This window comes from Pseudomonas sp. EB271-G4-1 (assembly GCF_058791355.1).
Genome location: NZ_JBYTEO010000034.1, coordinates 1 through 56,214 on the forward strand (window position 1 = coordinate 1; position 56,214 = coordinate 56,214).

Here is a 56,214-nt window from a genome sequence, read left to right on the forward strand (position 1 = left end):
CCCCCCCCCCCCCCCCCCCCCCCCCCCCCCCCCCCCCCCCCCCCCCCCCCCCCCCCCCCCCCCCCCCCCCCAGGACCGGAGCGAGGGCATGGCGAGCCTTAGCGAGCCACCGAACGTCAGGGGCAAGAGCCCTTGGTTACTTGGGGCCGGGCGGCGTTCCGTTTTTCCAAGTGACTCGCTGTAAGAGCGAAACCCTAAGTGGCCGTTACCGCAGGAACGGATATGTACTCCTGAAAGAAAATGGTCGTCTTCAAGACCGCCTTCGCCCGCAAGCCTGGCTCCAAAGTCGGAGACCTTTGATTCGCTGACCAAGCTCGTATAGGGTGGCTTTTTTGTCCATCAGGGAGCTGGCCATGTTGCGTCTGAGCGCGCTGTATCGTTATCCGTTGAAATCCGGCAAAGGGGAGATCCTGCAACAGGTTGGCCTCGACAAGCTGGGGCTGGACGGCGATCGACGCTGGATGTTGGTGGATGAAGCCAGTGGACGCTTCTTGACCCAGCGCGCGGTAGCGCAGATGAGCCAGCTGTCGGCATTGTGCAATGCCGAGGGCGGCTTGACCCTTAGCGCCCCCGGCCATTCGCCGATCGATGTCGACTTGCCCGCCAGCGATGCTCAATTGCGCGGCGTGACCATCTGGCGTGACAGCTTGCGTGTGCCCGACGCCGGCGATGCGGCGGCCGCCTGGGTCAGCCGGTTCATCGGCAAACCGACGCGCCTGGTGCAGGTGCCACTGGACCGCGCACGGACCACCGCATCGGGCTATGGCCAGGACGACGATCAGGTCGCCTTCGCCGATGGCTTCCCGTTGTTGCTGATTGGCCAGGCATCGCTTGCGGATTTATCGCAACGCGTCGGGCGCCCGCTGGAGATGCTGCGTTTTCGTCCGAACCTGGTGATAGAGGGCAGCGAGGCGTTTGCCGAGGATGGCTGGAAACGCCTGCGCATCGGTGATGTCGAGTTCCGCGTGGTCAAGCCCTGTTCACGCTGCATCATGACCACTATCGACCCGCAAACCGGCGAGCGTAGCGCTGACCGCGAACCCTTCGCCACCTTGCAGAAGTACCGTGCCCAGGCCGAGGGTGCGATGTTTGGGCAGAACCTGGTCAACGACGGCAATGGCCGGCTCGAAGTCGGCATGCCGGTCACCGTGCTCGAATAAATACCCTTCAATGAAAAATGCCCGTGTCGATGGACACGGGCATTTTTTTTTGCGATGAAACCGGGGTTTTAGCCGCGGTATTCGCACAGGTAGGCAGTGTCGACGGCCACTTTGAGCTGGAACTTGCTGTTGGCAGGCACGTTGAACTGGCTGCCAGCGGCGAAGGTTTCCCAATCGTTGCTGTCCGGGAGCTTGACGGTCAGGGCGCCGGACACCACGTGCATGATTTCACGCTGGCTGGTGCCGAATTCGTATTCGCCCGGAGCCATGACGCCAATGGTCGCTGGACCTTCAGCAGTGCCAAAGGCGATCGACTTGACGGTGCCGTCGAAGTACTCGTTGACTTTAAACATGGGCGATTCCTCGAAAAGGGCTAAAAAGGGCCGGCCAGTATGCACAAGGCCCAAGGCCTAGTCACCTCTCTAAAGCGCAAGGACAAGGGGCAACAGGCGTGCGGTATTGCGCGCGTCTTCCAGCGCCCGGTGTTGCTGCCCGCTGAACTGCAGTCCCGCCAGTTGCAGGGCACCGTTGAGTCCCAAGGGTCGTTCCAGGCGCCGGGCCTTGGCAAAGCGCTGCTTGAGATTCATGTGCGGCACTTGGCTCAACGCGCTATCGAGTGCCAGGCGTTGCCAATCCTGGAGCAACTGCTTGCGATCGTAGTCGCCCCAGCTGACCCAGCCTTCAAGCCGCGCGTGATGTTGGCCCAGCCAGCGCTCGAACGCCGCCCAGACTTCGCCGAGGGGCTGTGCGGCATCGATATTGGCCTGGGTGATGTGCGTCAACTCCCGGCAAAACGGCGTCAACAAGGGGCGCCGCAACGGGCGCACGAAACGCTGGAAGAAATCCAGCTCGCGGCCTTTGTGATCCACCAGGGTGGCACCAATTTCGATGATTTCCATTTCCGTAATGGGCCAACCACCCTCATCGGTGGTGGCTTCCAGATCAATGACCAACCAGTGAGGCATCGCAGGGTTCCCGGTATCCGCATGCTGATAGGGCTTGAGCGTAGCCAAAGCCTGCGGTTACGCCTAGCGGCTTATTCGACCTCCAGCAGAATCTGACGGTTTTTCACCTGGTCTCCGACCCGCACCTGCAAGCGCTTGAGCACGCCGTCGATACCCGACTTGAGCGGGTGCTCCATTTTCATGGCTTCCAGCACCACCAGCAATTGGCCTTTGCTGACCTTGCAACCCTCACTGACCAGCACATCGATGACCGCACCGTCCATGGGCGCCTTGAGGGTGCCGCAGCTGACACTGGCCTGGCTGCAGGCCGGCGCTTGAGTGCGATCCACCAGCCGCAGGCTGCCGGGAGCTGTGAATAACCAGAGTTGCCCGGCCTCCATGCGGTAGGCATGACGCTGGCGGACGCCGTCGAGTTGCACCGTGGCCCAGCGGCCGTCGCTCTGGATGATCTTAAGTTCGAGGTGGCGACTGGCGACTTCAACCCGCAGCGGCTCACCGGGAACCGCATGCAACGCCACCGGCCAGTCCTGATCGTCCAGTGCGAGGCGATAGTGCAGCGGCACGCTGGCGTTATTGCGCCAACCGGCCAGCGCAACCGGATGCGCCTGTGCCGATGCCTGATAGAACAGCGCCGCGGCAATCGCCAGGTGTTCGGCACTCGGGACCTGGCGCTGCAAACTGGAATGTTCGGCGAAATGCTGCTCGATGAACCCGGTGCTGAACTCGCCACCGATGAATTGCGGATGTTGCAGCAGGCTGACGAGCAAGCGCTGGTTGCTCTGTACGCCCAGCAGCACGCAGTCCTGCACGGCCCGCAGCAACTTGCGCCGAGCCTCTTCACGGGTCTGGCCGTGGGCGATGATTTTGCCCAGCAGCGGGTCGTAGAACGGGCTGATCTCCTGGCTTTCGATCAGCCCATGGTCGATCCGCACGCCATCCTGCAAGCGCGGTTCCCAGGACGCGACTCGACCGGTTTGTGGCAGGAAACCTTGCGCAGGGTCCTCGGCGTACAGGCGCACTTCCATGGCATGCCCCTTGAGCTGAACGTCTTCCTGACGCAGCGGCAGCGCTTGTCCCTGGGCGATGTTCAACTGCCAGGCCACCAGGTCCAGGCCGGTGATGAATTCGGTCACCGGATGTTCCACTTGCAGTCGGGTGTTCATTTCCAGGAAGTAAAACTGTCCGCGCGCATCCAGCAGGAATTCCACCGTGCCCGCGCCGACATAGTTGACCGCGCGTCCCGCCTTGAGCGCCGCTTCGCCCATGGCCTGGCGCAACGGACTCGTCATCACGGGGCAGGGGGCTTCTTCGATGACTTTCTGGTGGCGACGCTGGATCGAACAATCACGCTCGCCAAGGTAGATCAGGTTACCGTGCGAGTCGCCGAACAGCTGCACCTCGACATGGCGCGGTTCGATCAAGGCCTGCTCGAGGATCAGTTCGTCGCTGCCAAAACCGTGCAAGGCTTCGGAGCGAGCACTGCGCAGCTGTTGCACCAGGTCGGTGGCCCCATGCACCAGGCGCATGCCACGCCCACCGCCGCCGGCACTGGCCTTGATCATCAGCGGGTAGCCGATGCGGTCGGCTTCGCGGATGAGGGTGGCATCGTCCTGTTCGGCACCCTGATAACCCTCGATGCAGGGTACGCCGGCATTGAGCATGGCGATTTTCGACCGGCGCTTGCTGCCCATCAGCTCGATGGCTTCGGGGCTGGGCCCGATGAAGGTGATGCCGGCGTCCTGGCAGGCGCGGGCGAAAGCGGCATTTTCCGAGAGGAAACCGTAGCCCGGATGGATGGCATCCGCGCCAGTGCGCCGGGCCGCGTCGATGATCGCCTGGATATTCAGGTAGGACTGCTGCACCGGGGCGGGGCCGATGTTCACCGCTTCGTCGGCCATTTGCACGTGCAGGGCATCGGCGTCGGCGTCGCTGAATACCGCGACGGTGCGGTAGCCCAGGGCCTGGGCGGTGCGCTGGAGGCGGCAGGCGATTTCACCGCGATTGGCGATCAGGATCTTGCTGAATCCGGGCATGTTCTGCTCCCAGGGATTTGCGTTGAATGTGAGGGCCTCTTCGCGAGCAGGCTCGCTCCCACAGTTGAAATGCATTCCAAAGTGGGAGCGAGCCTGCTCGCGAAGCGCTTAAAGGGCCCACCCCGGTTTGCGTTTTTGCACGAACGCCAGGGTCCCTTCGACCCCTTCAACCCCGGTCACTGCTTCGCTGAACCACTCGGCCGCCTCATCGAGCAATGCATCCGATGGCTGCACGGCGCTCGCCAGCAACAGTTTCTTGGTCGCCGCATTCGCCCCGGGCGCGCAACACAGCACATGGGCCAGCACTTCATCGAGGCGCTCGGCCAATGCCTGCGTATCGTGCTCGACAAAATGCACCAGCCCCATTCGCCGTGCCTGGGTGCCGTCGAAACGTGCGGCGGTCAGGGCGAGGCGACGGGCCAGGGTCAGGCCGATGCGCTGCACCACGAACGGCGCGATCTGCGCTGGCAACAGACCGAGGCTGGTTTCCGGCAGGCCGAACTGCGCCTGGTGATCGGCCAGGGCAATGTCGCTGACACAGGCCAAACCGAAGCCACCACCGAGCACCGCGCCTTGCAGGACGGTGATCACCACCTGCGGCGCATGCTGCACCTCTTGCAGCAACGCACCGAACAGTCGATTCAAGTCGCGGTGCGCGCCCGGACCTTGGGCGCGTGCATTGGCCATGTCCTTGATGTCTCCCCCGGCACAGAAATGCCCGCCGGCACCGCCGACCACCAGGGCCCTGACTCCCCGCTCATCGTGCACTGCCGCCAGCACCGCACGCAGTTCGCTGACCATCTGCAAGTTCATGGCGTTGCGGCTGTCCGGTCGATTGAGGGTGATGTGCAGCACACCGTTGTGCATATCGAGCAGCAGGGTCTGGCAAACCGGCAGGGTACTCATTTTTTTTTCCCGGGCAGAATGCCCATGAGCTTGCAGATAATCCCCAGCATGATTTCGTCGGCACCGCCGCCGATCGACACCAGGCGCACATCGCGGTAGGCGCGGGCCACCGGGTTGTCCCACATGAAACCCATGCCGCCCCAGTATTGCAGACAGCTGTCGGTCACCTCGCGACCCAGGCGACCGGCCTTGAGCTTGGCCATGGACGCCAGGCGCGTGACGTCCTGGCCCTTGATGTATTGCTCAGTGGCTTGATAGACAAGCGCCCGCAGGCATTCGATCTCGGTTTGCAGTTCGGCCAGGCGAAAGTGGATGACCTGGTTGTCGATCAGCGCACTGCCAAAGGTCTTGCGCTCCTTGCAATACTCGATGGTGCTGTCGACGCAATACTCCAGGCCCTTGATCATGTTGGCCGCACCGAACAGGCGTTCCTCCTGGAACTGCAGCATCTGCATCATGAACCCCGCGCCTTCGTGACCGATGCGATTGCGCTGTGGCACCCGCACGTTGTCGAAAAACACCTGGGCGGTTTCCGAACTGCGCATGCCCAGTTTGTCCAGGTGCGAGCTGAGGCTGATGCCCGGCGTGTTCATCGGCACCATGATCAGCGACTTGTTGATGTGCGGTTTGTCCTCCGAGGTGTTGGCCAGCAGGCAGATGAAATCGGCGCTCGGCGAGTTGGTGATCCACATCTTGCTGCCGTTGATCACGTAGTCGTCGCCGTCCTTGCGCGCGGTGGTTTTCAAGCCGGCCACGTCGGACCCCGCGCCGACTTCGGAGACGCCGATGCAGCCGACCTGCTCGCCGCTGATGGCCGGGCGCAGGAACTCATCGCGCAGCTCATCGGAACCGAAACGCGCCAGGGCCGGGGTGCACATGTCGGTCTGTACGCCAATCGACATGGGAATCCCGCCGCAATGTATGGTGCCGAACTCTTCGGCGGCGACGATCGAGTAGCTGTAGTCCAGGCCCATGCCGCCGAATTTTTCCGGTTTGGAAATGCCCAGCAGGCCGAGGTCGCCGGCCTTGCGAAAGATTTCGTGGATCGGAAAATGCCCGGCCTTTTCCCATTCCTCGACGTGTGGATTGATCTCATGATCGACGAACTGGCGGACGGTGCGACGCAGTGCTTCGTGTTCCTGGGTGAAGATCATTTTTATTGTTCTCCTGGCGAACCACGCAGAGCGTGGGAACGATTAAAACCTCGCGACACCGAAGCTGTTGGTTTGCAGCGAGCGCACCTCGGCCTCGTGACAGATATCCAGCAGGTAACCAAGAAGGGTCCGGGTGTCCCGTGGATCGATCAGGCCGTCGTCCCACAGGTTGGCGCTGCCATAAAGCGCCGTGGACTGGCTGTCGAGTTTCTGCGCGGTGACCTGTTCGAGCATGTCGAGCATTTTCGGGTCGGGCACCAGGCCGTCTTTGGCCTGCTTGGCCTCGGTGACGATGCGCAGCACCTTGCCGGCCTGGGCGCCGCCCATGACGGCGGTGCGGCTGTTGGGCCAGGCGAAGATGAAGCGTGGGTCCAGGCCCCGGCCGCACATCGCATAGTTGCCGGCGCCATAGGAGCCGCCCACCACGATGGTCAGTTTCGGCACCCGGGCATTGGCTACCGCCTGGATCATCTTGGCGCCATGCTTGATCACCCCCTGCTGCTCTGATTCGGTGCCAACCATGAACCCGGTGGTGTTGTGGAAAAACAGCAGGGGCGTCTGGCTCTGGTCGCACAGCTGAATGAATTGCGCAGCCTTGCTCGCACCCTTGGGCGTGATCGGACCGTTGTTGCCGATGAATCCGCAGGCGCGCCCCTGGATTGTCAATTGGCCGCACACGGTCTGCTGATCGAACTCGGCCTTGAACTCGAGGAAGTTCGAGCCATCGGCGATTCGGGCGACGATCTCACGCACGTCGTAGGGTTTTTTCGGATCATCGGGAATCAGGCCGAGCAATTCGTCGATGGGGTAGAGCGGTTCCTGCCATTGCCTGGCAGGCAACACCGGCAAGCGCGCATTCCATGGCAGCAGGCTGACGATCTCGCGGGCCTGGCGCACGCCGTCGGCATCGTTTTCGGCCAGGTATTCGGCAGTGCCGGCGATTTGTGCGTGCATCTCAGCGCCGCCCAGTGCCTCGTCGCTGGCGACTTCTCCGGTGGCTGCTTTCAGAAGAGGCGGACCGGCCAGGAACAGCTTGGCCTTTCCACGCACCACCACCACATAGTCCGACAGCCCCGGCTGATAGGCTCCGCCAGCCGTCGCCGAACCGTGGACCACGGTAATCTGCGGCAGGCCCATGGCCGACATGCGTGCCTGGTTGGCAAAGCTGCGCGCGCCTTCGACGAAAATCTCCGCCGCGTAATTGAGGTTCGCGCCGCCACTCTCGGCCAGGGTAATCACCGGCAGTTTGTTTTCCATGGCGATCTGTTGCAGGCGCAAGGATTTTTTCAGGCCCGAGGGGGAAATGGTGCCGCCCTTGATCGCACTGTTGTTCGCCACCACCAACACCCGCACACCCGACACGTAGCCGATCCCGGCAATCAAGCCGCCGCCCGCCGAACTGCCGTCCTTGTCGTCGTGCAACTTGTAGCCGGCCAGGCTCGCCAGTTCGAGAAATGGCGCACCCGGGTCGAGCAGCAGGTTGAGGCGTTCGCGGGGCAGTAACTGACCGCGTTTTTCGAACCTGGGCCTGGCCTCGGCTGCCTTGTCCAGCAGGTTCTGTTCGAGGGTACGGACCTGTTCGACGGCGTCCAGCATGGCCGCACGATGACGGGCGAACTGTTCGCTGTGGGGGTCCAGTTGCGACTCAATCACCGGCATGGGTTATTCCTTGTCCTTGAGGACATCAGGCAAGTACGCGCGGTGGAATCCGTTGTACGAGTGGCTGTTGGTCGCCTTGTGAATCGGCCATGCGCGCCCGCCGAGGCTGGCCGCGCCGTCGATGCGCAGGGTGCTGCCGCTGATGAACGCCGCCGCCGGGCTGAGCAGGAACACGATCGCCGCGCTGACTTCCGATTCGGTGCCGATGCGCTTGAGTGGCACGTGCTCACGCAAGGTCGGAATCACCGCCTTGAACGCACCTTCGTAGGTGTCCATGCCGCTGGAAGCGATCCAGCCCGGCGCCACAGCGTTGACCCGGACCCCGGCGTACCCCCATTCGAAGGCTGCGGTCTTGGTCAGGTTGTCCATGCCCGAGCGCGCCGCGCCCGAGTGGCCCATGCCGGGCATGCCGCCCCACATGTCGGCGAGCATGTTGACGATGGCGCCGCCGTGCTTGCTCATGGACTGGTTGAACACTTCCCGGGCCATCAGGAATCCGCCCAGCAGATTGGTGCGCATAACGGTTTCGAAACCCTTCTGGTTGATCGAGGCCAGGGGCGACGGGTACTGGCCGCCAGCGTTGTTGACCAGGCCGTGAATCGGGCCGTATTTGCGGATGAATTCGCTGACAAGGTGCGTGACCGCTTCTTCCTCACGGATATCGCAGGTGCCCCAGTCAGCCTTGCCGCCATCTTCGGTAATCTCGGCAGCGACATTTTTCAACTTGTCGGCCTTGCGCCCGACCAGCAGCACATGCGCACCGAGGGCCGCCAGTTCGTGAGCCGTGCAGCGGCCAATGCCACTGCCGCCACCGGTGACGATGATGGTCTGGCCGGCAAACAGATCGGCTTTGAAAATCGAATCGTAAGCCATGGCGGCAATCCTCTAGTTGACCTGGTCGGCGATGCGCTGTGGCACCGGAATCTGGATCTCCAGCAATTGCTGGGCGAAGGCCTTGCCCTGCGGATCGATCCGCAGGCTGGCCACGCCTCCACCCCCCAAAGCGTTTTCCAGGAGGAAATTCAGGCTGTGGCTGGCGGGTAAATACCAACGCTCGACACGCCCGTGGATCGGGTCGAGGACATGGCTCATCCAGTCGACGATCACGGCCGGGGTCAAGGCTTCGGCGATCCATGGCAGGTACTGCGGGTCGCGGGCCATGACGCCGATATTGCTGTGATTGCCCTTGTCACCGGAGCGGGCCACCGCGAGCTTGACCAGGGCGACGCTGGCATCGGCAGGTCCCGTGGGGCGGGGTGGCTCAATCGGCACGGGCAAGTCGGCGCTGTCGAGCACATCGAGGGCGGGCAGGGCGCACGAGTGGCGCTGGCCCATGAGATCAATTTCCAGCGTGCAGGCAGTTTTGTCGATCAGGAACGAAAACAAGCGGATCAGCGGATACACCGTCGGCCGGCCGCCGACGATCCCGGTCAGCCCCGGCGCCATGCCGGTGGCGGCCTGGGCGATTTCCCGGGAGAACAGGATCAATGCCTGCTTGTTCGGATGGCGCACCGCGAGCTTGATCACTACTTCGCGGCTGTCCTGGCGCTGCCCGTGGGGGCCGTACGTGGCTTCGCTGCCAAGCAGTTCAATGTTCACCTCGCTGTAGGGCGCCCAGCCGCGCTGGCTGAACATCTGTGAGGTCTTGTTGATGATCGCTTCGCTGACCCTGTGGCCCTTGGCGACCGCATCGATCCCGGCGATCAGGCAACTGGCGGTGCAACGGAAACCGTCCGGGTACGTGGCGCTGACCTTGTACTGAGCGGTGGGCGGCAAGCCTTTTGCGCCGTGCACCCGGACCGCGTTCCTGCCTTGCTGCACGAGTTTGACCTGGGTGAAATCACAGACCACGTCGGGCAGCAGGTAGGCCCGCGGGTCACCGATTTCGTAGAGCATCTGTTCGCCCACGGTCAAGGGTGTGACCAGGCCGCCGGTGCCTTCGGGTTTGCTGACGATGAACTGGCTGTCGGCGTTGACTTCGACGATGGGAAAACCGATGTGCTCGTAATCGGGCACATCGCGCCAGTCGGTGAAGTTGCCGCCGGTGCATTGCGCGCCACACTCGATGATGTGCCCGGCCAGCGCCGCCTGGGCCAGTTTGTCGTAGTCGTGCCACGACCAGCCGAACTCATGCACCAGCGCGGCGCTGACCACGGCGCTGTCGACCACGCGTCCGGTGATCACGATGTCCGCACCCAGGCGCAGGGCTTCGACGATGCCCGGCGCCCCCAGGTAGGCGTTGGTCGAGACACACATCGGCGGCAGGGGGGCGGCGCTGAACATTTCGTGAATGCCAAGGCTGCCCAGTTGTTTGATCTGCGGTTGCAAGTCATCGCCCAACAAGACAGCGATCTTCAGCGCGACGCCGGCCTTGTCGCAGGCGGCCTGCAGGGCGGCTGCACAGGCTTGAGGGTTGACCCCGCCGGCATTGCTGATGACGCGGATCTTTTGTTCGGCCAGTTGCGAGAGCAGAGGAGCGAGCACTTCGATGAAGTCGCTGGCGTACCCGGCCTGGGGATCTTTCATCCGTGCGCCGGCCATGATCGACAGGGTGATTTCAGCCAGGTAATCGAAGACCAGGTAGTCCAGGCGCCCGCCTTCGACCAGTTGCGCGGCGGCGGTCGAGGTGTCGCCCCAGAAGGCGCTGGCGCAACCGATGCGAATTGTTCTTGGCGCAGTCAACTCCATAACCACCTCCGGCAACAGTGCCTTGAGACTACCAAGCAAGCGCTTGGTTTGTAAACGGCTGAACTATCTTCTGCCCGAGCGCTTGCTTGGTCGTCGCCAGTTGCTTAAATTGCCAGCGCAACCCAATGTTTTCGCGGGGAGCGCGGCATTGGACTGATCGACTGTAGGAGAGAACGGGTGGATGAGCAAAAAGCCTTGAGCGTCATGCGCGAGTTGGTCGACAGCGGACAATTGACCGACCCGGACAGCGCCCGGGGCAAGTTGCTGCAAGTGGCGGCCCACCTGTTTCGCAACAAGGGCTATGAACGCACTACCGTGCGCGACCTGGCCGGTGCCGTGGGCATCCAGTCGGGAAGTATTTTTCATCACTTCAAGAGCAAGGACGATATCCTGCGGGCGGTGATGGAGGAGACCATTCTGTATAACACCGCGCTGATGCGTGCGGCCATCGCCGAGGCCGGCGACGTGCGCGAGCAGGTGCTGGCGCTGATCCGCTGCGAATTGCAGTCCATCATGGGCGGCAGTGGTGAGGCGATGGCGGTGCTGGTCTACGAATGGCGTTCACTGTCCGATGAGGGGCAGGCCAGGGTACTGGCGTTGCGCGATATCTATGAAGACATCTGGCTGCAGGTGCTGGGTGAAGCCAAGAGCGCCGGTTTTATCCGCGGCGATGTGTTTATCACCCGGCGTTTCCTGACTGGAGCGTTGTCCTGGACCACCACCTGGTTTCGTGCCGATGGCAACATGAACCTGGATCAACTGGCCGAGGAGGCCTTGATTCTGGTGCTGGCGGGTAAATAGTGCGTGAGTGCGGGTCGGCAGGAAACTGGCTAAGTGGTCGAAACCGCCTAGCTTCAATGCATTGATGCAGTTTCGGGGAGTGGGTTGTTTTGATGTCTTCGCCAATACGGACGGCTTCGCGACTTTTACTGGCAATACTCGCGTCGTTATCAGTCATGCCGACCCAGGCCGCACAACTGGTGCGCATCGGTGCCGCACACTTTCCTCCCTATACGGTGCGCCCGGAGTCTGGTGCCGACACCGGCCTGTTGCCGCAATTGGTCGCGGCCCTCAACAACCTGCAAAGCGACTACCGGTTCGTGTTGGTACCTACCTCCATTCCCCGCCGCTTTGGCGACTTCAAGCAAGGCCGGGTGGACATGGCGATCTTCGAAAATCCCGACTGGGGCTGGCGGGACATCCCCCACACCAGCGTCGACATGGGCCTGGAAGACGCCGAAATCTTCGTTGCGCAACGCTTGCCTCAGCGCCAGCAAAGTTACTTCAGCGAGCTCGCCGGCAAGCGCCTGGCATTGTTCAGCGGGTATCACTACGAATTCGCCCACTTCAATGCCGATCCCAAGTACCTCGCCACTCACCACAACGCCACCTTGACCTATTCCCATGACAGCAACCTGCTGATGGTGCTGCGTGGCCGCGCCGATGTCGCCCTGGTCACACGGTCCTACCTGAGCGACTACTTTCTGCGCAACGAGAAAGTCGCCAATGAGTTACTGGTGTCCGAGCGCGTCGACCAGATCTATCACCACTACGCCATTCTCCGCCCGACCGCGCCGATCAGCGGCGAGGTCTTCGGCAGGTTGCTGCAAGGGTTGCGCGATAATGGCCAGATGCTGAAGATTTTCGACCCGTACAAAATCGCGGTGGTGCCGGTGCCTGGCAACTGATGCACCTACAGGATTACCGCTTGTCGCTCCAATGTGTTTTGCAGTGAAAACCTGTCAACTTTGACAGTAGCCAATAACGGTTGCCGAGGGTTTAGATAGCGTAATCATCTATTCCGTCGAAAGGTAATCTGTCATGGCTAAAGAGGTTGTCAAAGACGCAGCTCAACACGTCCTGCCTGTTGCGGAACATCCAATTCCGACTGTCGAGTTTGCGACGGCCAATAACACGCTGGATCCGATTTTTGCGAGGCGGGGCGTCATCGTCACCATTGCGTTTGCCAGTATGACGTCTGCTTACCAGATTCAATTGCATTGGGACGGCCCCGAAGGCCCGGGGCGACCCTCGATCCCGGTCAAGGATGGCAGTGACGACCGCTCTATCCAGATTAACGTCGCTGCTGAAGTAATCGGTGCCTGTATCGGTAAGACCGTCGAAGTTTGGTACACCGCCACCCTCAATGGCCGAACTGAACCGTCTATCAAACTTGAATTGACGGTTGAGACACTTAAACCTGAATTTTTACCGGCATCCACGTTTCTCGATGTGGATACATCCCAGGGTGCGCGCTGGCTGGACATGCGCAAGTTCGAAGGCAATGCCCGGGTTGCCCTGGAACGTTGGAACTTTATCGCAGAGGGGCAGCGACTGTGGATTCTGGCGATAGGTAACGAACACCATGTCGGCAACTTCCGGTTCGAATGGGTGTTGGAAAACCACCTTGTGACGAAATGGGAAGCCCAGGGCGGCTTTGTCTTTATGGAGCACTTGTGTCGTGACTGGCTGGCAGGGTGTGAAGACTATTCCTCGGTAACCTTGTGCGCGGCTGTCACTTTCGACGGCGCGCCCGGAACCGCACCGGCAGATCCAACGGTTTCCTGGCTACCGGCAAATGCTCATGAGCTGAGTCGTAGTACTGAAAACCTGCGGTTGGGTGAGCCGGACCTCAAACTGCTGATGCCGAGGGTACTGGAGGCCACCGAGTGCGCGGCCGACGAATGTCTGCTCAATCCGATTAACGCTACAAAGGGCACGACAATACGCGTGGCCTATAACGGAATGCGCGATACCGATCGGGTGTGCGCTTTTTTCGAAGGAGCGCCCGGTGCCGGGACTCCATCGCTGGCCTGTGTAAGCGGAACAACAAACGGCTTTGTCGATATCCCGGTGCCGGCTTCAGCCATCAGCGCCAACTTTTGCGGCCAGGTTCGAGTGCGTTATACGGTCCAGCGCGATAGGCAGTGGCCTTCTCCGGTGCTGACACTGAAGGTGCTCAAGCTCACCGGTTTGTCTACACCAGAGGTGAGACAGGCTACGGCACGGGTGTTGGACCTCAATACGTTCAATGGCGATGCCGATGTGATGATGGAATCATGGTCTTTTATCGCAGAAGGCCAGCCGACTTGGCTATGGGGGACAGGCAAGTCGGAGGATGGCACACCTTACAGCTTCGATGTGCTGATGGGGGACGCGCTGCCGGCGTGGGAGGGCGAAATAGCCGTCCGTGACTTGTTGCCGAGGCATGAGATAGAGAAACTGGCAGATTGTACCGGGCTTCAGCTGCATTTCGCGGTGAACTTCAATGGCCTGATCGATCACCCCAGTGCAGTGAAATTTCCGTCTTTGGCCTTGTCCCTTCATCAGCAAGATCTGCACCTGATCGCCCCGACAGTACGTCAGGCGGTTGGCGAGCTGCTCAATCCGGAAAACGCCAAGGAAGGCCTTACTGTGCGGGTGGCTTACGACCGTATCAGCCCTCGTCATACGATCCAGCCATACTGGGTACGCCCGGACGGTTACTCACTGCCGATCGAGGCCAAACCAGGCAATAGCATCGCGGGGTATGTGGACTTCGAGGTGCCTTTCAACGAGGTGATTGCCTGCATCGGCAAGACGGTGACCCTTCGTTATGACGTGACCAGCCCGTGCAAGCAGGCGACATCTCCAGACTTCAACCTGCAAATCAGCGTTCCTAAACATTGGCCGATACCGCAAGTGCTTCAGGCCACCAACGATATTCTGGACCTGCGCAACTTTGACGACGATGGCACGGTTCTGGTCGAACCCTGGAATCCCTGGATGGTTGAGGGCCAGCGGGTATGGCTCAGCTGTGCCGGTACTGACAAGGATGGCAATTGTGTTGTGCTTGATCTGATGGTTGGCGAGTTGGTGTCGGAACCGAATCTGGATGATGGCTTGATCCGGGATTTACCTCGAAAATGGCTTCAATCACTGAAGGACTTCAGCACATTCAGCCTGATCTGCAAAGTAACGCTGGATGGAAGTGAGAGTACCGACAAGGCAGTTGTACTTACACCGCGGGAGTTGACGATACGATTTGCGTTCGATGATCTCACTACGTTTGATGACGGCAACTGGAAAGATTGGGAGCGTGGTGTGGATATGCGTCCTCAGGATCTGATTTTGCAAGCGACGGGAGGGACGGGGCATCTGGTTTCCGACTCTGCTAACAAACCTGTCGGTGTGTTAATGACAAAGTACTTCGACAACTTGCAACCGCACGTCACGTATGAATTCAGTTTGTCGGTTCGACGGAGGAATTTTTTGGCCCCCGTCCCTAGCTTGTCGCTTCGCGCGGGTTCAATGGCTGTGACTGAACATACGTTCTTTCCACATATGAGCTGGAAACCTCTTTCTGGAACCTTTGTGGCCACGCAACCTCGCATGCAACTTTGGGTAGAAAGCCATAGCTTTTCATATGATGGAAACGATTTTGATATCGATGATGTGCGTTTGAGAGAACTGTAATTTTCTTGTTCCTCTCGCAGGTGCTTCACTCCAGGTATTTGCAATCGCTGCATGTATCGACCATTGGTGTTGCACAGTTATCTGTCGTGCACGCTTAAATTTTTATCCTTGGCTCGCGTTACATCGTTTAACTGTCGACGATTACCGTGAGCCTTTCCCATGCCCAATCCGAAAGACCTGACTGCCCTGCAATTACCAACGGGCAGCAGTCTAGTAGCCGATGAAACCGAAAACCGGCTGAGCCTCAGCCTCGAAAGCCAGGCGCTGATAAATCTGCGCCTGACCCGCGACACCGAGCTGCGGCTGCAAGTGGAGGAACGCTTCGGTCTTTCTGGCAGCCAGGCTTTCTGGGCTGCCGGTTATTGGTTGTTCGCTCGCGACCCGGCCTGCCAGCGTCTGATCTGGCAACTCGATGAAACGCCGACCGAAGCCCTGCTCAGCGGCTTGCTGGTTCCTGCCGATACGGCTGGCTGCTATCGTTGCGAACGCACCCTGTTCTGGCAGTTGCCACAGCCGTGGTTGGGCGATTCGCTGACGGGCTGTTACCCACAGCAGATGGTCATCAGCGGCGGCAAGCGGCACCCACGGCGTCCGCCGAAGCCGAGTTGCGAGGTGTATCGGCGTTTCGATTCCAGGCTGGGGGCGTGGATTTCCTTGCGCACAGTGGATATCGACGAGGATCTTGTGCGATTCAATCGCTGGCAGAACAGCCCTCGGGTCGCGAGTTTCTGGCAAGAGCAGGGCAGTCTCGAAGAGCATCGCGAGTACCTGGGCAAACGCCAGGACGATCCCCATACCCTGACGTTGATCGGTTGTTTCGACGATCAACCCTTTGCCTATTTCGAAGCCTATTGGGCCAAGGAAGATCGTATCGCACCCTTCTATGACGCGGATGATTACGACCGTGGCATCCACATGCTGGTGGGCGAAGAAAGTCACCGGGGTCCGCACAAGGTGGCGAGCTGGCTGTCGGCGCTGGTGCATTACCTGTTTCTCGACGATCCACGGACTCGTCGCGTGGTCGCCGAGCCCCGTGCCGACAACGCGAAGATGATTGGGCACCTGCAGCGACAGGGGTTTTATTGCGAGAAGGAATTCGACTTTCCACACAAGCGCGCAGCACTGATGGCGCTGGGGCGCGAGCGTTTTTTTGAGCGCTGCTCGTTGACATGAACCGCAGGAAAATCGTCCGAATGCCTCACAGGTCTCGGACGATTTCGCAGCTAGCGGTCCTGCGCTTCCTTGGCGTCCATTTCCGCATTGCGTTCGGCGACGCGTTTGCGCTGTTCATCGGTCAGCTCAACCTTGTGGGCGGTGTCGCGCAACATCATTAAACCGCCAACGATAGAGCCAATGGCAACCACCAGAATCAACCAGGCATACCAGGGCATGGGACCTCCTTGAAAGCCGGTCGGCGGGCGAGGGTTTCGCCTGTCGAACGTGCATACCACTTTGAGCGATTGGATTTCGCAGTGGTTCCATTGTATGCCTGTTCTGTTTCGTTCACCCCTGTGTCATCTGCAATGCCCCTTCGCGTGCAGGCTCGCTCCCACAGGGGTATGCGTTTTCCCAAACACTGCTAAACAGTGTGGGAGCGGGCTTGCTCGCGAAGAGGCCCGTCAAGACAACGCAGTAACAGAGCCCTAAACCCACTCTTTACGCTTTCTTTATACCCCGCCGCACCCCTCGGTCTCGTTCCTTTACAGCCTCCCTGCCGACAATACCTCCACACGCGGCAATACGCCGTAACACGGAGAACTTCCATGAGCGTTCTGGACGGAGTGTCACTGCTGCTGGCAGTGGGACTGTTCATTTATCTGTTGGTTGCGCTGTTGCGCGCGGACCGCAACTAGGAGCGGCTATGCACAGTTATGACTATTGGCTGATCCTGGCGTTTTTCGCCCTGGTACTGGTCCCCGCACCGTTTCTCGGGCGTTTCTACTACAAGGTCATGGAAGGCCAGCGCACCTGGCTGACGCCGATCCTTGGTCCACTCGAACGTGGTTGTTATCGCCTGTCTGGCGTCGATCCCCAGGCCGAGCAGAGCTGGCAGAAGTACACCCTGGCCTTGCTCGCCTTCAACCTGGCGGGTTTTGTACTGTTGTTCGCGATCCTGCTGTTCCAGGACCACTTGCCGCTGAACCCGCAAAACCTGCCGGGCCAGGAATGGACGCAAGCGTTCAATACCGCAGTCAGCTTCATGACCAATACCAACTGGCAGTCCTACAGCGGCGAAGCGACCTTGAGCTACCTGAGCCAGATGGTCGGCCTCACCGTGCAGAACTTCGTCAGCGCCGCTACCGGTCTTGCAGTCCTGGTTGCGCTGTGCCGCGGCATCGGTCGCAAATCCACTGCATCGCTGGGCAACTTCTGGGTCGACATGACTCGCGCCACCCTGTACGGCCTGTTGCCGCTGTGCCTGCTGCTGGCGCTGTACCTGGTCTGGCAGGGCGTGCCGCAAACCTTCGCGCAATATGTGAATGCCGTGACCGTGCAGGGCATCGATCAAGTGATCCCGCTGGGGCCGGCCGCCAGCCAGATTGCGATCAAGCAACTGGGCACCAACGGCGGTGGCTTCTTTGGCGTCAACTCGGCGCATCCGTTCGAGAACCCGACGGCCTGGAGCAACCTGTTCGAAGTCGCGTCGATCATCCTGATCCCGGTGGCGCTGGTGTTCACCTTCGGCCATTACGTGAAAGACCTGCGTCAGAGCCGCGCGATCATCGCGTGCATGCTGGCGTTGTTCTTGATCGGTGGCGCGACGTCGCTGTGGGCTGAATACCAACCCAATCCGACCCTGGCCAACGTCGCCGTCGAACAGACCGCTCCGCTGGAGGGCAAGGAGGCGCGTTTCGGTACCACCGCCACGGTGCTGTGGTCGGTGACCACCACGGCGGCGTCGAACGGTTCGGTCAATGGCATGCATGACAGTCTCAACCCGCTCAGCGGCATGGTTGCGCTGGTCAATATGATGGTGGGCGAAGTGATCTTCGGCGGCGTCGGCGCGGGGCTCTATGGCATGTTGCTCAACGTGCTGATCGCCGTGTTCCTCGCCGGCCTGATGATCGGCCGGACGCCGGAATACCTCGGCAAGAAACTGCAAGCCCGAGAGGTGCAGCTATTGGTGCTGACCTTGCTGGTCATGCCGATCGGCGTGCTGGTCCTCGGTGCCATTGCCGCCAGCCTGCCAGGGCCTGTGGCCTCGGTGAGCAACCCCGGCGCCCATGGTTTCAGTCAGTTGCTCTACGCCTACACCTCGGCCAGTGCCAACAACGGTTCGGCATTTGGCGGCTTCGGCGCCAATACGCCGTACCACAACCTGATGCTGGGCCTTGGCATGTTGATCGGTCGCTTCGGCTACATCCTGCCGGTGCTGGCCCTGGCCGGCAGCCTGGCGATGAAGAAGACCGCGCCGATTGGCCAGAACAGCTTCCCGACCCACGGCCCGCTGTTCGTGACCTTGCTGACCGTGACCATTTTGCTGGTGGGTGGCTTGACCTTCCTGCCGACGCTGGCGTTGGGCCCGATTGCTGAACATTTAAGCCTGGGCTTCTAAGGAGCAGATGATGAATATGCCCGCAATCAAACCGGTCGCTGCCAAGGCCCCGGAACAAGCAAGAACCGCGATCTCGGCCCTCTGGCGCCCAGCGCTGGTACAAGCTTTCGTCAAGCTCGATCCGCGACAATTGCAGCGTGCGCCGGTGATGCTGGTGGTCGAACTGACGGCGATCCTGACCACCGTGCTGTGCTTCATTCCCGACACGGCGGTGCCGACCTTCGTCGCCGCACAGATTGCCCTGTGGCTGTGGTTTACCGTGCTGTTCGCCAACTTCGCCGAGGCCCTGGCCGAAGGTCGTGGCAAGGCCCGCGCCGACAGCCTCAAGGCGGGTAGCGAAGGCTTGAGTGCCCGGCGCAGAACCAGCAACGGCAGCTTTCAAGTGGTGCCGGCCGCCAGCCTGCGCAAAGGCGATGTGGTGCGCGTCGAAGCGGGGGAGATGATCCCCGGTGACGGTGAGGTGATTGAAGGGATTGCTGCCGTCAACGAAGCGGCCATCACCGGTGAATCCGCTCCGGTGATTCGTGAATCCGGCGGCGACCGCTCGGCGGTGACCGGCAATACCCGGCTGGTGTCTGACTGGCTGTTGGTGAAGATCACCGCCAACCCCGGCGAGTCGACACTGGATCGCATGATCGCCCTGGTCGAAGGCGCCAAGCGCCAGAAAACCCCGAACGAAGTGGCGCTGGACATCCTGTTGATCGGCCTGACCCTGATCTTCCTGCTGGTGGTCGTGACTCTTCAACCGTTCGCCCACTTTGCCAATGGCAGCCTGCCGCTGGTGTTCCTGGTGGCGTTATTGGTCACGCTGATCCCGACCACCATTGGCGGTTTGTTGTCGGCCATCGGTATCGCCGGCATGGACCGCCTGGTGCGCCTGAACGTGATCGCCAAGTCCGGTCGCGCGGTGGAAGCGGCGGGGGACGTGCACGTCCTGCTGCTGGACAAGACCGGCACCATCACCTTCGGTAACCGTCGTTGCGCCGCCGTTGTTCCCGCTCCAGGCGTGACGGCCAGCGAACTGGCCGAGGGTGCCTTGTTGGCCTCTCTGGCCGATGACACGGCGGAAGGTAAATCCATCGTCGAATACCTGCGTGGCACGCAACCGCAAACGGAGCCGGCCGCCGAATTGCTGACGGCTGTACCGTTCAGCGCCGAAACCCGGCTGTCAGGTGTCGACTATCAGGGCCGCGTGTATCGCAAGGGCGCAGTGGATTCCCTGCTGGCGTTCGTCGGCTTGAAGCGAGCCGACCTGGCCGCGCCGTTGTCCCGGGAAATCGACAGGATTGCCCAGAGTGGCGGCACGCCGCTGCTGGTCTGCGCCGACGGCAAACTGCTCGGTGCGATCCACCTCAAGGACGTGGTCAAGCCCGGCATCCGCGAGCGTTTTGCCGAGCTGCGCAAGCTGGGGATCCGCACGGTCATGGTGACCGGCGACAACCCATTGACCGCTGCCGCGATCGCCGCCGAAGCGGGTGTTGACGACGTGCTGGCCGAAGCCACGCCGGAGAAAAAACTGGCGCGCATCCGGCACGAGCAGAACGACGGTCGCCTGGTTGCCATGTGCGGCGACGGCGCCAATGACGCCCCGGCCCTGGCCCAGGCGGACGTCGGCATGGCGATGAATGACGGCACGCAGGCGGCACGTGAAGCGGCCAACATGGTTGACCTCGACAGTGACCCGACCAAGCTGCTGGACGTGGTGCAGATCGGCAAGGAACTGTTGGTGACCCGCGGCGCGCTGACGACCTTTTCCATTGCCAACGACGTGGCCAAGTATTTCGCCATCCTGCCGGCGCTGTTTGCCGCGATCTACCCGCAACTGGGCGTGTTGAACGTCATGCAGCTGCACAGCCCGCAGAGCGCGATTCTCTCGGCGATCGTGTTCAACGCCCTGATCATCGTGGTGCTGATTCCCTTGGCTTTACGCGGTGTGCGCGTGCAGGCGGCGAGCGCGGCGGCGTTGCTGCGACGCAATCTGCTGATCTATGGCCTGGGCGGGATTGTGGTGCCGTTCGTGGGCATCAAGGCGATCGACATGCTGTTGACTGCGTTGCATCTGGTTTGACCGTGTGTCAGGCGTACCGCCTTCTCGAGCAGGCTCGCTCCCACAAAGGCACCTCGTTTCCTTGTGGGAGCGAGCCTGCTCGCGAAAAAGACGACACGTTGTACCTGACTGAACGCGGTACTTGTTCACCGAATTCGAGGAGTTTGAAATGTCCACAATGATACGCCCGGCCCTGAGCCTGCTGGTTTTGATGACCCTTATCACCGGTGTCGCCTATCCCCTGGTGGTCACCGGCGTGGCCCAGGTCGCCTTCCCGGATCAGGCCAATGGCAGCCTGGTGCGCGATGCCGACGGCAAGGTTCGCGGCTCATCGCTGATTGCCCAGGATTTCGTCGGCGACGCCTGGTTCCACCCGCGGCCATCGGCTGGTGCCTTTGCCACCGTATCGAGCAGCGCCAGCAACCTGTCGCCAAGCAACCCGGCCCTGGCCACTCGGGTGATCGACGACGCCAACAAGCTGCTGGTGCCAGGGCAGGGGCCGGTGCCGCTGGCGCTGGTCACCACCTCTGGCAGCGGTCTCGATCCGCACTTGCCACCGGCCGCGATTGCCTATCAACTGGCGCGTGTTGCGGCGGCGCGCAACCTGCCGGTTGCGTCGCTCCAGCAACTGCTGGACGCCCACACCGAACAGCCATTGGTAGGCCCAGCGGTCGTGAATGTGCTTGAGTTGAATCTGGCGCTGGAAAAACTGTAGTCGGCGGTGACGCCATTCGCGAGCAGGCTCGCTCCCACAGGAGAATGCATTCCAAATGTGGGAGCGAGCCTGCTCGCGAAGACGGCCTCCCAGGCACCACATGAATACCTGAATAAAGAGAACTGAAAGCATGAGCGACTCCGGCCGCGCCGACGCGCTATTAGCAAACCTGCCCCGTGATGGCCGTGGCCGGCTCAAGGTATTCCTCGGCGCCGCCCCCGGCGTCGGCAAGACCTACGCCATGTTGCAAGCGGCCCACACCCAATTGCGCCAAGGCGTGAAAGTCATTGCCGGAGTGGTCGAAACCCACGGCCGTTTCGAGACCGAAGCGTTGCTCAGCGGATTGCCGCAAATGCCATTGGTGCGCTCGTTATACCGTGGCGTTGAGCTCGAGGAGATGGACCTCGACGGTCTGCTTGCAGCCAAGCCCAGGCTGGTGCTGGTGGATGAACTGGCCCACACCAACGCCCCCGGCAGCCGTCACGAAAAACGCTGGCAGGACATCCAGGAACTGCTCGCCGCTGGCATCGACGTGTACACCACGGTCAACGTCCAGCACCTGGAAAGCCTGAATGACCAAGTGCGTGGTATCACGGGCGTGCAGGTGCGCGAAACCCTGCCCGACTGGGTATTGCAGGAAGCGTACGAACTGCTGCTGATCGATTTGCCACCGCGCGAATTGCTCGAGCGTTTGCGCGACGGCAAGGTCTACGTGCCCGAGCAGGCGAGGGCCGCCATCGATGCGTATTTCTCCCAGACCAACCTCACGGCGCTGCGTGAGCTGGCCATGCAAACCGCGGCGGCCCAGGTCGATAACGACCTGACCCAGGGCTATCGCCAGATGGGGCAAGCGGCGCCGACGGTGCGCGGTCGCTTGTTGGTCGGCGTCGATGGCGATGCCCAGGCCGAGCGCCTGGTGCGTCACGCCAGCCGCGTCGCCCAGCGTCGGCATCTGCCGTGGAGCCTGGTGCATGTGGATAATGGCCGCGTGCGTGACGAGCAGTCGCGGCTGCGTCTGCAAAGTGCCCAGCAACTGGCCGAACGCCTGGGCGGTGAAGTAGTGCTGCTGCGGGCCGGCGAGGTCGCCAAAACCCTGATCCAGCACGCCGCTGAACGCCGCGCCAGCCTGGTGCTGGTCGGCCAGTCGCGGCCGCGCCTGCGTCGTCGATTGTTCGGAGGCGGCCTGGCGGCGCGACTGCTGCGTAATGCCCGTGGGCTGGAAATCAACGTGCTCGACACCGAGCAGCAACAGCATCAACCAAGGCAGCGTTCGATGCAGGCACCGGTATGGTTCGACTACGCCCTGGCCGTGGTCGCGACGCTGTTGGCCACTGCCCTGGCCTGGGCAGTGGCCAGTGTGCTGCCGTTGCCGAACATCTCGCTGGTGTTTCTCGCCGCGGTGTTGCTGGTAGCGGTGCGCAGCAGTCTTGGCCCGGCCCTGGCCTGTGCGGCGTTGTCGTTCCTGACCTACGATTTTTTGTTCATTCCGCCGAATTTTTCCTTCAGCATCCAGCGCGAAGAAGACGTGCTGACCTTGCTGTTTTTCCTGCTGATGGCGGCGCTCACCGGCAACCTTGCTGCACGCCAGCGCCGGCAATTGCAGGCCCTGCGTGATACCCAGGAAGAGACCAGCGAACTGCTCGATCTGTCGCGCAAACTCACCGCTGCCACCGATCGTCAGGCCGTGGTCAACGCGGCGGCCCAGCACCTCAGCGGCTGGAGCGACCTGCAACTGTGCCTGCTCAATCGCGACGGCCAGAGCGGCTGGAAAGTCGAGATCGGTGGCCCGCTGGAGTTCACCGAAGCCGAACGCGCCGCCGCCGATTGGGCGTGGCAGCACGACCAGCCGGCGGGCGCGGGCACCGGGACCTTGCCGTTCGGTCGTTGGTGGTGGTGGCCATTGTCAGTGGAGGAGGGGCCGCTGGCGCTGCTCGGTGTGTGTGCCAAAGAAGACCAGGCCTTGAGCGGCCAGCGTCGGCGTTTGTTGACCGCGTTGAGCCAGCCGTTGGCCCAGGCGCTGGCCCGAGCACAACTGGCCGATGACCTGGAAGCCGCGCGGCTGCACGGCGAAACCGAACAATTGCGCAGTGCCTTGCTGGCCTCGGTGTCTCATGATTTGCGTACCCCGCTGACCTCCATGCGCGGCAGTATCGATAGTCTGCTGGCCCTCGGTGAGGCCATTCCCCTGGAGGATCGCCGTGAGTTGCTGGAAGGCACCCGCGACGAAGCCGAACGCCTCGATCGCTACATTCAAAACCTGCTGGACATGACCCGCCTCGGTCACGGGGCATTGAAGCTGGCACGGGACTGGGTATCGCCGGCAGACATTGTCGGCAGTGCGCTCAATCGCCTTCGCGCGGTATTGGCCCCGTTGCAGGTCACCACCGAAGTGCCGGCGCAACTGCCGCTGTTATTCGTCCACGCGGCGCTGATCGAGCAGGCCCTGGTCAACGTGATGGAAAACGCTGCGCGTTTCTCGCCGTCCCACGGGCGCCTGCACGTGCGCGCGGGGGCCGATGACACGGAGCTGTTTTTCTCGGTAAGCGACGAAGGGCCGGGGATTCCGGAAGCGGAGCGGGAGAAGATTTTCGACATGTTCTACACCGCCGCTCGCGGCGACCGTGGTGGGCAGGGCACGGGGCTGGGGTTGGCGATCTGTCAGGGCATGGTCGGTGCCCATGGCGGGCGGATCAGCGTGGCCGACGGTATTGAAGGGCGCGGCACCTGCATCACCTTGCACTTGCCTTTGCAGGCGCAGCCGGGTTTTGAGAGTGAAGCCTGATCGTGCTTGCGTTACTCTCTTGCCACTACTTTGTGTTGATGTGAATCCATGAACCAGACCGCGACCATCCTGGTCATCGATGACGAACCGCAAATCCGTAAATTCCTGCGCATCAGCCTCGCTTCACAGGGCTACAAGGTGCTGGAGGCCGGTACCGGCACCGAAGGCCTGGCGCAAGCGGCGTTGAACAAACCGGACTTGCTGGTGCTCGACCTCGGCCTGCCGGACATGGACGGCCAGCAGGTACTGCGTGAGTTTCGCGAGTGGTCGACAGTGCCGGTGCTGGTGCTCTCGGTGCGTGCCGGTGAAGGGCAGAAAGTCGAGGCGCTGGATGGCGGTGCCAATGACTACGTGACCAAGCCCTTTGGCATCCAGGAATTCCTGGCGCGAATTCGAGCGCTATTGCGCCAGGTGCCGGTGGGCGAGGCCCAGCAAGCGGCACTGGCCTTCGGCCCGCTGACGGTGGACCTGGCCTATCGGCGGGTATCGCTCGATGGTAGCGAAGTCGCGCTGACCCGCAAGGAATACGCAGTGCTGGCGCAACTGGCACGGCATCCCGGACGAGTCATCACCCAGCAACAACTGCTCAAGGACATCTGGGGGCCGACCCATACTGAAGACACGCATTACTTGCGGATCGTGGTGGGGCACCTGCGCCAGAAACTGGCGGACGACCCGATGCAACCGCGGTTCATCGTGACCGAGGCGGGGGTGGGGTATCGGTTACTCGATTCATGATCGTTCCCACGCTCTGCGTGGGAACGCCGTCATGGACGCTCCGCGTCCGCTATTGAGTTCGTGACGCGGAGCGTCACAGGATGCATTCCCACGCAGAGCGTGGGAACGATCGTTGTTTCAGGAATCTCGCTCACTCTCATACCGATCCAGCGTATCGCGCGCAATCTCGCGTCCCAGCGCGATCAACTCCGGCGCCTTGTAGAACTCGAAAAACCGGCACACCCGCTTCGGCACGTTGATCAGGATGTCCGGCGGATACCCGGCAATCTTGTATTGCGCCAAGGAGGTCTGCATGACCTCGAAACTCTGGTTGATCAAATCCAGCAGGGACGCCGGCCCCACGTTGTCGATGATGAACGACCCGGTGGCGGACTTCGGCGCACCGTCCCGTTCAGGCGCGGCCGCGGGTTGCTGGGCTTCAGGTTCGGCCGACTCGACCCAGGGGTTGATCTCTGCCGCTTCGGCCATCAACGCTTCCTTCTCCAGCAGCAGCAATTGTTCGGCCTGCTTGCGCCGGAACGGCAACTTCGAGCCCAGGGAACTGATCAGGCTGTCAAAGCGGGTCTTGAAGGCAGCTGGGCGCTGGATCACCGGTAACTGGTAGTGACGCTGGTTGGTGGAGTTGAGGTTGACCGCGATGATCAGATCGCAATGGCTCGACACCACCGGCACGATCGGCAAGGGGTTGAGGATGCCGCCATCGACCAGCATGCGATTGCCCTGCATCACCGGGGTAAACAGACTGGGAATCGCCGCCGAGGCACGCATGGCCTGGTGCAGGCAGCCCTCCTGGAACCAGATTTCCTGCTGGTTGGTCAGGTCTGTGGCCACTGCGGTATAGGGGATGCGCAGGTCTTCGATATTGATTTCGCCAACGATCTTGCGGATTTGCCCGAAGACCTTTTCCCCGCGGATGGCCCCGAGGCGAAAACTGACGTCCACCAGGCGCAGTACGTCGAGGTAATCCAGGCTCTCGATCCAGTCCCGATAATCATCGAGTTTGCCAGCGGCGTAGATCCCGCCAACCACCGCGCCCATGGAGCAACCGGCGATACAGGCGATATCGTAGCCTCGCCGTTCAATTTCCTGGATGACGCCTATATGGGCATAGCCCCGGGCTCCACCCGAGCCCAACACCAGTGCGACACGCTTTTTCATTGATCGCCCTCGTTTGAATCGTTCAACAATGCACCCAACGAGGGGGGCGCTTCAATCGACAGGTCGTTCGGCCGCGTGAATGGGTCGTTTTTTCGACACTCCATGGCGGCGGATGGGTATTCTCTCCCCGTTGGGTTAACGTTGCCGACGGACGGCACTTTTTGTCCGCCAGACCGTCCTACCTGCATGACTGTTTACCTATTTTAGAGGTGTAAGAAATGAAAGCCTGGATCTGTGTGCCACTGATTGCCCTGGCGCTGGCCGGTTGTGCCGGCAAAACCGCTTATCGCGACAGCTGCGGCAGCCAGCTCGATGCCGCCTGGCGTGAGTTGGACCTGGCAAAGGCCGAAGGTTTCGCCGGAACCGTCAGCTACTCCAAGGCTTTATCGCTGTTGACCGCAGCCAAGACCCAGCAACAATTCGAAGGCTTCGAGGGATGCGCGAAGAAGGCCGAAAAGGCGCGTTTCTATATTCGTGAGTCGCGCGCGGGGAGATAGGCTGGAAAGCAGCTATAAGTTATAAGCTGCGAGTCACAAGTCGGTTCGCTTGCAGCTTGCAGCTTACAGCCGTTTACGGAGTAAACCATGATCGATAGGTTGGTGGCCCGGGTCTTAGGCTTGGAAATTCGTCTATTGGCCTGTCAGGCACGCTTGAGTGCCCACACCGATCCTGAGGCATTGCACGAGTTGCGTACCACGGTGCGCCGGTTGCGCAGCCTGCTGCGGCCGTTGCGCGGGTTGCCCGGAGTCGAGCAGCTGGAAGCGGCGGCGTCCGAAGTTGGCGACTTGACCACGCCATTGCGTGATCGTGAGGTGTTGGCTGCCTACTTGCTCGAAAACGATCAAGTGCAAGCCGCGCAGCGGCGCATGGTGCAAATGGCCAAGGCTTATCCTGCGGTGGCGACCAGTACGGAGTTTAAGCAGCTGCTGTTGATCCTCGATGCCTTTCCGCGATTCCTGCGCGCTGCCCAGCGCCAGGGTTTGGTCAAGGGGCTGGACAAGCGCATCGAAAAACGCCTGGGCAAACAGTGGAAGAAACTCGACACCGCCTTGCACGATCCGGCCCATGACCGCCATCGTTTGCGCTTGCTGATCAAGCGCGTACGTTATGGCATCGACGCTTACCCCGAACTGGATCGCCTGCCCAAGGCCGCCATGCCCCGACTGAAATCTGCCCAAGGGGCCTTGGGGGACTGGCACGACTGTGTGCAATGGCTGGCGATGGCCGAGCAGGAAGCGGATTTGCAGCCTTGTGTCGCCGTTTGGCAAGCCACCATGGCCAAGGCCGAACAGCGTGCCGACCGGGTGCTGGAAAAACTCAGCAAGGCCTGTTTCAAATCCTGAACCCACCACGACCCCTGTAGGAGCTGCCGCAGGCTGCGATCTTTTGATCTTTGTTTTTAAAATCAAAAGATCGCAGCCTGCGGCAGCTCCTACACAGGCGCAGGCGGCTTATCTGTCAGTCAATTTGACCGGAATAGGCACTGTACAGCCCCAGTGAGCTGGTTAAGATTCCTTCATCCGTTTCCTGCCTTGAGGTCTTCATGCGCTTTTGCGATTTGCTCGACGCTGTTCGCCGTCAACCACTGGAACTGTCGATCCCGCCCGGATGGGCGCAAGGCCGAGCCAGTTTCGGCGGCCTGGTGGCTGCCTTGCAGTACGAAGCCATGCGCGCCAAGGTGCCAGCGGACCGGCCGGTGCGCTCACTGGCAATCACCTTTGTCGGCCCGGTCGAACCCGACGTGCCGGTCAGTTTTGAAGTTGATGTATTGCGCGAGGGCAAGGCGGTCAGCCAGGTGTTGGGCCGCGCGATGCAGAGGGGGCAGGTCGTCACGCTGGTTCAGGGCAGCTTCGGCGCCTCGCGTCCATCGGAAGTGGCGGTGCAAGCGTTGCCGGCGCCAGAGATGAAGCATTGGGACGACTGTCAGGAACTGCCTTTCATCGAGGGCGTGCTCCCGCAATTCATGCAGCACCTGGCAATGCGCTGGAGTGTTGGCGGGTTGCCATTCAGCGGCAATACATCGCGTCAAATGGGCGGCTGGGTGCGCTTGCGGGGTGATGTGAAGGAGGAGTCGGTCACCGAAGCGCACATCCTGGCGCTGGTGGATGCCTGGCCACCGGCCCTGATGCCGTTTCTGAAGAAGCCGGCGATGGGCAGCACGCTGACCTGGACCATCGAATTCGTCCAGCCATTGCTGGCACTAAGCACCCTGGACTGGTGCAAATACCTGGTTGAAACCGAGCATGCCGCCGACGGCTACGGCCATGCCGCGGCGAAGCTGTGGGATGTGGAGGGGCGGTTGATTGCCATGAGCCGGCAGACGGTGACGGTGTTCGGCTGATCAATGACGACGGTGGCGCTCGCGCCAGGCGCGCCACCAGCCGCCGCTGAGGACGTATCGCGGGAAGGTCAGGAACTGCTCGACCAGCAAGCGTGAAACCGCATCTTTGCGATCACTGAATGGCTCGGAGGCTTGCGCCTCCAGGGCATGGCCGTGACGTTGCAGACCCAAGGCGGCAATCACACCGATGACGCCGATGGCGAAATTCGCCAGGTTCAGGCCGAATACCCCGCAGGCGATCAGCAGGAAGGCGACAATGAACAGTGGCACGGCAATCAGGTGCAACACCAGGTTGGTCGGGTGTTGGTGATTGTTCGGGTACGCACGCCATTGCCAGGCGGGAAGGTTGGGGTGACGTTTACCCATGATGCTTATCCTCGATCCTTGTTGAACTCATGAATCAAGGATAGGCCCGGTAGATGCGGGCGGCGAATCAAGCTTGGCTATCGAAGCGATAGGGGTCATGTCCACCCTCGATGTTATAGCTTGAGCTGCCCGATCGCCGTGCTCAACTCGCCGGCCAACACCGCCAGTTCATCACTGGTTGTAGCCGAGCTGACGGTCTGGCGCACCGTATTTTCGGTCACATCGCGGATGCTCACCACCGCCCGGTTCATCTCTTCGGCCACCTGGCTTTGTTGCTCGGCCGCCACGGCGATCTGGGTGTTGCTTTCGCGCATCTGCGCCACTGCCCCGGTAATCTGCGCCAACGCGGCCCCAGCCTCCTGGGCTTGCTGTACGCATTCATCGGCCTTGAATGAACTCTCCTGCATGAAGTCCACCGCATCGCGAGTACCTGATTGCAAGGCGGACACCATCACGGTGATTTCATCGGTGGAGGTTTGGACGCGCTTGGCCAGGTTGCGCACTTCATCGGCGACCACCGCAAACCCCCGGCCCATTTCGCCGGCCCGGGCCGCTTCGATTGCCGCGTTCAGCGCCAGCAGATTGGTCTGCTCGGCAATGCTGTGAATCACGTTGACCACACCGTTGATCTTCTGGCTGTCCTCGGCGAGGCGCTGGATCATCTCGGCGGTCTGCTGCACCCCGGTAGACAGTCCGGCAATCGATCGCTGCACCCGCATGACCACTTCCTGCCCGCTGCCGGCCAAGGTGTCGGCAGATTGCGAAAGGTCTCGGGTGGCACCGGCGTGCTGGGCGATGTGATAGACGGTGGCGGTCATTTCATTGATGGCCGTTGCCGCCTGATCGGTTTCGCTCTGCTGGCCAAGCATGCCATGACGCACTTCATTCATGTTCGATGCCAGGCGTGCGGCACCTTCGTCCAGTTGTCGGACGGTGCTGGCGACGGTGCTGACCACGCCTTGGTAACCGGCCTGCATGGCGTTGAAAGCGTTGGCCATCTGCCCGACTTCGTCGCTGCAAGTCAGCGGGACACGGGCCGACAAGTCGCCAGTTTTTTCAACGTGGAGCATTACGTCTTTCAGGGTATTGAGTTGACTGAGCAAAAAGCGAATCAACAACTGTGAGGCACCGAGCATTGCCAGCATCAGGATAAACACCGCCAGCGCATAATTGACAACACGCTCGCTGAACACCTGGCCCAGGCTTGGACCATGGGCAATCAAGGCGACCCGCTGGCCGTCCGTGCGGGTGAAGACTTCGGCGCCGATCGGCGGGTTGTCACCGAAATATGGCAGCGCGTCGAACTCGACCCAGCCGGTGGCATCGGCCAGTGCCTGCAGCGGCTGTCCATCCAGCCGCGGTGCCTGGCCGTGATCGAAGGTCAGCAGGTTCCCGGCCCTGGGCAACGGCTGCCCGGCAGGCCAGGCTTCGAGCAATCGCGCCTGGGCCAGGGCCGATTCCTGGGCGGCATGGCTGCGGGCTTGTTGTTCGAGTTGCACGGCATAAAACACCAGCAGTAGCGTGGTGACGAAAGCGACGGCGTTCACCGCCCAGAATTTGTACTTCAGCGAGATGTTGCTAAGCCAGGCACCCATGGAGGTCTTCTCTGATAGCGGAAACAGTTTTGGCAAGGTGCCATTATTGTGCCGCTATTGTTGGGCTGAACGCTTGATGCAGGTCAAGATTGCGAGGCTTGCTTGCAAGACGCCATCGCAGGGCGTAATGCGCTATCCTGCGCGCCCTGAAAATTTACCAGCTACAGGATCCGCCCCCATGAAAGCCGCCCTCATCGAACTCATCAGCAACATCAGCTCCGGGTGCATGGCCGATGACGAAATCGAGAAAGTCGCTGATGAAGCGGCCCAGGCTTACGCTGATCCAGCGGCTTTCCTGAGCGCCAACCCGGACATCAACTACGACGACAGCTTCCCGATCCCGCTGGGTGAGTGGGTCGTGGTTGGCAGCTTGCCCGATACCGTGCTGTTTCAGGCCGACACCTATGTGGACCTGTTTGCCCAGATCGTCGCCTCGTTCGGCCCGGGGGTTGAGTTCAATCTCAAGCCCAAGCAGTTGGCCAGGACCGAAGCCCTGACCGCACTGAATCGCATCCAGGTGCAGATGAGCAGCCTGAACAAGGAAAACGGTGGCTACACGCTGATGAACTTCAGCCAACTGCTGGACGATGAACTGCAAGTGGTGCTGGTCTATGGCAATGCCGTGCCTCGGGTGCTCGAACTGTGCGCGCAAGTCGGCATCGCCGCTGCGCCATCGCTGGAAGCCTTGAAAGTGGCGATCCACGTCTGAACCGCTAAAGCTGTCAAAAAAAGGGAACCCTGTTCACGGCGGGCTATCCTAAGAGGGCATATCACTCTTCAGGAGCGTCATCATGGGTTCCACGTTCAATAGCCTGGTTGGCTTGATCATTCTTGCCCTGGATATCTGGGCAATCATCAACGTGCTGAAAAGTGGCGCCGAGACCGGAATGAAAATCTTCTGGGTGCTGTTGATCCTGTTGCTGCCGGTCCTGGGCCTGATCATCTGGGCCATTGCGGGCCCACGAGGAAATGTGCGCATCTGAAGCGAAACACTCGCCGGAACATTGCCCGGCGCCCGAGGTCGAGATAGGTGTAAGCCCATCCATGGGTTTTATCGAGGAGGCACCGATGCAAAGGTGGAAAGTCACTTTCGTGGATGATCATGGTGAAGTAATCGATGAAGAATTCGAGTGCGAGGAGTGCCCGAGTCACGAAGAGGCCGCCAAACTCATCAAGGCGCGATTGCTTCCCGTGGCCGCCGAACTGGATCTGAACGACTATGAGGGCCGCACCCCGGATGCAGGCGTCAAAAGCCTGAAGGCCCAGAACAGTATTGAAATTCGCAGCATCACCCCCGTCTGAACCTCTTCTCGTTATCGACTACAGCAGAACCAGGCCTTGGCAGCGGCTCTATCTTGGGGCTACTCTGCAAGCGAGATCAGCGAATGGATCGCTAAGGTCTGGTCTTGTCAGCTCCATGCTTGTTTCCCGTCGCGCGCACCCTTGGGTTCGCACAAGGGAGTACGGAAAGTCTATCCATCAGTTTGAGGAGGACGTTTCATGAGCACAGCCTATCAAGAAGACATCAGCAGCAGTGTGTTGCGCCGCATGAAAGAAGGCGGTTTTGATTTTTCCCGGTTCCATCCCATCGAGTTCTACGCCATTTTCCCGGACGAGGAGCGGGCACGCAGGGCGGCAGGTCATTTTCACCGTGGTGAATCCCTGGATGCGCAAATCAGTGTGCGCGACGATGGCGCCTGGGCTTTGGAGTTGTGCAAGGTCATGTATGCGACCTACGACGACATTGGCGATTTCGAACAGGGTTTCGAGGCAGTGGTCGAGCCTCTGGGCGGCATCATCGAAGGCTGGGGTGTGAAACAGGAGGTACGAGGGCGACTCGCATAAACCTATGAACAGTTACAACCAGCAATGACGGCTAACCTTCGGGTTGGCCGTTTTCGTTTTTGTCGATGGCAATCGAACAAGGCCGACCCGTTCGCCGGCAAGCCGGCGCCTACGGTCTATGCTGGTGATGGGCGACGACAACGCCTTGCAATGAAGCGGGGGCCGTCAGGTGGGGGCATTTGCCGCACAGGATTGGTGCGGCGCTCGCGTGGTGATTATCCAACCGATTGAAATCAAAGCGTTTCTGCCGATGGCACGGGCCTTGCGAAGGCCTGTATGTCCGGGTGACAAGGAGTACGGCATGATCCGCACCTATTTTGATGAGATGTACGACGCTGGCGGCCAGGTCCGCCCGCATTATCGGGAGTTTGCCCGTTGGCTGGCCGAGACGCCTGACGAGCTTCTGGCACAACGGCGACGCGAGGCCGATCTGCTGTTTCATCGCGCCGGGATTACCTTCACGCTCTACGGTGATGAGCAGGGCACAGAGCGCCTGATTCCCTTCGACACCATCCCGCGCAGTATCCCCGCCAGTGAATGGCGCGTGGTCGAGCGCGGCTGTATCCAGCGGGTCAAGGCGTTGAACATGTTTCTCGCCGACCTTTACCACGAGCAGCGCATCATCAAGGCCGGGATCATTCCGGCCGAGCAGGTGCTGGCCAACGAGCAGTACCAGTTGGCGATGCAAGGCCTGGACCTGCATCGGGATATCTATTCGCACATTTCCGGCGTCGACCTGGTGCGCGACGGCGACGGCACGTACTACGTGCTCGAAGACAATCTTCGTACACCGAGCGGCGTCAGCTACATGCTCGAAGACCGCAAGATGATGATGCGCCTGTTCCCCGAGTTGTTTGCGGCCCAGCGCATTGCCCCCATCGACCATTACCCGAACCTGTTGCTCGACACCCTGAAAAGCTCAAGCCCGATCGAAAATCCGAGTGTCGTGGTGCTGACGCCGGGGCGCTTCAACAGCGCCTTCTTCGAGCATGCATTCCTGGCGCGAGAAATGGGCGTGGAGCTGGTGGAGGGTGCGGACCTGTTCGTGCGTGACGACAAGGTGTTCATGCGCACCACCGACGGGCCGAAAGCCGTCGATGTGATTTACCGCCGTCTCGACGATGCGTTCCTTGACCCGCTGGCGTTCAATCCCGACTCGATGCTGGGCGTGCCCGGCCTGCTGTCGTCCTATCGTTCGGGCAATGTCGTGTTGGCGAACGCCATCGGAACCGGGGTGGCAGACGACAAATCGGTGTATCCATTCGTCACCGACATGATCCGTTTCTACCTGGACGAAGAACCGATCCTGAAAAACGTACCCACGTGGCAGTGTCGCAATCCTTCTGAGCTGTCCCACGTCCTGGCCAACCTTCCGGAGCTCGTGGTCAAGGAAACCCAGGGCTCCGGCGGCTACGGAATGCTGGTGGGGCCCGCGGCGAGCGCAGCGGAAATCGAAGCCTTCCGCGCGCGCATCATCGCCAAGCCCCATGCCTACATCGCACAGCCGACACTGTCGCTGTCGACCTGTCCGACCTTTGTCGAAAGCGGCATCGCGCCACGCCATATCGACCTGCGTCCGTTTGTACTGTCTGGCCGCGAAACCCGGGTCGTGCCCGGCGGCTTGACCCGTGTCGCCCTGCGCGAAGGCTCCCTGGTGGTGAATTCCTCCCAGGGCGGCGGAACCAAGGACACCTGGGTGGTTGAGGATTGAAGGAAGCCTGACATGTTAAGTAGAACTGCCTCGGATTTGTATTGGATGTCGCGTTACCTGGAGCGGGCGGAAAACCTCGCGCGGATGCTCGACATCAGTTATTCGCTGTCGCTGATGCCCCAGGATGGCCGTGGGAACGGCCTGCACGAGTTGGCCATGCCGTTGCTGATTACCGGCACGCTGGATGATTATCTCGAACGCCACGGCGAGCTGCATGCCGAAAGGTTGTTGCATTTCTTTGCCCTGGACGCGGCCAACCCGGCCAGCATCTACAGTTGCCTCGGGGCCGCACGGGCCAGTGCCCACGCGGTACGTGGCCGCATCACCGCCGACATGTGGGAAAACATCAACGCCACTTGGCTGGAGATTCGCGGCATCGCCGAACAGGGCCTGGGCCGCTACGGCATGAGCCGTTTCTGCGAGTGGATCAAGGAACGTTCCCATCTGTTCCGTGGTGCGTCCTACGGCACCATCATGCGCAACGACGCGTTCCGTTTCATTCGCCTGGGGACATTCATCGAAAGGGCCGACAACACACTGCGCCTGCTCGATGCGCGCTACGAAATGGCCGGTGATCAGGCCGAAGCGGTCAGCGACGGCACGGCCCACGCCTATTACCAATGGAGTGCGTTGTTGCGGGCCCTGTCGTCTTTCGAGGCGTACACCGAGATCTACCGTGACGCCCCCGGCGCCCGGCATGTGGCCGAGTTGCTGCTGCTGCGGGCCGATGTTCCACGCTCTTTGCGCGCCTGCACCGAAGAAATCGATCTGATCCTGGCGCAACTGCCAGGGGCCAATGGCCGCCCGGCACAGCGCTTGGCTGCGGAGATGGACGCACGATTGCGCTATACCGGCATCAACGAAATCCTCGACGAAGGCCTGCATGCCTGGCTGACCGAGTTCATCCCGCTGGTGCGCCAGTTGGGTAATGCCATTCACAGTTCCTACCTGGAGGCTGCATGAGACTTTCCATAAGCCACGAGACCACCTATCACTACGAGGATCAGGTGCGGGCGAGCATCCAGTACCTGCGGCTGACGCCTCACGACAGCGAGCGCCAACACGTGCTCAGTTGGCAGCTCGATCTGCCGCGGCCGGTGCGCGCGCAACTGGATCCGTTCGGCAACATCCTGCACGTACTGACCATGGACGAACCCCACGCGGCCATCATCATCGGTGCCCGTGGCCAGGTCGACATCGACGAGTTGCGCGAAGCCGAGCACGAGAGCCAGTCGGCATTGCCGTTCTTGCGTTTCACCCGGCTGACCGAGGCCGACCAGGCGCTACGCGCGTTCGCCGACAAGGCGTGCAAGCAGCGCCGCGACCGAACGGCGCTGATCGACTTGATGCATGGCTTGAACCAGCACATGACCTACACGCCGGGCGCCACCGAAGTGGACACCAGCGCCGCCCAGGCTTTCGCCGGGCGTTCGGGTGTGTGCCAGGACCATACCCACGCGTTCCTCGCCTGCGCCCGCAGCCTGGGCGTGCCGGCGCGTTATGTGTCGGGTTACCTGTACAGCGAAAACAGCGAACACCTGGCCAGCCATGCCTGGGCCGAAGCCTGGCTCGATGACGCCTGGTACAGCTTCGATGTGACCAATGAACTGGCCCGTCCTGAACGCCATTTGAAGCTCGCGGTAGGGCTCGATTACCTGGACGCCTGCCCGGTACGTGGCATGCGCCGCGGTGGTGGGTGTGAGCAGATGCATGCAAAAGTGTTCGTATCGCCGACGCCTGTGCCGGTGATTTCCGTACAACAGCAGTAATCAGCAACCGCTCATCCTGTAGGAGCGAGCATGCTCGCGAAGAACGCGAGATCACCGCGGGGTGTCAGGTTTCCAGCGTTATCGTTGACGACCATCGCGAGCAGGCTCGCTCCTACAGGGGGATGTGGTCAGGGCCTGACCTTGCGCCCGGCCATGTGCTGCAAATACCCCACCAACATCTGCAGATCCCCATCCGGCAACACCTCGGCCGAGAACCCCGGCATTTTCGCCTGCGGCCACTGGCGCAAACTCTGCGGGTCGCGGATATAGCGCTGGAGGAAATCCGCGCCGAAGTACTCGGTCGGGTTGTACGGGATATTCAGGTCCGGGCCGAACTGCGAATCACCGGCACCGTTGAGTCGATGGCACGCCAGGCAGTTTTTCTGAAACAGCGCAAAGCCCTTGTTCACCGGATCGTCGGCCTTCAACGCAGGATCAGGCAGCAGGGCAGGGAAACGCGCGGCCACCGGTGCCATGCGCTTGATGCTGGCGACTTCGAACGGCCATTGTTCCGGGCTGATGTTGCCTGCACGCGGATCGGTCCAGACCAGGTAAAACGGCCCGGCGCTGTGTTTGCCTTCTGCCAGCGGCGGCCACGGCTGGGCCGGATCTTCGATCGCCAGCCAGGCACGCGCGCCTTGGGTATTGAGCAGCGGCGCCGCCGACAACTCGGCCGCAAAGCCGTCCAGCGCCACGGCTTGCAGGTGATCGTCAGGCTTGATGTCGGTCAATAGCGCAGCGAGCGGCACGGCGCGATAAGTCATGTCACGCTTGTAGGACACATCATTGCTGATACTGATGGTCTGGATCTGAGGATGCTTGAGCAACTCCTCGGATTGCCACGTGCGACTGTTCGCGCCCAGCTCAAGGTTCAGCTGTGCGGCATGAAGAGGCGTGCTGAGTAGCAGGGCCCCGAACACAATAAGCGTTTTCAAATGATCGCCATCCATGTCGTGCAAGTGCCGCAGAGGTTGGCACAGCCATACTGGCACGGGAAGCGAGCCAGACACATTTTTACATGGCGATTAAAGACCTGCCGCCGTCTTTTCAAGATCGACTAACCGATCACCTTGGTCAGGTTTGGCAAAATCAACAATAGAGTGGTGGCGAAAAGAATGAGCCCGGCTTGACGAACTTTCGATTGTTTGAACATGGCTGACCGCCTTTTTTTTGTTATTTCCTGATGCCTGCCTGCCCATCTCCATGACGGCAAACGTTGCACTTCCTGTAGCACGAGCGTCTCGGCAAAACCCGACGACAACTTCGTACACCTTCACCTTAGAGCCCGCGTCACACTTGGTTTAGATCCATTTAGTATGGTGTTGTCACGGAATGCTATTAAAAAGGCATGAGGCCAATTGCCAGCTTCTTGAGCGGCCTTTTGCTAGACACCTGCGTGTGCTGAACCCCTTCACCGGGGGCGGGATGACCGTCCGTCTGAGCGTGTGGGTCAACGTTGATGAACGTTGCGGTCATTGAATGGCCGGCAGCTCGGAATAAGGTGGAGGCTCTCTGGAAGATCAGAAGATTGCAGCCCCATCAGGTTCGAGGACGCCATGACCCAAGCTTTGATTTTCGACGCGTTACGTACGCCCCGTGGCAAAGGCAAGCCCAGTGGCGCCTTGCACAGTGTCAAGCCGGTGAGCCTGGTGGCCGGCTTGCTCACGGCGCTGCAACAGCGAACCGACCTTGATACCAGCCAGGTCGACGACGTGGTACTCGGATGCGTGACGCCCATCGGCGACCAGGGCTCTGACATCGCCAAGACCGCGGTCCAGGTGGCGGAATGGGACGTCAGCGTGGCGGGCGTGCAGATCAACCGTTTCTGCGCCTCCGGGCTGGAGGCAGTGAACCTGGGGGCGATGAAAGTCCGTTCCGGTTTCGAAGACCTGGTGGTGGTCGGCGGCGTCGAGTCGATGTCACGCATCCCCATGGGCAGCGACGGCGGGGCGTGGGCGCTGGACCCGCAAACCAACCTGCACGGCCATTTCATTCCACAGGGCGTGAGCGCCGACCTGATCGCCACGCTTGAAGGTTTCAGCCGGCAGGACGTCGATGCCTACGCCTTGCACTCGCAACAAAAAGCCGCAAGGGCGAGGGCTGACGGGGCGTTCAAAAACTCATTGGTGCCGGTGCAGGACCAGAACGGCATCATCCTGCTCGATCATGACGAGTTCATCCGCGCCGAATCGACCCTGGAAGGCCTTGGCAAACTCAAGCCGAGTTTCGAAATGATCGGGCAAATGGGGTTCGACGCCACTGCGCTGCGGGTTTTCAGCCAGGTGGAGCGGATCGATCATGTACACACCCCCGGCAACAGTTCCGGGATCGTCGACGGCGCAGCGTTGATGTTGATCGGCTCCGAAGCCATGGGCCAGGTCCTGGGCTTGCAGCCACGGGCGCGGATCGTCGCCACCGCAGTCACCAGCACCGATCCGACCCTGATGCTCACAGGTCCTGCGCCGGCCACCCGCAAGGCGTTGGCCAAGGCCGGGTTGCGGGTCGAAGACATTGATCTGTTCGAGGTCAACGAGGCGTTTGCCTCGGTGGTGTTGAAGTTCATCAGGGACATGGCCGTCGACCCGGAAAAAGTCAATGTCAACGGCGGCTCCATTGCCATGGGCCACCCGTTGGGCGCCACAGGCTGCGCCATTCTCGGCACGCTGCTCGATGAACTGGAAAGCCGGAGCCTGCGCTATGGCCTGGCGACTTTGTGTGTCGGCGGCGGCATGGGCATTGCCACCATCATCGAACGCCTCTGAGCCCCGATTGCAAGGAACCTGTATATGAGCCAAGCCATTCGCTACGAAAAAGGCCAGGACCGGATCGTCGTCCTGACCATCGACCTGCCGGGCCAGAGCGCCAACACCATGAATGCGCTTTACCGCGAAGCCATGGCCGACTGTGTCGCCCGCCTGCAGGCCGAAAAAAACAGCATCGCGGGTGTGATCATCACCTCGGCCAAGAAAACCTTCTTTGCCGGCGGCGATCTCAATGAGCTGATCAAGGTCGACAGGCCCCAGGCCACGGCTTTTTACAACAGGGTGCTGAGCCTCAAGAGCCAACTGCGCACCCTGGAAACCCTTGGTAAACCCGTGGTCGCCGCAATCAATGGCGCGGCGTTGGGTGGAGGCTGGGAAATCTGCCTGGCTTGCCATCACCGCATAGCGCTGGACGATCCTTCCCTGCAACTCGGCCTGCCGGAAGTGACCCTCGGTTTGCTGCCGGGGGGTGGCGGCGTGGTACGCATGGTGCGAATGCTGGGCATTGAAAAAGCCCTGCCGTACCTGCTCGAAGGCAAGAAATTAGCCCCGCAGAAGGCCTTGCAAGCGGGTTTGATCGATGACCTGGCGAGCGATCGCGAGGCGCTGCTGAACAAGGCACGCACTTGGATCAAGGCCAATCCGACGGCGGTCCAGCGCTGGGACGTGAAGGGCTTTCAGATTCCAGGTGGCACGCCGTCGAACCCGAAAGTCGCCCAGATGCTGGCGATTGCACCGTCTATCCTGCGCAGTAAAACCCAGGGTACGTTGCCCGCGCCGGAGAAAATCCTGTGTGCGGCGGTGGAGGGTGCCCAGGTGGATTTCGACACGGCGCAGCTGATTGAAACCCGCTACTTCACAGAGCTGGTCACCGGCCAGGTCGCGAAAAACCTGATTGGCACCTTCTGGTTCCAGCTCAACCAGATCAATGCCGGTGGTTCGCGTCCTGAAGGTTTCGTGCCTTATGTGACGAAAAAAGTCGGCGTGCTCGGCGCCGGGATGATGGGGGCGGGTATCGCTTTTGTCAGCGCGTCGGCCGGTGTCGACGTGGTGCTCAAGGACGTCAACCTGGCAGCGGCCGATAGGGGCAAGGCGCATTCAGCTGCGTTGCTGGACAAGAAAGTGGCGCGCCGGCAGATCAGCGTCGAGCACCGTCAAGCCGTGCTGGCGCGCATCCATACCACTGACAACGATGCCGATCTGGCGGGTTGCGACTTGATCATCGAAGCGGTATTCGAGGACCGTGAGCTGAAGGCCAAAGTCTCCTCGGCCGCGCAAAAAGTGGTGGGCGCCGATGCACTGATCGCCTCCAACACCTCGACCCTGCCGATCAGTGGCCTCGCCACCGCGGTGGCGGACCCGAGCAAGTTCATTGGTCTGCATTTCTTCAGCCCCGTGGAAAAAATGCCATTGGTGGAAATCATCAAGGGCGCCCGCACCAGCGACGAAACCCTGGCCCGCGGGTTCGATTTCGTCCTGCAAATCCGCAAAACCCCTATCGTCGTCAACGACAGTCGGGGTTTCTTCACCTCTCGGGTGTTCGGCACGTTCACCAATGAAGGCATTGCCATGCTGGGTGAAGGCGTCTGCGCGGCGATGATCGAGACCGAGGCGCGCAAGGCTGGCATGCCAGTCGGACCTCTGGCGATCTCCGACGAAGTTTCCCTCAGCCTCATGAGCCATATCCGCCAGCAATCCGCCAAGGACTTGCAGGCAGAGGGCAAGGCGCTGGTCGAGCACCCGGCGTACGGCGTGATCGACTTGCTGCTCAGCGAGTACAAGCGTGCAGGCAAGGCCGCCGGGGGTGGGTTCTATGAATACCCGGCGGGCGGGCAAAAACAATTATGGCCAGAACTGAAAACCCGCTTTGAAAAGGCTGACGGGCAGATTTCGCCCAAGGATGTGCGCGATCGCCTGCTGTTTGTACAAGCCATCGAAACCGTGCGCTGTGTGGAGGAGGGTGTGCTGACGTCGACGGCGGATGCCAACATCGGCTCGATCTTCGGCATCGGCTTCGCTGCCTGGACCGGCGGTGCACTGCAGTTCATCAATCAGTACGGGGTCAAGGACTTCGTCGCCCGCGCCCAGTACCTGGCCGGGCAATACGGCGAGCGCTTTGCACCGCCGGCCCTGCTGCTGGAAAAAGCCGCCAAGGGCGAGGCGTTTTAGGGATCGGTGACACACTGCGGGGCTTGCCTTGTCACGGTGTTTCAAGGCAGGCTCTGGGGTGTGCATTATTCCCATCACGTGTCAGGTATTTTTTATGTCGTTACGCATCTGCATTCTGGAAACCGACAACCTGCGTCCGGAATTGGTCGACCAATATCAGGGCTACGGGCAGATGTTCAAACACCTGTTTTCGCAGCAACCCATCGCCGCTGAATTCACGATCTATAACGTGGTACAGGGTGAATATCCCAGCGATGACCAGACCTTCGATGCCTACCTGGTCACCGGCAGCAAAGCTGACTCCTTTGGCACCGATCCGTGGATCCAGACCCTCAAGGAGTACCTGCTGACCCGCTATGAGCGTGGCGACAAACTGTTGGGCGTGTGCTTCGGCCATCAGTTGCTGGCGCTGTTGCTGGGCGGCAAAAGCGAACGTGCAACGCAAGGCTGGGGCGTTGGCACGCATAAATACAAACTCGCTGCCAAGGCGCCTTGGATGAACCCGGTGAGGGAAGAGCTGACCCTGTTGATCAGCCACCAGGATCAGGTCACCTCGCTACCGGAAAACGCTACGGTGATCGCCTCCAGCGATTTCTGCCCGTTTGCCGCCTACCACATCAACGACCAGGTGCTGTGCTTCCAGGGACATCCGGAATTCATCCACGACTATTCCCGGGCCTTGCTGGAAATTCGCCAGCAGGCGCTGGGGGAGCAGGTGTATTCCAAAGGAATCGCGAGCCTGGAAAGTGAACACCACGGCACCACGGTCGCCGAGTGGATGATGCGGTTTGTGGCGCACAAGCCAGAAACCGTTTAACACCGATCTCTTGTAGGAGCTGCCGAAGGCTGCGATCTTTTGATCTTGCATTATAAAAATCAAAAGATCGCAGCCTCGTTGCACTCGGCAGCTCCTACAAAAGAGCGCGAGCTCGCTCCTAAAGCCACCCCGACCTCTTGAAGCTCATCCACAACCCCACACACCCCACCGTAATGAACCCCAGAACCCCGAAATACCCGTAATGCCAGGTCAACTCCGGCATGTTCTGGAAGTTCATCCCGTAAATTCCCGCCACCGCCGTCGGGAACGCCAGGATCGCCGCCCACGCGGCAAACTTGCGCTGCACCACGCTCTGGCGTGAGGCTTCCAGCAACACCCCGACCTCAATGGTCTGGCTGGCAATGTCCGCCAGGGTCGTCAGGTCCTCCATCTGCCGCGTCACATGAATCTGCACGTCGCGAAAATACGGGCGCATGTTCTTGTCGATGAAGGGAAAGCTCAGTTTTTGCAGTTCCTCGCCAATTTCCACCATCGGCGCCGCGAACCGGCGCAAGCGCAACACATCGCGGCGTAGGCTGTGGAGTTTTTGAATGTCGTGCTCGTTCAGGGAGCCGCACATGACGTTGCGTTCCAGCTCATCGATTTGAGCATGAATGGCTTCGCCCATTGGCTGGTAGTTTTCAATGACAAAATCGAGAATGGCATAGAGTACGAAATCTTCCCCATGCTCCAGCAACAATGGACGCGCCTCACAACGCTGACGCACATAGGCGTAGGACGCCGAATGGCCGTTGCGCGCGGTGATGATGTAGCCGTTGCCGGCAAAAATATGGGTCTCAATGAACTTGAGCTTGCCTTCTTCCATGATGGGCGAATACGTAACGATGAACAGCGCATCGCCAAAGGTTTCCAGCTTCGGACGGCTGTGTTTTTCCAGGGCGTCTTCAATGGCCAGTTCATGCAGGTTGAACTGGCGTTGCAGGTTGTACAGTTCCTCGGCGTTCGGCTCTTCAAGGCCGATCCAGACAAAGTGCCCCGGCTTTGCAGCCCAGGCTGCGCCTTCGTCGAGGGTGATGTTGGTGACTTTTTTACCAGCGCTGTAAACCGCAGCAGCAACAACTCTACCCATGATGTTGATTCACTTCTTCTTGGCAGCTTTCTATGGCAAATGGCCGTGGCAGGCAGCGTTCAGCTTAGCCTTGTCTGCTATCGAGAGTCAGTGAAATCTTGTAGGAGCCAGGCTTGCCGGCGAAGGCGCCCGCCCATTCGATGGATTTGTCTGCGGTCGTACTGCATTTTCAAGCGGCTTGCAGCTGCCGATCCATCGAATCGATGCATTCGCGCATCTGCTCGCGGCACTGGGCCATTAACATCGGCATGTCATCCAGGCTCAATCCCGCGGTCGGAATGGCCGGCAAGGAACGGATCAGAATTTTCCCACTGCGCCAGCGGTTCAATCGCATGTGCTTGACGTAACTGCTGACACACACCGGTACGATGGGCACCCCGGCCGCGATGGCCATCTGGAAGGCGCCTTTTTTGAACGGCAACAGCTCTTCGCCCAGGTTGCGCGTGCCTTCCGGGAAAACCCAGATCGAAGTGTCTTCGTTTTGCAGGGTATGGGTGGTGGTCAACATCGACTGACGCGCCTTCTGCGCATTGCCACGGTCGATCAGCACATTGCCGGCCAGCCAGAACAACTGCCCGAACAAGGGCACCCATTTCAGGCTCTTTTTGCCGATGCATACCGTACGGCGGGGCACCACATTGCCAAACACGAACAAATCATAGTTGGACTGGTGGTTGGCAATGATCACGCAACTGTCGGGTTTGTCCATCAACGGCCCGACGTCGGCTTTTACCCGCAGTCGCAGAATGCACATTGCTGGCCACGCATAGAGGCGCGCGCACAGGCGACTGTTGTCCGGATTGAACGGGCGACACAGGCCAAGCACGACGCCCAGCACGCCCGCCACAATAAAGTGCAGGCCCATCAAAGACATACGTAAAGCGAACAGCATTTGCAGGCCCCACCGGGACAAAAGGTGGCGCAGTGTACGGATGTGCACTGTTTTCGGCAATTGCCACTATAGAGGCGGGAGATAGGCGATGTTTGAGCGCATGTTTCCGACTGATGGGTCAGACGCGCTCTAGAGCGGTTGCAGGCTTTTCAACGTGGCGCGTACGAAAAGCCCGACACGACCGTCGGGCTTTTCGTTGCTGCAGGTTGGGGCTTAACCCATATGCTCCTGATCCAGCATGATTGCGTTGTCCAGGGTTTCCAGCAGTGCCTTGCGTACTTTTAGCTTGGTGTTCTTGTGGGCGGTCATGTTGATCTTCTTCAACTGACGAGCCGCTGTCAGTGCTGCACCTTGCAGCTCCTCGGCCGACACCACCACGTCAAGGAAACCGGCATCCACCGCAGACTGCGGATTGAACATCTCAGCGTTGATCACCGAACGGTGGAACGCCGATTTGCGCAGGCGATCACGGGCCAGCTCGATACCGGCGTGGTGCATGGTCATGCCGATCTGTACTTCATTCAGGCCAATGCTGAACGGACCGTCGACACCGATGCGATAGTCGGCGGACAGCAGCAGAAACGCGCCCTTGGCCACGGCATGCCCAGGGCAAGCCACAATCACCGGGAAAGGGTGCGACAACAGGCGACGGGCGAGCGTCGAGCCGGCAGTCACCAGCGCCATGGCTTCTTTAGGGCCGGACGTCATCACTTTCAGATCGTACCCGCCCGACAGAATCCCTGGCTGACCGGTAATGATCACCACCGCGCGATCAGTCACCGCCTGATCCAGCGCAGCGTTGAACGCCGCAATCACGTCCGGAGAGATGGCATTGACCTTGCCGTTGCTCAAGGTCAGGGTCGCGATACCGTCTTCGAGGTGGTAGGAAATCAACTCACTCATGACGCTAATCCTTTCAGTAAAGTAGGGCAGACGTTACTCACCGACACCCGCCAGGTAAAGCGCCGTGACTGACTCGCCAGTCACGCTTAACGCCGTCGGCAAGCGTCACCCGGCACGCCAGCCGCGCATCGCCAGCTATATAGAGAGGGATGCCAAGCCGGAGATTGGCCGGTTTGCCATTACCCAGGGCAACCAGAAACCGCTATGCGAGTTAAGCGCATGAAAATTCTGAAAAAAATGTTTGCCATCAGAAAAGCTTTCGACTACATTAGCGCGCCTCGACAGACAGAACTTGTTTGAAGAGATACGGTGAAGTGTCCGAGTGGCTTAAGGAGCACGCCTGGAAAGTGTGTATACAGGAAACTGTATCGAGAGTTCGAATCTCTCCTTCACCGCCACATTTATACGAAAAAGCCCTGATTATTCAGGGCTTTTTCGTTTCTGCGTTTCTGAAAAAAATCCCAGCCCGCGACAATGCTTACCCTGGCATCGCCCAGGACTGCAGCGTGTAACCCCCCTGGCTCAACTCGGCGCGCACTTCTTGCAGCAGGCTTTCCAGCTGCGCCGGGTCGGAATAGGTGCTGCTTGGAATCTGTTTGCGACAAATTCGAGTGGCGGCCCGGTCGATGACGGTCAGGCTCAGGTCGCCATTACCGTCTTGCGGAGCCCAGGCGACGCATTGAAAGGGTTCGAATGCTCGACCTGCAATCAAGAGTGCTTCGTTGATGCGGAACGGGGTGCTCATGGAGCCTCTCTCCTTGTACCCAAACAAATGAAGTGCCGCCGGTTGGGCTTACCGGCGGCTATCTATTGCGTTTGCGTGATTTGATCTTCGTCTGTGCGATCAAGCTGCTGTGTTGCAGGCAGTGTTGCGCAGCGCTCCACAGCAGTATTTCATTGCTTTACAAAGCTGCCTGGCGCCGGCTCCAGAGGCGGGTATTGGTCATTGCCGATGTGCGCAACCGCGGGTTGACGCTCGCCTGAGTGCCCCGCCAGCCAGTTGAACCAGTCATTCCACCAGCTACCTTGTTGCTGCTCGGCATTCTTGAACCAGGTCTCGGGGTTTTTAGTCACCCGATTGTTGGTCCAGTAATGACGCTTCTGCTTGGCCGGCGGATTAACGACGCCGGCGATGTGCCCGGAAGCACCCAGTACGAAACGCTTGGGCCCGGAAAGCAGGTGGGTGCTGGCGTAGGCGCTCTTCCACGGCACGATGTGATCGTCATGGGTGGCGAGGATGTAGGCGGGCGCGTCGATTGCACGAAAATCCAGCTTGGTCCCGCAGCACTCCAGCTCGCCTGACTTCAAGTCGTTCTGCAGGTAGGTGTGGCGCAGGTACCAGCAGTACATCGGCCCTGGAAGGTTGGTGCTGTCGTTGTTCCAGAACAGCAGGTCCAGTGGAATCGGCTTTTGCCCCTTGAGGTATTTGTCGACGTTGTAGTTCCACCACAGTTCGTTGGGGCGCAGCAGGGAAAAGGTATTGCCCATGTCTTCGCCACGGAACAATCCGATAGGGCCGTCGACACCGCCAATGGTGCGCTCGCGGTAGGCCACCAGTTCTTCATCGACGAAGATGTCGATGGGACCGGTATCCAGGTAATCGAGGAACGTGGCGAACAGGCTCAGGCTGGCGATCTCGCGGTCGCCACGTGCAGCCAATACGGCCAGCGCCGTGCTCAACAGGGTGCCGCCTATGCAGAAACCCACGCAATTGAGGCGCTGTTGGCCACTGATCTCGCGGGTCACTTTCACGGCGTTTATCACGCCGTGCTCGATCAGGTCGTCCCAGGTGGTACCGGCGTGTTCCTGGTCAAAGTTGCGCCAGGAGACCAGGAATACGGGATGTCCCTTTTCCAGCAGGTGGCGGACCATCGAGTTGTCGGGGCGCAGATCAAGTATGTAGTACTTGTTGATCGATGGAGGTACGACGAGCACCGGCTGCTGGTACTGGGTTTCGCTTTGCGGGTAGTACTGGATGAGTTGGAAGATGCGATTCTCGAAGACGACTTCGCCGGGGGTATTGGCCAGGTCGACTCCCACCTTGAAGGCGCCGCTATCGCACTGGCGCATTTTGCCTTCGTTCATGTCGCTGGCCAGATGCTGCATCCCTGTGATCAGGCTGGCACCTTGGGTCTCGACCGCACGCTGCAACGCATCAGGGTTGCTGGCCAGGAAATTGCTCGGTGCACTGGCGGCAATGGCTTGCTCCACCAGATAGCGCAGGCGTTGGCGTGCTTTCTTTTCGTCGATTCGCAGCTTGTCGAGCAGTTTCAGCAGGAAGCTGGAGTTGAGCAGGTAAAACGCAGCGAGGGAGCCGAACAGGGGGGCGCTCCAGTTGCCGCTGGTGAAGCGTCGATCATCAAAGCTGAAGGGCTGGCCGGTCAGCAGTTTCTGGCCGAGTTGAGCCCATTCAACCTGGTAGTCCGCTTGAAGGCTGTCCAGGGTCTCGCGAGGCAGGTCGAACCAGGTGTCGTGGTCATGCCCGGAAAACCACGGATTGGTGCTCACCCATAGGCGCAATTGTTGCACTGCAAAAGAGGCGATGAACGGAACCTGTCCTGACCAGAACGTTTTGAATGTATGCGCGTTGTTGTCCATAAAATTCATACCGATGTGCCGGGCAGAAAAAAGCCGCGCTATACCGGATTGCGGCGTAGCGACGGCAAGGGAGGCGGGCAACGTTGTCCGAGGCCAGCCTGATGCGCGGAGCAAGGAGCCCAAGTCCGCGCATTGGCTATTCGTATGCCGTCGGTTAGCGTTCGATAGCCAGGCCGACGCCTTGTCCGCCACCGATGCACAAGGTGGCCAGTCCTTTCTTGCCATCGCGACGGATCAGTTCGTGCACCAGCGACACCAGGATCCGTGCGCCCGACGCGCCGATCGGATGGCCAAGGGCGATCGCGCCGCCGTTGACGTTGACTTTGCTGGTGTCCCAGCCCATCTCTTTACCAACCGCCAGGGCCTGGGCGGCGAAGGCTTCGTTGGCTTCGATCAGATCCAGGTCTTCGACGCTCCAGCCGGCCTTTTGCAGGGTCAGGCGTGTGGCCGGGACCGGGCCGATACCCATGATCGACGGGTCCACACCGGCGCTGGCATAGGCCTTGATTTTGGCCAGTACTGGTAAGCCCAGCGCTTGGGCTTTGGCGGCGCTGGCCAGCAACAGCACGGCCGCACCGTCGTTGAGGGTCGAAGCGTTGCCAGCGGTCACGCTGCCGTCTTTCTGGAAGGCCGGTTTGAGCTTGGCCAAGGCTTGCGCCGTACTGTCGACACGCGGCTGTTCGTCGGTGTCGAAGGCCAGCGGTTCGCCCTTGCGCTGAGGGATCAGGATCGGCGTGATTTCGCTCTGGAAACGCCCGCCCTCAATGGCGGCGGCGGCCTTCTGTTGCGAGGCGGCAGCGAAGGCATCCTGTGCTTCACGGGAGATTTCGTACTTCTGCGCCAGGTTCTCGGCGGTGATGCCCATGTGGTAGTCGTTGAATGCATCCCACAGGCCATCCTGGATCATGCTGTCTTGCAGTTGCGCATGGCCCATGCGCAGGCCGGTGCGTGCCTTGGGCAGGACATAGGGGGCCAGGCTCATGTTTTCCTGACCGCCAGCGATGATCAGTTCCGCGTCGCCGCAACGGATGGCCTGTACGGCGAGGTGGACCGCCTTGAGGCCGGAGCCGCAGACCTTGTTCAAGGTCAGGGCAGGCGTGGTGTGGGGCAAGCCAGCCTTGATCGCGGTCTGGCGTGCCGGGTTTTGCCCAGCGCCGGCGGTGAGCACCTGGCCGAGGATCACTTCATCAATTTGCGCAGCTTGGACACCCGTCTGCTCCAGCAGGCGGCGAATCACTGCTGCACCCAGTTCGGTCGCGGGAATTGCAGACAAGGCACCCTGGAAACTGCCAATGGCGGTACGCGTAGCGGCAACGATTACGACTTCGTTCATGCATGACCTCATGGAAAAGACAAAATTCGACGAGCAAACCTGGGCATTAAGGCCCGGGTCAGGGTTACTGCATGTTCATGCCGCCGTTTACCGAGAAGTCGGCACCGGTGCTGTAGGCGGATTCATCGGACGCCAGCCAGGCAACGATCGAGGCGATCTCTTCCGGCAGGCCAAGGCGACCCACCGGGATTCCCGAGATCATGCCTTCGAGAATGTCCGGGCGAATGGCCGCGGTCATGGAGGTCTGGATGTAGCCTGGGGATACGGTATTGACGGTCACGCCCTTGCCGGAGACTTCCCGGGCCAGTGCCATGGTGAAACCATGGATGCCAGCCTTGGCGGCGGAGTAGTTGGTCTGGCCGAACTGGCCACGCTGACCGTTGATCGAGGAGATATTGATGATCCGCCCCCAACCTTTGGAGAGCATGCCCTCAATGACCTGCTTGGTGGTGTTGAACAAGCCCGTCAGGTTGGTCCCGATCACGCTGTTCCAGTCTTCTGGAGTGAGCTTGCGAAAGGACGCATCGCGGGTGATGCCGGCGTTGTTTACCAGCACATCGATCGGGCCGAATTGTTCACGAGCCATCTCGAAAGCCTTGCGGGTCGACTCCCAGTCGGTGACGTCGCCATAGATGAACTCGAACTCGTAACCTGCCTCACGCTGGCTGGCAGCCCAGTCGTCCTTGCGGCTGGAGTCAGAACTGCAGCCGACGATTACCTTGAATCCTTCCTTGTATAGACGTTGGCTGATTGCTGTACCGATACCGCCCATACCACCCGTTACCAAAGCAATACGACTACGCGATTCCATACATCTACTCCGTTTTTTTTTTGCGCTGCAGGAGTGGTGATTGTTGGTTATCGACGGGCTGTGGGGGAAGTGTTTGAAGGTGACGTTCTCCTGTCCTTCGGTGCCACGCGGAAGGGAGGGGGATGGCAAAAAATGAGGAGTACCTATACTTGGATCAATACTTAAAACTGAATGGATAGTTAATATTTCTGCAACAGAGTTGAAATATGTTCTACACGTGTCAGCATCGGCTCCGGACAGGACGTTCGGTTCCACTGGTCATTGAGGACGCCATGTACAGGATAAGTTCAGGTTATGCCAGCGTGCTGGCGAATACGTTTTTGGCCCAGGGTCTCGACCTTGCCGCTCTGTGCGAGGAGGCGGGACTGGATATCGGGTTCGTGAATAAACCAGGGGCATTCTGCGAGCGAAACGTTATCTATCGTCTCTGGGATCTGGCGGCCCAGGCTTCAAACGATCCGAATATCGGTCTGAAAGCCTACGGGGAATGCCATCCCAGCAGTTTTCAGATCGTGGGCTACACGATGATGTCCAGTTCGAACCTGAAAAGGGCGCTTGAACGCCTGGTCCGTTTCAGCCCGTTGATCGGCACCGGATTCAGCCTTTTCCTTGTCCAGGAGGAGCAGCATTACCGATTGGCCAGTCTCGATCATCAGCAAGATGGCTCGGTCAAACCACGGCAATATACGGATGCAGCCTTGGCGTCGCTGCTGGGCTTCTGCCGTTGGCTGGCAGGTGGCAAGTCACCGCAACCCATGAGTGTGGAGTTCTCCTATCCCGAGCCAGAAGACACGTCGCAGCATCAGCGACTTTTTGGCTGCCCGCTGAGTTTCGGGGCGGCCTATGACAGCATCCTGTTCGACGGCCAGGAGCTCCTGACGCCATTGAGCATGGCCAATGAGGCGCTGGCCACGCTGCATGACAGTTTTGCCGAAGCTCAATTGGACCAGTTGTCCGGGTACTCGATCGTTGGCAGGATTCGCCGCCTTTTGACCGAGCGCTTGAGCCAGGGGCAAGGCCAGGGGCAGTGTGATATGGAGTCGATTGCAGCAGCGCTGAACATCAGCAAGCGCACACTTCAGCGCGGTCTTGAGAAGGATGGGACGCAATTCAAGGATGTCCTGAGCGATGTGCGCCGGCAGATGGCCGAATTCTACTTGCGCCACTCTCATTTCAACCTGAAGCATGTCACCCACCTGCTCGGCTTTCATGATCACAGCAGCTTCCACAAGGCGTGCACCCGTTGGTTCGGTATGACCCCCGGCCAATATCGAACCCATGAGTCGTTGCCTGTGCTCAAGGACGTCGTGCCGGTCCTACCCATGAGTGCTATAGGTCGGCGCGGGGATCACAAGATCCCAAGCTTCGCCAGAGATTACGTCGAACGGATGCACCGCTAATCTCCTGTGAAGGCACATTGAGAGATGGAGTTCCACGAGGGCCTCCAGGATTACAAACGATTCACTGGGCGCTCGGCTCAGGTGCGTGGAGATTTCGCGGAGGCTGGGCGCCGGTGAAGGCGCCCAGTACGCCGTAAATACCGTAGAAACAGATCTCTTGAGTGGCGTCACGCACGTCGCGGTACGCATTCAGGGTGTCTTGCATCTGGTTGGAGAACAGCTCCTGCCAGGCCAGCAGCGGGTTGTCCTGGTGTGCGGGACGACGGTTACGGTTGACCGCTGAAACTGTCCCGGGCAACCACCATAGCGTCGGATTCAAGCTGCTCCAAAACAATTGCTGCTGATGGAAGGGGTGCGTCCTGCGCATCCATTCGGCCGTGGGTTCGTTGATGATCTGACGCAGCCACGGACGTATCGATCCGTCGTAAAACGCACTGTTGATTTCAGAGGCGCGCACGACCGAAGAGAATTCGCGATCGTCATCACGGACAGGCTCGTGGTCATCGTGAATATCGGCAATTCGCCTTGATTGGAAATGCACCCGGTATTGCATGTCACCGCTGCCTGAAGTGGCCGGCAGGTCGTCAATCAGCATCTCATGCAGTCCGGGCGGCAGCGCATTGATGGCTTCGACCGCACCTAGCAACCCTCGGTGTTCGCGCCGCGCCACCTGGCCCGAGACAAAGATACCCAAGTGGCCGATGCTGGCATGCCGCAGGTAGACGATGGTGCGGCCTGCCTCCTGCAAGGCGAGATCGCTGGAATAGACATCGGCGATCCAGTTCAACGCCTGTTGGGGAGGGGTGATGTTGTCCCCGTAGGAGCAGAACACCACCACCGGCACTTCGATCCGTTTAAGGTCGATACCGTTACTCTTGCGGTCGGCACGGCCCGACAATTGGTTGCCGATGAACAGATCATCGACAATCATCTCGATCTCTTCTCCATTGAGCAGGGTCGGGCTACCCCACCAGCGTTCGAAATCGAGGAAGCGCCCGGCCTCGCTGTCGATCTGGCTGAACAACTGGTAATACTTGCCCCAATAGGTGTTGGCCGGGTCGAGGTTTTCGAAGTTGCTGACCAGCCAGGTACCGTCAAATCGGCCATTGCCCAAGTCGCTGCCAAGGCGAGCCATCCAGCCGCCACCCAGCAGGCCGCCGGTATAGCGCATGGGATTGCGTCCATTGATGCCGGCCCAGTAAGACAAAGGGGCGCCGTTGATAATGATCAGGCCGGGTAGCTCCGGTCGTGTGGCCGCCAGGCCCATCAAGGCCCAGCCGGCCTGGCAGTTGCCGATGATGATCGGCTTGTCGTTGGCTGGGTGCAGGGCGCTGACGGCTTCGATGAACCGGGCCTGGGCCTGGACGATATCGTCCAGGGTTTGCCCAGGCTGTGGCGAGTGACTGAAAGAGATGAAGTAGGTGGGGTGCCCGGCCCTGAGGCTCTCACCTATGATCGAATCCTGCTTGAAACCACCGATTCCCGAACCATGTCCCCCGCGCGGGTCAATGATGATCACCGGCTGGCTGTTACCGTCGATTTCTTGCTCGGGGCCGGGGAGGATCCGCAGCAGTGAAAAATTGACCGGGCGCGCAAGATCAGGGCCAGCGATCAAGGTTTCATGATCGAACTTGAGCAACAGTGGATACCCGGCGCGTTCATGGGCCAGCCTGTTGTCGCCGCGCTGGCGCAGGGTGTCCCAGAACAGCAGGCAGCGTTGGCTGAAGTCGATGACATATTCCTGCCATTGAGCGGGAGTAGGTTGTCTGAGTTGGCCTCGTTTCAGGGGCGTGAGGGTTTTTTTCTGGCGTTGGCGCACAGCCTCGAGGACGTTCAGCGCATTGAGGCGCTGCAGATGACTCAGGTGTTCCCACAGGCCGCGTTGTGAGGCGGGTTTTTCCTGTTGCGATGCACTAATGTCTTCCTGGTCCATGGTGATCTCCTGACGATAGGCATGTAGGAGTCTATAGCGAACATCCGTAGGATAGGGAAGTCTTTTGTGCAGTGCACAAAAAATCGTTGCCAAAAGAAATTGTGCACTGCAATATAAACCCTAACGCGATGACCGGCAGGATCGCTCTCGCGTCCTCAGGCCCGAGTCGGCCTTCAAACCAGGAGATTCAAGCATGTCTTTTTTCAACTCGGAAAAATTGCAAGACGCTCAGAAAGCCAACCTCGACCTCCTGCAGCAAATCAGCGGCAAAATCTTTTCCAGTGTCGAGCAGCTGAGCCAGTTGCAGTTCAAGACCCTGCAGGCCTCCACCGAGGAGCAGTTCGAGGGCTTTCGCAAGCTGCTTTCGGTACGTGATCCACAAGGATTCGCCGAGCTCCAGGCGTCTTTCATCCAGCCAAATGTGCAAGCCGAACGCCTGGCTGATTACAACCGTCAAGTGCAGGCGCTGATTGTCGATACCCACTCGGAAATCGCCAAGCTGACCTCGCGTCAGGTCGAGGCAGGCACCCAGCAGGTGCGAGAGTTTGTTGACGTGATCAGCAAGAATGCACCGGCTGGCTCCGAGCCTGTCGTGGCTGGGTTCAAATCGTCGCTGGCCAATGCCGGTGCCGTTTTTGAAAGTGCACAGAAAGCGGTAAAACAGGCTGCTGACGTTGCCCAGAGCAACTTTGACGCAGCGACCGCTGCAGTTGGCAAAACCGCTGCTGGTGGCAAGGCTGATAGCAAGTAAGCCTGATCAGGCTGGTTACAGGATGGCGATGGGGGTTACTCCCCATCGCCATTTTTTTTCGGCCCGCCATCGGCACCTGGCTTGCCTGGGGGCACGGCGCCGAACATTCCGAAGAGGTTCTGGGTGTTCAGGTAGAGCGCTTTTGACTGGTCGACATACTGGCGCATCAAATCCTGCATGACCGGTGCCTGCTGGTGCATGAACGCGCTCCAGGTTTCGGAGGACTGAGCGCCGGTCTGGGACTGGATGTCGATGACCGTCTGGATGCTTTTGTCCAGATAGCTGCCAAGGACGCTTTGGTAGGGACCGTAGAACTGGATGATCCCCATCAGCATCTCACTGGAGAAGATCGGCTGACCGCCACTTTCGGCTTCCAGAATGACCTGCAGCAAAATACTCCGGGTCAGGTTCTCGCCAGTCTTGGCGTCGACCACCTCGAACGGAATTCTATCGACGACCAATTGGCGTATATCCGCAAGGGTCAGATGACTGCTGGTGTGCGTGTCATACAGACGGCGATTCGGGTATTTCTTGATCAGACGGGTGGTGTTCCGACTATTTTCTGTCATGCGGGGCTACTCACAGCGAGCCTGGTTTGCTGGCATCTTAACCTACTCTGGGCACTGCCACTCTTATGTGTCGCCTCACAATCACACTGCGGTGTCGGTCAAACTGCTCTGACAGGCTTCGCCCATTCGTCGGGCATTCGCTTGTCTGAACAACAAGTCCGTTAATGACCGGCTAGTCTCAAAATCCTTGGTGATCGATATTTTTCGGGCAAAGGGCTTGCCGGTGTCGATCCCGTATTTTTGAGAGGGGTGAAGCGATGACTGAACCGTACATCGAAGACGACGGCGCAGAATATCCGATCAACAACTACGTTCAATGCGGCCAGACAGAGTATGTGGCCAGCTTTGGCGAAGATCAGGCCAAGGTCCTCAAGATCAAGACCAAGGCATGCCGAGTGTTGAAGGGAAAATTCCTGCCCAAGCTTACAGAACCGGCCAGCAAGTAAATGACCCGCGAGCCAACCCCGTCATCGAACGGGGTTTTTTGTGCCCGGAATCTGAACGAATATTTAATTTGGAAAGTTTTCACAAACTTTTCACAAGGCCCTACGTAGGCTCAAACCATCCGTTAGACGCAACACCCTGCCCGTTCCCCAGCGGGCTTTTTTTTGCCTGCGATAAAACCTTTTCCAAAAAAGCTGTCCAACCGTCGCGAACAACGAGGTTGAGCGCGCGCATGTCTGGACTTTGTTCCCTCTAAAGCATTCAATCTCGACCCTTTTGAATTTCACCCCCTATTTTTTGAGGTTTTCGTCATGCGTTTCACACTGCCTGCTCTGGTTCTGGGTCTTCTGGTTACTCAAGGTGCAATCGCCGGTGACGGTACAGCCGCCCTTGGTGGTGGCCTGGGTGGTGCGCTGGGTAATGTCGTTGGCCGAAGCATGGGCGGCAGCACCGGTGCCGCGATTGGTGCGGGGGTTGCGGGTGCAGCCGGCAGCGCGGTTGCCGCCAAGAAAGGCCACCGTACCAGTGCCGCCATCGGTGGTGGCGTGGGCGCTGCCGGTGGTTCGGTGATCGGCAACAGCCTGGGCGGCAAGACCGGTTCGACCATCGGCGCAGGCCTGGGTGGCGCCTTGGGCGGCGGCGTAGGCAGCAACCTGGCCAACGGTCACAAGCGTCACTGATACCCCAAGGGTCGTGAACAAAAGCCCGGCTTGATGCCGGGCTTTTGCGTTTTTGAACGTTTATGGAATTAACGGCTCCAATTCACATACCCCCGATAAATAAGAGGCGTGCCATGACCCCGAAAACCCAAGGTAATGAAGTGCAGTACCCGAGTACTCGACGCTTGACGTTACCGGCAATTGTTTTTGGATTGTTGTTTACACCATTCGCACTGGCTGCAGGCGATGGTACCGCAGCCGTTGGCGGCGGTATTGGTGGTGCGCTGGGCAACGTGGTAGGTGGACAAATGGGCGGCAGCACGGGCGCTGCGATTGGTGCCGGCGTCGGTGGCGCCGCCGGTAGCGCGATCGGTGCGCCCAAGGGTAGTCGCACCGAAGCGGCGGTAGGCGGTGGCTTGGGTTCAGCCGGCGGTTCAGTGATCGGCAACAGCCTGGGTGGCAGGACCGGTTCGACCATTGGCGCAGGCCTGGGTGGTGCAGCCGGTGGTGCGGTCGGCAACAACCTGGGAAGCGACGATGGCGACTCCCACTCCGGCGGCGGTCACAAACATAAGCACAAACACAAGAACAAACATCACTGACGGATTCGATCGGCAAAATAACCGATAGTCTCCCTGATCGAACCTGACGATCGACGCTGCCTCCAACGGTCAGGACCTGCCTTTACAGGTCCGTTGCGAGGTGCCCCATGAATGCTGATCCGAAAGTCTCCGATATCGACGAAACCCCCGAATACCCCTTGCCTTCGCCGACTGATTCTCTCAGTCGGGATCAGCGGCCGCCCGATGACGAGCCCGGAGTCGAGCAGGTGCCCAACGATGACCTCAAGCGCACGGATTCTGATGTCGAAGTCGACCCGGACGATCCGGACATTGCCGGTGAGGACGCATCCGGGGAGCCGAGCTGACCGACCTCTGGCGCGAGACCGCCTGTCGAATGAGTGGTAACCCTGCCGATGCACTGCTGCCAGACTCAAGGTATGCAACGGGTAAAAGGAGACGTCCATGATCAGGTCAAGCGTGTTGGCCCTGGCAGTGGCTAGTCTGTTATCGATCGGTTCAGGCGTGGCATTTTCACAATCCTCAGGTAACGACGCGCCCGTCGATAAGGGCGGTATGCCGCCGTCTACTGAAATGAATGCAGGCTCTGGAACTGAGAACGCATTACCGCCTGGCGCCATCAGGAATGGCAATGCAGGCGATGCCAATGGGAGCACCACCCGCCCGGAGACGGGAAGCGGGTCGACCAGCGGTGGCAGTTCGACGGGGAGCGCTTCTGGCAATGGGTCTGGAGGATCAGATAGTGCTGCCAAAAGTAGTGAGACAGGCAAGGCGGGCGGTTAGCCTGGCATAAATCAACAGCGCGTAAAGCTGTCCGGGCCCGGCGATTTGCCGGGCTTTTTGCGTCATGCGCCCGTTG

54 protein-coding genes and 1 tRNA gene are annotated in these 56,214 nt (G+C 60.2%); 32 read left to right on the forward strand and 23 right to left on the reverse strand.

What is annotated here, in order from left to right:
• The first annotated feature begins 353 nt into the window (after positions 1-353).
• Positions 354-1,160 carry an MOSC domain-containing protein gene (locus AC3WWR_RS17800; protein ID WP_033042083.1) on the forward strand — a complete coding sequence of 269 codons (807 nt, stop codon included), beginning with the start codon at positions 354-356 and terminating at the stop codon, positions 1,158-1,160.
• Between the two features lie 68 nt (positions 1,161-1,228).
• Here AC3WWR_RS17800 and ppnP read toward each other — a convergent pair whose 3' ends face one another.
• From ppnP to AC3WWR_RS17840, 8 genes are all read right to left on the reverse strand, one after another.
• The gene (ppnP, locus tag AC3WWR_RS17805; protein WP_007973461.1) at positions 1,229-1,513 is read right to left on the reverse strand and encodes a pyrimidine/purine nucleoside phosphorylase; all 285 of its coding nucleotides are present in this window, start codon (positions 1,511-1,513) and stop codon (positions 1,229-1,231) included.
• A gap of 69 nt (positions 1,514-1,582) precedes the next feature.
• Complete coding sequence (locus tag AC3WWR_RS17810; protein ID WP_033042085.1) at positions 1,583-2,125, reverse strand: 3'-5' exonuclease; 543 nt, start codon at positions 2,123-2,125, stop codon at positions 1,583-1,585.
• A gap of 71 nt (positions 2,126-2,196) precedes the next feature.
• Positions 2,197-4,158: an acetyl/propionyl/methylcrotonyl-CoA carboxylase subunit alpha gene (locus AC3WWR_RS17815; RefSeq protein ID WP_033042086.1), complete on the reverse strand. Its 1,962-nt coding sequence runs from the start codon at positions 4,156-4,158 to the stop codon at positions 2,197-2,199.
• A gap of 108 nt (positions 4,159-4,266) precedes the next feature.
• The gene (locus AC3WWR_RS17820) at positions 4,267-5,064 is read right to left on the reverse strand and encodes an enoyl-CoA hydratase/isomerase family protein (RefSeq protein ID WP_020796142.1); all 798 of its coding nucleotides are present in this window, start codon (positions 5,062-5,064) and stop codon (positions 4,267-4,269) included.
• Positions 5,061-6,218: a citronellyl-CoA dehydrogenase gene (gene atuD, locus AC3WWR_RS17825; protein ID WP_033042088.1), complete on the reverse strand. Its 1,158-nt coding sequence runs from the start codon at positions 6,216-6,218 to the stop codon at positions 5,061-5,063. Before atuD ends, AC3WWR_RS17820 begins: the two co-directional genes overlap by 4 nt.
• Before the next feature lie 42 nt (positions 6,219-6,260).
• Entirely contained in the window at positions 6,261-7,877 is a 1,617-nt protein-coding gene (atuC, locus tag AC3WWR_RS17830; protein WP_033042090.1) for a geranyl-CoA carboxylase subunit beta, read from the reverse strand.
• A gap of 3 nt (positions 7,878-7,880) precedes the next feature.
• The gene (locus tag AC3WWR_RS17835; protein WP_020796139.1) at positions 7,881-8,750 is read right to left on the reverse strand and encodes an SDR family oxidoreductase; all 870 of its coding nucleotides are present in this window, start codon (positions 8,748-8,750) and stop codon (positions 7,881-7,883) included.
• 12 nt (positions 8,751-8,762) lie between these two features.
• A complete protein-coding gene (locus AC3WWR_RS17840; RefSeq protein WP_033042091.1) occupies positions 8,763-10,565 on the reverse strand; it encodes an acyclic terpene utilization AtuA family protein in 1,803 nt (600 codons plus the stop codon).
• 177 nt (positions 10,566-10,742) lie between these two features.
• Between AC3WWR_RS17840 and AC3WWR_RS17845 the strand changes: the two genes are divergently transcribed.
• From AC3WWR_RS17845 to AC3WWR_RS17860, 4 genes are all read left to right on the forward strand, one after another.
• Complete coding sequence (locus tag AC3WWR_RS17845; RefSeq protein ID WP_020796137.1) at positions 10,743-11,366, forward strand: TetR/AcrR family transcriptional regulator; 624 nt, start codon at positions 10,743-10,745, stop codon at positions 11,364-11,366.
• A 92-nt stretch (positions 11,367-11,458) separates the two neighbouring features.
• Positions 11,459-12,253 (forward strand): substrate-binding periplasmic protein, encoded by a 795-nt coding sequence (locus AC3WWR_RS17850; protein WP_192826073.1) that lies wholly within the window; start codon positions 11,459-11,461, stop codon positions 12,251-12,253.
• 133 nt (positions 12,254-12,386) lie between these two features.
• On the forward strand, positions 12,387-15,020 hold the full coding sequence (locus tag AC3WWR_RS17855; RefSeq protein WP_020796135.1) for a hypothetical protein: 2,634 nt from the start codon (positions 12,387-12,389) through the stop codon (positions 15,018-15,020).
• Positions 15,021-15,179: 159 nt separating this feature from the next.
• Positions 15,180-16,193, forward strand: a complete 1,014-nt coding sequence (locus tag AC3WWR_RS17860) for a GNAT family N-acetyltransferase (RefSeq protein WP_033042093.1) — start codon at positions 15,180-15,182, stop codon at positions 16,191-16,193.
• Between the two features lie 50 nt (positions 16,194-16,243).
• On the opposite strand, the gene AC3WWR_RS17865 is transcribed toward AC3WWR_RS17860, so the two are convergent.
• Complete coding sequence (locus AC3WWR_RS17865) at positions 16,244-16,411, reverse strand: DUF2897 family protein (RefSeq protein WP_020796133.1); 168 nt, start codon at positions 16,409-16,411, stop codon at positions 16,244-16,246.
• 372 nt (positions 16,412-16,783) lie between these two features.
• On the opposite strand from AC3WWR_RS17865, the gene kdpF reads away from it, so the two are divergent.
• From kdpF to AC3WWR_RS17895, 6 genes are all read left to right on the forward strand, one after another.
• Positions 16,784-16,873, forward strand: a complete 90-nt coding sequence (gene kdpF, locus AC3WWR_RS17870; protein ID WP_007899818.1) for a K(+)-transporting ATPase subunit F — start codon at positions 16,784-16,786, stop codon at positions 16,871-16,873.
• Positions 16,874-16,881: 8 nt separating this feature from the next.
• Entirely contained in the window at positions 16,882-18,576 is a 1,695-nt protein-coding gene (gene kdpA / locus AC3WWR_RS17875; RefSeq protein WP_020796132.1) for a potassium-transporting ATPase subunit KdpA, read from the forward strand.
• Positions 18,577-18,586: 10 nt separating this feature from the next.
• Positions 18,587-20,644 (forward strand): potassium-transporting ATPase subunit KdpB, encoded by a 2,058-nt coding sequence (gene kdpB, locus AC3WWR_RS17880; RefSeq protein ID WP_020796131.1) that lies wholly within the window; start codon positions 18,587-18,589, stop codon positions 20,642-20,644.
• 148 nt (positions 20,645-20,792) lie between these two features.
• Positions 20,793-21,338 carry a potassium-transporting ATPase subunit KdpC gene (gene kdpC / locus AC3WWR_RS17885; RefSeq protein ID WP_033042100.1) on the forward strand — a complete coding sequence of 182 codons (546 nt, stop codon included), beginning with the start codon at positions 20,793-20,795 and terminating at the stop codon, positions 21,336-21,338.
• A gap of 130 nt (positions 21,339-21,468) precedes the next feature.
• Entirely contained in the window at positions 21,469-24,120 is a 2,652-nt protein-coding gene (locus AC3WWR_RS17890) for a DUF4118 domain-containing protein (RefSeq protein ID WP_033042095.1), read from the forward strand.
• 48 nt (positions 24,121-24,168) lie between these two features.
• Positions 24,169-24,858 (forward strand): response regulator, encoded by a 690-nt coding sequence (locus AC3WWR_RS17895; RefSeq protein ID WP_033042097.1) that lies wholly within the window; start codon positions 24,169-24,171, stop codon positions 24,856-24,858.
• A 117-nt stretch (positions 24,859-24,975) separates the two neighbouring features.
• On the opposite strand, the gene AC3WWR_RS17900 is transcribed toward AC3WWR_RS17895, so the two are convergent.
• Positions 24,976-26,016 carry a patatin-like phospholipase family protein gene (locus AC3WWR_RS17900; RefSeq protein ID WP_033042534.1) on the reverse strand — a complete coding sequence of 347 codons (1,041 nt, stop codon included), beginning with the start codon at positions 26,014-26,016 and terminating at the stop codon, positions 24,976-24,978.
• Between the two features lie 218 nt (positions 26,017-26,234).
• Between AC3WWR_RS17900 and AC3WWR_RS17905 the strand changes: the two genes are divergently transcribed.
• The 3 genes from AC3WWR_RS17905 to AC3WWR_RS17915 all read left to right on the forward strand — a co-directional run bounded on the left by AC3WWR_RS17905 (position 26,235) and on the right by AC3WWR_RS17915 (position 28,357).
• On the forward strand, positions 26,235-26,513 hold the full coding sequence (locus AC3WWR_RS17905) for a hypothetical protein (protein WP_020796126.1): 279 nt from the start codon (positions 26,235-26,237) through the stop codon (positions 26,511-26,513).
• Positions 26,514-26,600: 87 nt separating this feature from the next.
• The gene (locus tag AC3WWR_RS17910) at positions 26,601-27,359 is read left to right on the forward strand and encodes a CHAD domain-containing protein (RefSeq protein WP_033042533.1); all 759 of its coding nucleotides are present in this window, start codon (positions 26,601-26,603) and stop codon (positions 27,357-27,359) included.
• A gap of 200 nt (positions 27,360-27,559) precedes the next feature.
• The gene (locus tag AC3WWR_RS17915; RefSeq protein ID WP_020796124.1) at positions 27,560-28,357 is read left to right on the forward strand and encodes an acyl-CoA thioesterase; all 798 of its coding nucleotides are present in this window, start codon (positions 27,560-27,562) and stop codon (positions 28,355-28,357) included.
• Here AC3WWR_RS17915 and AC3WWR_RS17920 read toward each other — a convergent pair whose 3' ends face one another.
• Together AC3WWR_RS17920 and AC3WWR_RS17925 are read right to left on the reverse strand one after the other, a co-directional pair.
• Positions 28,358-28,723, reverse strand: a complete 366-nt coding sequence (locus AC3WWR_RS17920; protein ID WP_033043845.1) for an Mpo1-like protein — start codon at positions 28,721-28,723, stop codon at positions 28,358-28,360.
• A 113-nt stretch (positions 28,724-28,836) separates the two neighbouring features.
• Positions 28,837-30,318, reverse strand: coding sequence for a methyl-accepting chemotaxis protein (locus AC3WWR_RS17925; protein WP_033043847.1), 1,482 nt, complete (start codon positions 30,316-30,318; stop codon positions 28,837-28,839).
• A 178-nt stretch (positions 30,319-30,496) separates the two neighbouring features.
• Here AC3WWR_RS17925 and AC3WWR_RS17930 point away from each other — a divergent pair, with 178 nt between their 5' ends.
• The 7 genes from AC3WWR_RS17930 (at position 30,497) to AC3WWR_RS17960 (ending at position 35,643) form a co-directional block, all read left to right on the forward strand.
• Positions 30,497-31,027: a hypothetical protein gene (locus tag AC3WWR_RS17930; protein WP_020796121.1), complete on the forward strand. Its 531-nt coding sequence runs from the start codon at positions 30,497-30,499 to the stop codon at positions 31,025-31,027.
• An 82-nt stretch (positions 31,028-31,109) separates the two neighbouring features.
• Entirely contained in the window at positions 31,110-31,301 is a 192-nt protein-coding gene (locus AC3WWR_RS17935) for a PLDc N-terminal domain-containing protein (RefSeq protein WP_020796120.1), read from the forward strand.
• An 85-nt stretch (positions 31,302-31,386) separates the two neighbouring features.
• Positions 31,387-31,620 (forward strand): hypothetical protein, encoded by a 234-nt coding sequence (locus tag AC3WWR_RS17940; RefSeq protein ID WP_033043848.1) that lies wholly within the window; start codon positions 31,387-31,389, stop codon positions 31,618-31,620.
• 198 nt (positions 31,621-31,818) lie between these two features.
• Positions 31,819-32,163, forward strand: coding sequence for a ribonuclease E inhibitor RraB (locus AC3WWR_RS17945; RefSeq protein ID WP_020796118.1), 345 nt, complete (start codon positions 31,819-31,821; stop codon positions 32,161-32,163).
• A gap of 301 nt (positions 32,164-32,464) precedes the next feature.
• Positions 32,465-33,874, forward strand: coding sequence for a circularly permuted type 2 ATP-grasp protein (locus AC3WWR_RS17950; RefSeq protein WP_020796117.1), 1,410 nt, complete (start codon positions 32,465-32,467; stop codon positions 33,872-33,874).
• 12 nt (positions 33,875-33,886) lie between these two features.
• On the forward strand, positions 33,887-34,837 hold the full coding sequence (locus tag AC3WWR_RS17955) for an alpha-E domain-containing protein (RefSeq protein ID WP_020796116.1): 951 nt from the start codon (positions 33,887-33,889) through the stop codon (positions 34,835-34,837).
• Positions 34,834-35,643, forward strand: coding sequence for a transglutaminase family protein (locus AC3WWR_RS17960; protein WP_020796115.1), 810 nt, complete (start codon positions 34,834-34,836; stop codon positions 35,641-35,643). The genes AC3WWR_RS17955 and AC3WWR_RS17960 overlap by 4 nt, the downstream gene beginning before the upstream one ends.
• Positions 35,644-35,771: 128 nt before the next feature.
• On the opposite strand, the gene AC3WWR_RS17965 is transcribed toward AC3WWR_RS17960, so the two are convergent.
• Positions 35,772-36,593, reverse strand: a complete 822-nt coding sequence (locus AC3WWR_RS17965) for a c-type cytochrome (protein WP_020796114.1) — start codon at positions 36,591-36,593, stop codon at positions 35,772-35,774.
• 75 nt (positions 36,594-36,668) lie between these two features.
• The gene (locus AC3WWR_RS17970) at positions 36,669-36,914 is read right to left on the reverse strand and encodes a hypothetical protein (RefSeq protein WP_162276359.1); all 246 of its coding nucleotides are present in this window, start codon (positions 36,912-36,914) and stop codon (positions 36,669-36,671) included.
• Between the two features lie 285 nt (positions 36,915-37,199).
• On the opposite strand from AC3WWR_RS17970, the gene AC3WWR_RS17975 reads away from it, so the two are divergent.
• The 3 genes from AC3WWR_RS17975 to AC3WWR_RS17985 all read left to right on the forward strand — a co-directional run bounded on the left by AC3WWR_RS17975 (position 37,200) and on the right by AC3WWR_RS17985 (position 41,391).
• Positions 37,200-38,405: an acetyl-CoA C-acetyltransferase gene (locus AC3WWR_RS17975; protein WP_033045543.1), complete on the forward strand. Its 1,206-nt coding sequence runs from the start codon at positions 37,200-37,202 to the stop codon at positions 38,403-38,405.
• 24 nt (positions 38,406-38,429) lie between these two features.
• Positions 38,430-40,574: a 3-hydroxyacyl-CoA dehydrogenase NAD-binding domain-containing protein gene (locus AC3WWR_RS17980; RefSeq protein WP_033045542.1), complete on the forward strand. Its 2,145-nt coding sequence runs from the start codon at positions 38,430-38,432 to the stop codon at positions 40,572-40,574.
• Positions 40,575-40,668: 94 nt separating this feature from the next.
• The gene (locus AC3WWR_RS17985) at positions 40,669-41,391 is read left to right on the forward strand and encodes an amidotransferase (protein ID WP_020796110.1); all 723 of its coding nucleotides are present in this window, start codon (positions 40,669-40,671) and stop codon (positions 41,389-41,391) included.
• A gap of 118 nt (positions 41,392-41,509) precedes the next feature.
• Here AC3WWR_RS17985 and AC3WWR_RS17990 read toward each other — a convergent pair whose 3' ends face one another.
• From AC3WWR_RS17990 to AC3WWR_RS18000, 3 genes are all read right to left on the reverse strand, one after another.
• A complete protein-coding gene (locus AC3WWR_RS17990) occupies positions 41,510-42,481 on the reverse strand; it encodes a magnesium and cobalt transport protein CorA (RefSeq protein WP_020796109.1) in 972 nt (323 codons plus the stop codon).
• 169 nt (positions 42,482-42,650) lie between these two features.
• Complete coding sequence (locus AC3WWR_RS17995; protein ID WP_020796108.1) at positions 42,651-43,373, reverse strand: lysophospholipid acyltransferase family protein; 723 nt, start codon at positions 43,371-43,373, stop codon at positions 42,651-42,653.
• A gap of 213 nt (positions 43,374-43,586) precedes the next feature.
• Positions 43,587-44,276: a crotonase/enoyl-CoA hydratase family protein gene (locus AC3WWR_RS18000; RefSeq protein WP_033045540.1), complete on the reverse strand. Its 690-nt coding sequence runs from the start codon at positions 44,274-44,276 to the stop codon at positions 43,587-43,589.
• Between the two features lie 64 nt (positions 44,277-44,340).
• Here AC3WWR_RS18000 and AC3WWR_RS18005 point away from each other — a divergent pair, with 64 nt between their 5' ends.
• Positions 44,341-44,499 carry a hypothetical protein gene (locus AC3WWR_RS18005; RefSeq protein WP_160171756.1) on the forward strand — a complete coding sequence of 53 codons (159 nt, stop codon included), beginning with the start codon at positions 44,341-44,343 and terminating at the stop codon, positions 44,497-44,499.
• A gap of 85 nt (positions 44,500-44,584) precedes the next feature.
• Positions 44,585-44,674, forward strand: a tRNA-Ser gene (locus AC3WWR_RS18010).
• Positions 44,675-44,754: 80 nt separating this feature from the next.
• Here the strand turns inward: AC3WWR_RS18010 and AC3WWR_RS18015 are convergent.
• The 4 genes from AC3WWR_RS18015 to phbB form a co-directional block, all read right to left on the reverse strand.
• Positions 44,755-45,021, reverse strand: coding sequence for a hypothetical protein (locus AC3WWR_RS18015; protein ID WP_033040196.1), 267 nt, complete (start codon positions 45,019-45,021; stop codon positions 44,755-44,757).
• Between the two features lie 149 nt (positions 45,022-45,170).
• Positions 45,171-46,874 carry a class I poly(R)-hydroxyalkanoic acid synthase gene (gene phaC, locus AC3WWR_RS18020; protein ID WP_033040193.1) on the reverse strand — a complete coding sequence of 568 codons (1,704 nt, stop codon included), beginning with the start codon at positions 46,872-46,874 and terminating at the stop codon, positions 45,171-45,173.
• Between the two features lie 154 nt (positions 46,875-47,028).
• Complete coding sequence (locus tag AC3WWR_RS18025; RefSeq protein ID WP_020796103.1) at positions 47,029-48,207, reverse strand: acetyl-CoA C-acetyltransferase; 1,179 nt, start codon at positions 48,205-48,207, stop codon at positions 47,029-47,031.
• Positions 48,208-48,271: 64 nt separating this feature from the next.
• Complete coding sequence (phbB, locus tag AC3WWR_RS18030) at positions 48,272-49,018, reverse strand: acetoacetyl-CoA reductase (RefSeq protein ID WP_492598927.1); 747 nt, start codon at positions 49,016-49,018, stop codon at positions 48,272-48,274.
• Positions 49,019-49,290: 272 nt separating this feature from the next.
• Between phbB and AC3WWR_RS18035 the strand changes: the two genes are divergently transcribed.
• On the forward strand, positions 49,291-50,418 hold the full coding sequence (locus AC3WWR_RS18035) for an AraC family transcriptional regulator (RefSeq protein WP_020796101.1): 1,128 nt from the start codon (positions 49,291-49,293) through the stop codon (positions 50,416-50,418).
• 61 nt (positions 50,419-50,479) lie between these two features.
• Here AC3WWR_RS18035 and AC3WWR_RS18040 read toward each other — a convergent pair whose 3' ends face one another.
• The gene (locus AC3WWR_RS18040; protein ID WP_033040191.1) at positions 50,480-52,351 is read right to left on the reverse strand and encodes a DUF3141 domain-containing protein; all 1,872 of its coding nucleotides are present in this window, start codon (positions 52,349-52,351) and stop codon (positions 50,480-50,482) included.
• 193 nt (positions 52,352-52,544) lie between these two features.
• Here AC3WWR_RS18040 and phaP point away from each other — a divergent pair, with 193 nt between their 5' ends.
• Positions 52,545-53,102, forward strand: a complete 558-nt coding sequence (gene phaP / locus AC3WWR_RS18045; protein WP_020796099.1) for a TIGR01841 family phasin — start codon at positions 52,545-52,547, stop codon at positions 53,100-53,102.
• Between the two features lie 35 nt (positions 53,103-53,137).
• On the opposite strand, the gene phaR is transcribed toward phaP, so the two are convergent.
• Positions 53,138-53,671 carry a polyhydroxyalkanoate synthesis repressor PhaR gene (phaR, locus tag AC3WWR_RS18050; RefSeq protein ID WP_020796098.1) on the reverse strand — a complete coding sequence of 178 codons (534 nt, stop codon included), beginning with the start codon at positions 53,669-53,671 and terminating at the stop codon, positions 53,138-53,140.
• 257 nt (positions 53,672-53,928) lie between these two features.
• Here phaR and AC3WWR_RS18055 point away from each other — a divergent pair, with 257 nt between their 5' ends.
• From AC3WWR_RS18055 to AC3WWR_RS18070, 4 genes are all read left to right on the forward strand, one after another.
• Entirely contained in the window at positions 53,929-54,117 is a 189-nt protein-coding gene (locus AC3WWR_RS18055) for a hypothetical protein (RefSeq protein ID WP_020796097.1), read from the forward strand.
• A gap of 309 nt (positions 54,118-54,426) precedes the next feature.
• Entirely contained in the window at positions 54,427-54,795 is a 369-nt protein-coding gene (locus AC3WWR_RS18060) for a hypothetical protein (RefSeq protein ID WP_008061778.1), read from the forward strand.
• 113 nt (positions 54,796-54,908) lie between these two features.
• Positions 54,909-55,376 carry a glycine zipper domain-containing protein gene (locus AC3WWR_RS18065; protein WP_020800469.1) on the forward strand — a complete coding sequence of 156 codons (468 nt, stop codon included), beginning with the start codon at positions 54,909-54,911 and terminating at the stop codon, positions 55,374-55,376.
• Positions 55,377-55,483: 107 nt separating this feature from the next.
• The gene (locus tag AC3WWR_RS18070; protein WP_492598928.1) at positions 55,484-55,702 is read left to right on the forward strand and encodes a hypothetical protein; all 219 of its coding nucleotides are present in this window, start codon (positions 55,484-55,486) and stop codon (positions 55,700-55,702) included.
• The last annotated feature ends 512 nt before the right edge of the window (positions 55,703-56,214 follow it).

Bases quoted from the DNA above. Each gene is read 5' to 3' on its own strand.
- AC3WWR_RS17800 (WP_033042083.1), top strand. From the start codon at position 354: ATGTTGCGTCTGAGCGCGCTGTATCGTTATCCGTTGAAATCCGGCAAA.
- ppnP (WP_007973461.1), bottom strand. From the start codon at position 1,513: ATGTTTAAAGTCAACGAGTACTTCGACGGCACCGTCAAGTCGATCGCC.
- AC3WWR_RS17810 (WP_033042085.1), bottom strand. From the start codon at position 2,125: ATGCCTCACTGGTTGGTCATTGATCTGGAAGCCACCACCGATGAGGGT.
- AC3WWR_RS17815 (WP_033042086.1), bottom strand. From the start codon at position 4,158: ATGCCCGGATTCAGCAAGATCCTGATCGCCAATCGCGGTGAAATCGCC.
- AC3WWR_RS17820 (WP_020796142.1), bottom strand. From the start codon at position 5,064: ATGAGTACCCTGCCGGTTTGCCAGACCCTGCTGCTCGATATGCACAAC.
- atuD (WP_033042088.1), bottom strand. From the start codon at position 6,218: ATGATCTTCACCCAGGAACACGAAGCACTGCGTCGCACCGTCCGCCAG.
- atuC (WP_033042090.1), bottom strand. From the start codon at position 7,877: ATGCCGGTGATTGAGTCGCAACTGGACCCCCACAGCGAACAGTTCGCC.
- AC3WWR_RS17835 (WP_020796139.1), bottom strand. From the start codon at position 8,750: ATGGCTTACGATTCGATTTTCAAAGCCGATCTGTTTGCCGGCCAGACC.
- AC3WWR_RS17840 (WP_033042091.1), bottom strand. From the start codon at position 10,565: ATGGAGTTGACTGCGCCAAGAACAATTCGCATCGGTTGCGCCAGCGCC.
- AC3WWR_RS17850 (WP_192826073.1), top strand. From the start codon at position 11,459: ATGTCTTCGCCAATACGGACGGCTTCGCGACTTTTACTGGCAATACTC.
- AC3WWR_RS17855 (WP_020796135.1), top strand. From the start codon at position 12,387: ATGGCTAAAGAGGTTGTCAAAGACGCAGCTCAACACGTCCTGCCTGTT.
- AC3WWR_RS17860 (WP_033042093.1), top strand. From the start codon at position 15,180: ATGCCCAATCCGAAAGACCTGACTGCCCTGCAATTACCAACGGGCAGC.
- AC3WWR_RS17865 (WP_020796133.1), bottom strand. From the start codon at position 16,411: ATGCCCTGGTATGCCTGGTTGATTCTGGTGGTTGCCATTGGCTCTATC.
- kdpF (WP_007899818.1), top strand. From the start codon at position 16,784: ATGAGCGTTCTGGACGGAGTGTCACTGCTGCTGGCAGTGGGACTGTTC.
- kdpA (WP_020796132.1), top strand. From the start codon at position 16,882: ATGCACAGTTATGACTATTGGCTGATCCTGGCGTTTTTCGCCCTGGTA.
- kdpB (WP_020796131.1), top strand. From the start codon at position 18,587: ATGAATATGCCCGCAATCAAACCGGTCGCTGCCAAGGCCCCGGAACAA.
- kdpC (WP_033042100.1), top strand. From the start codon at position 20,793: ATGTCCACAATGATACGCCCGGCCCTGAGCCTGCTGGTTTTGATGACC.
- AC3WWR_RS17890 (WP_033042095.1), top strand. From the start codon at position 21,469: ATGAGCGACTCCGGCCGCGCCGACGCGCTATTAGCAAACCTGCCCCGT.
- AC3WWR_RS17895 (WP_033042097.1), top strand. From the start codon at position 24,169: ATGAACCAGACCGCGACCATCCTGGTCATCGATGACGAACCGCAAATC.
- AC3WWR_RS17900 (WP_033042534.1), bottom strand. From the start codon at position 26,016: ATGAAAAAGCGTGTCGCACTGGTGTTGGGCTCGGGTGGAGCCCGGGGC.
- AC3WWR_RS17905 (WP_020796126.1), top strand. From the start codon at position 26,235: ATGAAAGCCTGGATCTGTGTGCCACTGATTGCCCTGGCGCTGGCCGGT.
- AC3WWR_RS17910 (WP_033042533.1), top strand. From the start codon at position 26,601: ATGATCGATAGGTTGGTGGCCCGGGTCTTAGGCTTGGAAATTCGTCTA.
- AC3WWR_RS17915 (WP_020796124.1), top strand. From the start codon at position 27,560: ATGCGCTTTTGCGATTTGCTCGACGCTGTTCGCCGTCAACCACTGGAA.
- AC3WWR_RS17920 (WP_033043845.1), bottom strand. From the start codon at position 28,723: ATGGGTAAACGTCACCCCAACCTTCCCGCCTGGCAATGGCGTGCGTAC.
- AC3WWR_RS17925 (WP_033043847.1), bottom strand. From the start codon at position 30,318: ATGGGTGCCTGGCTTAGCAACATCTCGCTGAAGTACAAATTCTGGGCG.
- AC3WWR_RS17930 (WP_020796121.1), top strand. From the start codon at position 30,497: ATGAAAGCCGCCCTCATCGAACTCATCAGCAACATCAGCTCCGGGTGC.
- AC3WWR_RS17935 (WP_020796120.1), top strand. From the start codon at position 31,110: ATGGGTTCCACGTTCAATAGCCTGGTTGGCTTGATCATTCTTGCCCTG.
- AC3WWR_RS17940 (WP_033043848.1), top strand. From the start codon at position 31,387: ATGCAAAGGTGGAAAGTCACTTTCGTGGATGATCATGGTGAAGTAATC.
- AC3WWR_RS17945 (WP_020796118.1), top strand. From the start codon at position 31,819: ATGAGCACAGCCTATCAAGAAGACATCAGCAGCAGTGTGTTGCGCCGC.
- AC3WWR_RS17950 (WP_020796117.1), top strand. From the start codon at position 32,465: ATGATCCGCACCTATTTTGATGAGATGTACGACGCTGGCGGCCAGGTC.
- AC3WWR_RS17955 (WP_020796116.1), top strand. From the start codon at position 33,887: ATGTTAAGTAGAACTGCCTCGGATTTGTATTGGATGTCGCGTTACCTG.
- AC3WWR_RS17960 (WP_020796115.1), top strand. From the start codon at position 34,834: ATGAGACTTTCCATAAGCCACGAGACCACCTATCACTACGAGGATCAG.
- AC3WWR_RS17965 (WP_020796114.1), bottom strand. From the start codon at position 36,593: ATGGATGGCGATCATTTGAAAACGCTTATTGTGTTCGGGGCCCTGCTA.
- AC3WWR_RS17975 (WP_033045543.1), top strand. From the start codon at position 37,200: ATGACCCAAGCTTTGATTTTCGACGCGTTACGTACGCCCCGTGGCAAA.
- AC3WWR_RS17980 (WP_033045542.1), top strand. From the start codon at position 38,430: ATGAGCCAAGCCATTCGCTACGAAAAAGGCCAGGACCGGATCGTCGTC.
- AC3WWR_RS17985 (WP_020796110.1), top strand. From the start codon at position 40,669: ATGTCGTTACGCATCTGCATTCTGGAAACCGACAACCTGCGTCCGGAA.
- AC3WWR_RS17990 (WP_020796109.1), bottom strand. From the start codon at position 42,481: ATGGGTAGAGTTGTTGCTGCTGCGGTTTACAGCGCTGGTAAAAAAGTC.
- AC3WWR_RS17995 (WP_020796108.1), bottom strand. From the start codon at position 43,373: ATGCTGTTCGCTTTACGTATGTCTTTGATGGGCCTGCACTTTATTGTG.
- AC3WWR_RS18000 (WP_033045540.1), bottom strand. From the start codon at position 44,276: ATGAGTGAGTTGATTTCCTACCACCTCGAAGACGGTATCGCGACCCTG.
- AC3WWR_RS18015 (WP_033040196.1), bottom strand. From the start codon at position 45,021: ATGAGCACCCCGTTCCGCATCAACGAAGCACTCTTGATTGCAGGTCGA.
- phaC (WP_033040193.1), bottom strand. From the start codon at position 46,874: ATGGACAACAACGCGCATACATTCAAAACGTTCTGGTCAGGACAGGTT.
- AC3WWR_RS18025 (WP_020796103.1), bottom strand. From the start codon at position 48,207: ATGAACGAAGTCGTAATCGTTGCCGCTACGCGTACCGCCATTGGCAGT.
- phbB (WP_492598927.1), bottom strand. From the start codon at position 49,018: ATGGAATCGCGTAGTCGTATTGCTTTGGTAACGGGTGGTATGGGCGGT.
- AC3WWR_RS18035 (WP_020796101.1), top strand. From the start codon at position 49,291: ATGTACAGGATAAGTTCAGGTTATGCCAGCGTGCTGGCGAATACGTTT.
- AC3WWR_RS18040 (WP_033040191.1), bottom strand. From the start codon at position 52,351: ATGGACCAGGAAGACATTAGTGCATCGCAACAGGAAAAACCCGCCTCA.
- phaP (WP_020796099.1), top strand. From the start codon at position 52,545: ATGTCTTTTTTCAACTCGGAAAAATTGCAAGACGCTCAGAAAGCCAAC.
- phaR (WP_020796098.1), bottom strand. From the start codon at position 53,671: ATGACAGAAAATAGTCGGAACACCACCCGTCTGATCAAGAAATACCCG.
- AC3WWR_RS18055 (WP_020796097.1), top strand. From the start codon at position 53,929: ATGACTGAACCGTACATCGAAGACGACGGCGCAGAATATCCGATCAAC.
- AC3WWR_RS18060 (WP_008061778.1), top strand. From the start codon at position 54,427: ATGCGTTTCACACTGCCTGCTCTGGTTCTGGGTCTTCTGGTTACTCAA.
- AC3WWR_RS18065 (WP_020800469.1), top strand. From the start codon at position 54,909: ATGACCCCGAAAACCCAAGGTAATGAAGTGCAGTACCCGAGTACTCGA.
- AC3WWR_RS18070 (WP_492598928.1), top strand. From the start codon at position 55,484: ATGAATGCTGATCCGAAAGTCTCCGATATCGACGAAACCCCCGAATAC.